This window comes from Paenibacillus xinjiangensis, assembly GCF_059686975.1.
Map to the genome: position 1 here is coordinate 114043 of NZ_JCAALS010000003.1, position 57671 is coordinate 171713.

The following is a 57671-nucleotide window of genomic DNA, read 5'->3' on the forward strand; positions in this document are numbered from 1 at the left end:
GCTCATCTTTGGTGAATTCAAGCTTGATGATCTTGGTGGGCCAGTAAGAACAGCAGAAGTAACGAGCCAGATTGCTCAGCAGGGTATTGCTCAGCTAACTTCATGGACAGCTCTGCTTAGTTTGTATTTGGGCATATTTAATCTGCTTCCGATACCAGCATTGGATGGCAGCCGTTTAATCTTCCTTGGTCTGGAAGGACTACGCGGTCGTCCCATTGATCCGAATCGGGAGAGCATGGTTCATTTTATCGGCTTTGCGATGATTATGCTGCTTATGGTAGTAGTAACGTATAATGATATTTTGCGGTTGGTAAGAGGGGAGCCATAAATCGGTTATGTCGAAGGATAAACAGTTCGTAACAGAAATTACGCCGCAGGGCGAGGATTTTTCAAGATGGTATATCGATGTTATTAAGAAAGCTGAGCTTATGGATTATTCACCAGTACGGGGCTGTATTGTGTTCCGTCCGGAGGGCTATGAGCTATGGGAAAATATTCAACGCGACCTGGATCGCCGCTTCAAGGAAACCGGCCATCGCAATGCTTATTTCCCACTGTTCATTCCAGAGAGCTTCTTCCAGAAAGAGAAGGAGCACGTCGAGGGCTTTAATCCAGAGCTTCCTTGGGTAACTGAGGCTGCTGGAGAGAAGCTGGAGGAGAGACTTGCTATCCGTCCTACCTCTGAGACGATGTTCGGACATATGTATGCCAAATGGATTCAATCCTATCGTGATCTTCCCCTTCTGATCAACCAGTGGGCGAACGTTGTCCGTTGGGAGAAGCGTACGCTGCCATTCCTGCGCACAAGCGAGTTCTTGTGGCAGGAGGGCCATACGGCTCATGAAACGGAAGCAGAAGCACGGGAAGAAACAATGAAGATGCTCGGTGTGTATCGTGATTTTGTAGAAGAGTTTTTGGCAATTCCTGTTATCATGGGTGAGAAAACGCCATCTGAACGATTCGCGGGAGCGGTTAATACGTATTCGATCGAAGCGATGATGAAAGATGGAAAAGCTGTACAAGCGGGCACCTCGCATTTCCTTGGTACTAAATTCGCAGTAGCTTTTGATATTAAGTATTTGGATCGTGACAACGCTCTTCAATTTGCACATACGACTTCATGGGGTGTAAGTACTCGTCTTATCGGAGCTATGATTATGGCGCATGGTGACGACCGCGGTCTGGTGCTGCCACCTAAGGTTGCACCTACACAGATCATCATGATACCAATCGGACCAGCTAAGATGCGTGAGCAGGTTGTAGGACGAGTGGACGAGCTGTACGCTGAGCTTAAGCAAGCAGGCTTCCGTGTACGTGTGGATGATCGTGCTGATGTAACCCCAGGCTGGAAGTTCAATGAATACGAGATGCGCGGTGTGCCTCTGCGTCTTGAACTTGGACCTCGTGATATGGAGAACGGAGTTGTCGTTCTTGTGTCTCGTGTATCCGGTGAGAAGAAAATCGTTCAGCAGGACAATCTGGCTGCTGAAGTTGAAGTGATGCTCGCAGATATTCAACGCGAGATGTTCGAGAAAGCGAAGCAATTCCAAGCGGACAACTTCTATGATGTCGATTCATTGGATCAGATGAAAGCGTCTATGGAAGAAAAACGCGGATTCGTACTGGCTGGCTGGTGTGGTTCTGAAGCTTGCGAGAAGCAGGTTAAGGAAGAAACGGGCGCAACAAGCCGTAACATTCCATTTGAGCCTGCTGTGAAGAAGAGCAAGTGTCTCGTATGTGGAGACGATGCTGAGCATACTGTTGTATTCGCGAGAGCGTACTAAGACATAACCGCATCTAGTTGGACAAGGATCGGATTGGATCGTTAGGAGTGATAGCCATGAGCCAAACCGGGGATAATCGGCAACGCTTCGAATTGCTGCTGCAGCAGTCGGAGCTGCCGCAAGAACTTATTAATTCCTATTATCAAGATGGATATATCGAGCAAGTTATAGTAGGTAAAAGCAACAGAACATGGACGTTTTGCATTCGCAAAACGTCCTTAGTACCTTTTAAAGCATACATGGGACTATGCCAAGCGGCTCACATGAAGTTTAAGCATATCGCAGATGTTTCATTTAAGTTCATCTATGAGGATGAAGTGACATCAGCAGACATTGCTGAGCAATATTGGCCATTGTTCATCGAGTGGGCCCAGAAAGAGATTGCTTCGGTCAACGGCTGGCTGCTGAAGGCTAAGATGACTGCCGATGCAGATACAATTACGATATCTTTATTGGATGGCATGGGTCTGGAACTTGCCCGCAAGAAAAAAATCGATGAAGCCATTATTCGTTATTACGAGAATGAATTTGCCCGAACCTTCAGAGTTAAGCTGGAGGTGGGCGGTGAATCCAGGCAAGAGGTTTATGATGAGTTCCAGCAAAAAATCTCACAAGAGGAACGTGACGCTGTTCAGCAGATTATGGAAAGTGCTGCGACGGAGTCTGGAAGTGAAGATGGGGACGAGCCACCAGCCCGTTTGGCTGTTGGCTATGATATTCGTGATGAGCCAACACCTCTTATGAATATAAGAGAAGAAGAGAAAAAAGTAACGGTACAAGGAGCGGTATTCGGTCTCGAGGTCAAGGAGCTTCGCAACGGAATGACGCTGTATACCTTCAATGTTACCGATTTCTCCGATTCCATGGCTATGAAAGTATTTGCTAAGAACAAGGAAGATGTAAAGGTAATGAACCTGCTCGCTAACGGCAAGTGGGTGAAAGCTCGCGGTAAGGTCGATTACGACCGTTTCATGCAGGAGCCTGAGCTCGTCATGATTCCTAATGATCTGCATGAGGTTACTGCTCCTCCAGAGCGCAAAGATAACGCGGAGGAGAAGCGTGTAGAGTTTCATCTTCACTCTACAATGAGTGCAATGGATGCCGTCACACCAATTGATGTGTATGTGAAGACTGCTGCGAAGTGGGGGCATAAAGCGATTGCCATAACCGATCACAGCAATATTCATTGTTATCCAGATGCCTTCAAGTCTGCGAAGAAGAATGGAATCGACGTGTTGTTCGGGTTAGAGGCTAACGTAGTCAATGATGCAGTGCCTATGGTATTGAATCAGAGAGAAGAGCAGCTGGCAACGACTGAATATGTCGTGTTCGATATCGAGACTACGGGCTTGTCCGTTGTGAATAACAAAATAATCGAGCTAGCTGGGGTTAAGATGAAGGATGGAAAGGAGACAGACCGTTTCTCCACCTTCATCAACCCGCATGAGAAAATACCCTATCATATTACTCAGCTGACAACGATTAATGATGACATGGTTAAAGATGCGCCAGAGCTTGAGCCGATGCTGAAGGAATTTATAGCCTTTATCGGTGATGCCGTATTGGTAGCTCATAATGCCAGATTCGATATTGGCTTCATACAGGCGAATTGCAAGCAGCTTGGCATGCCAGAGGTTATGAATCCGGTACTCGATACGCTGGAGCTCGCCCGGTTTATTCATCCAACGCTGAAGAATCATCGTCTGAATACCTTGTCTGCGAAGTATAAAGTCAGTCTAGAGAATCATCATCGCGCTGTTGATGACTCCTTGGCACTTGGCGGCGTGTTATATGGGCTTATTGGGGATGCAGCGGAACGTAATATTACTGGACTTCATCAATTGAATGACTATGTAGGCATGGACTTGTCCAACTCCAGACCTTTTCATTGCTGTATTTATGCTCTTAACGCTGTCGGCAAAAAAAATCTGTTCAAGCTGATCACGATTTCCCATACACAGCACTTCAAGAGAGTGGCGTGTATTCCTAAAAGTAAGCTGGTAGAGCTTCGTGAAGGCATACTTGTCATTTCAGGCTGTGAGAAGGGCGAATTTTTTGAGACCGTGCTGAACAAGTCCTATGAAGAAGCGGTGGATGTCGCAGGCTTCTATGATGTTCTGGAGATTCAGCCTATTGATTTCTATATGCATCTGGTTGACAAAGGTCTAGTTGGCAGCCGTGCCGAGATTGAGCAAGCTATAAGGCGCGTGTGTCAGATCGGAGATGAGCTTAAGAAGCCGGTTATAGCGACAGGCAATGTGCATTACTTGAATCCACGGGATAAAATCTATCGAGATATCGCCATTCACGGAATAACCGGGTTCAGTCCACTGAAGGATATGCGTAAGCCGGATGCGCATTTGCGTACGACGGACGAGATGCTTAGAGAATTTGCTTTTCTGGGTGAAGCTCGCGCTTATGAGGTTGTAGTTACGAACACAATTCAGCTCTCCGAGAGATTTGAGCCGTTCGCCATGTTCCCAGATCAGCTGTTCACTCCGATTATTGAGGGAGCCGATGAAGAAATCCGGGATACTTGCTACAAGACAGCCAAAACCTTCTATGGAGACGAGCTGCCGCAGCTGGTCATCGATCGTCTAGAGAAAGAGCTAGTCCCGATTATTAAATACGGATTCTCAGCCAACTATCTCATATCAGAGCGACTGGTGAAGAAATCGAATGAAGATGGCTATCTCGTAGGTTCCAGGGGTTCGGTTGGCTCATCCGTAGTTGCGAACTTCCTTGGCATATCTGAAGTTAATCCGCTGCCTCCACATTATATGTGTGTGAATGATGAGTGCCGTCATAATGAGTGGTTTCTTGATGGCAGCATACCGTCTGGCTTTGACTTGCCGGAGAAGAGCTGTCCCAAATGCGGCAAGCCAATGAAAGGCGATGGACAGGATATTCCGTTCGAAACCTTCCTAGGATTCAAAGGCGATAAAGTTCCCGATATAGACCTTAACTTCTCTGGTGAGTATCAGCCGATTGCCCATAACTATACGAAGGAGCTATTCGGTCCTAAAAACGTATTTCGTGCAGGTACAATTGGTACGGTGGCAGAGAAGACAGGGTATGGCTTCGCTAAGAAATATGAAGAGGATCAGAATAAAAAATGGCGTGGAGCCGAGCTGTCGAGGCTTGCTAGTGGGGTTACCGGCGTGAAGCGAAGCACCGGACAGCATCCCGGCGGTATCGTCGTCGTGCCCGACTATATGGAAGTTGAGGATGTAACCCCAGTACAATTCCCGGCAGATGATGTGAATGCTGAGTGGCAAACGACTCATTTCGATTACCATGCCTTCGAGGCGAATCTGCTTAAGCTCGATATTCTTGGTCATGATGACCCGACCATGATGCGGATGCTGCAAGATTTGACTGGCGTTAATCCTACGACGATTCCGATGAATGATCCGAAGGTGATGAGCCTCTTCAATTCAACCAAGTCACTTGGCGTTACTCCTGAGCAAATACGAACTCCGGTTGCTACTTACGGTGTTCCCGAGATGGGAACGAAGTTCGTTCGTCAAATGCTCCAGGAAACGCAGCCTTCCTCGTTCGCCGATCTACTACAAATTTCAGGACTGTCCCACGGAACAGGGGTATGGCTTGGCAATGCGCAAGAGCTGATCAAAAAAGGTACCTGCAACATTAAGACCGTTATTGGCTGCCGGGATGATATTATGCTCTATCTGATCTACAAAGCGGGAATGGATGCGGGCTTGGCATTCAAAATTACCGAGAGCGTACGTAAGGGGAAAGGGCTAACGCAGGAATGGATCGATGAGATGAAGCGATGCAAGGTACCGCAATGGTATATTGATTCCTGCTTGCGCATCGAGTATATGTTCCCGAAGGCGCATGCTGCCGCTTATGTTACTGCCGCAGTTCGTTCAGCATATTTTAAGGTATATTACCCAATTGAGTATTACGCAACCTACTTCACGGTACGTGCAGAGGATTTCGATCTCGAAATTCTGTGCCAAGGATATGAAGCGATACTCAAGAAGCTGATAGAGATTGAAGACAAAGGGTTTAGCGCGACAACGAAAGAGAAGAACAGCATTTCGCTGCTGGAGATGGCGCTGGAGATGACAGCTCGGGGCTTCTCATTCAAGCCAATTGATCTGTACAAATCCGAGGCAACCAAATTCATTATCGAAGGGGATTCTCTTATTCCTCCCTTCGGAGCGGTGGCGGGTGTTGGTGAGAATGCTGCTCGGAATATCGCAGCTTCTCGTGATTATGGCGAGTTCTTGTCGATCGAAGATTTCCAGCAGAAATCGAAGGCAAGTAAGACAATTGTTGAGGTGCTGAGTGGCATGGGATGCTTCCGCGGACTGCCAGAATCGAACCAATTATCCTTGTTTTAAGAGGCTGGAGCTTGAAAACATTTCTTGTCACTCCCTAAGTGGTTATGTTATAATTTTTCTGGCAATGATGTTGATAGAGACTTTGAAGCAAAGAGTGGGGAAACCCACTCTTTACGTTTTGTTTTTGGGTTTTTAGGTATACGACCCCAATTTCCAACGTATGTCCAAACGGGAGGTTACACCAATTTGAGCACATCCACAATCAAAACCGTCGTTGAAGAAATGATTACGCCGTTTCTCAACAGCAATGGATTTGAACTTGTTGATATTGAGTACGTCAAGGAGGGCAGCAATTTCTTCCTCCGTGTGTTCGTAGACAAGGAAGGCGGCATCGATATAGATGAGTGCGGCCGGATTAGTGAATTTTTAAGCGAACAGCTAGATGGCAACGATCCGGTATCGGATGCTTATTTCCTCGAGGTATCTTCTCCAGGGGCAGAACGGCCGCTGAAAAAAGCTGAGGATGTTCACAAAGCTGTTGGCAAGCATGTCTACATAACGACTTATGAGCCTGTTGACGGCTCCAAGGAATTTGAAGGACAACTTACAGCATTCGATGGTGAACAGGTAAGCGTGAAGGTCGGCAAGAAAGAACATGTTATTCCTTATGCCAAAGTTGCCGGCGCACGTCTGGCAATCGTTTTCTAGTTGTTTTATTATTGAAAGGGGGAGCTCCATTCCAATGAGCATGGATTTTATTGAAGCATTGTCGGAAATTGAGAGGGATAAAGGGATAACAAAGGATGTGCTGCTTGAAGCGATTGAAGCAGCACTAATTTCTAGTTATAAGCGTAATTTCAATTCCGCACAAAACGTACGTGTCGATATTAACAGGCATACAGGAGTTATTAAAGTATTCGCTCGTAAAACCGTTGTAGATGAAGTGCTCGATCCACGTCTTGAAATTTCCGTAGATGCTTCACGCGAAGTCAATCCGCATTACCAATTGGATGACATTGCAGATATCGAAGTAACGCCGCGTGATTTTGGACGAATTGCAGCGCAGACCGCGAAGCAAGTCGTCACACAGCGGATCCGCGAAGCAGAGCGCGGACTTATATACAATGCTTTTATCGACAAAGAAGAAGATATTGTTAATGGTATTGTTCAACGTCAGGATGTCCGCAATCTATTCATCGACCTAGGCAAGGTGGAAGCTGTGCTTCCTCTGACTGAGCTTATGCCGACGGATAAATTCAAGCACGGCGACCGGGTTAAGTCTTATATTACGAAGGTTGAGAATACGACCAAGGGGCCGCAAATTATTTTGTCCCGTACACATCCAGGATTGCTTAAGCGTCTGTTTGAGCTTGAAGTGCCAGAAATTTACGATGGCGTAGTCGAGATTCGTTCTGTTGCCCGCGAAGCGGGATTCCGTTCCAAAATTGCAGTTCACTCACGCAACGAGGAAGTTGATCCAGTTGGATCTTGCGTAGGACCTAAGGGTATGCGTGTACAGACTATCGTTAATGAGCTGACGGGCGAGAAGATTGATATTGTCCGCTGGTCTGATAATGTAGAGGAGTACGTTGCGAACGCGTTAAGTCCTTCGAAAGTGCTTGAGGTTATTGTATATGAGCAGGAGAAGATGGCTCGCGTTATCGTTCCTGATTACCAGCTCTCATTGGCAATCGGAATTAAAGGTCAGAATGCCCGCTTAGCAGCGAAGCTTACTGGCTGGAAAATCGATATTAAGAGTGAGACGCAGGCCGAGCAAGAATATGGCCGTCCGAGAACGTTGACCGGAACGATGCATCAGGATTCGGTTTCGATTGATTTAGTATAACCGACTTCGGCTTGCGCCCAATAACGGGGCAGAGGAGGGGTATGCATTGAGATCTAGAAAAGTACCGCTGCGCAAATGCGTAGCATGCCAAGAAATGAAAGCTAAGAAAGAATTAATCCGAGTTGTTCGGACACCAGACGAAGAAGTGTTGATAGACCTTACAGGTAAAAAAGCCGGTCGCGGCGCTTATTTATGTGGTGAAGTCAGCTGTTTCAAGCTGGCGAAGAAATCGCGGGCGCTTGATCGTGCACTCAAGCAAGCAGTAGGAGCGGAAATTTACGACCAGCTTGAACAGGATTTCATTGCAGTAGAGGACCAATTTCTGGCAACGAAGGAGGAGATAGGCGATGAAGAATAACAAATTCTTATCTTCCCTTGGTATGGCTATGAGAGCCGGGAAATTAATTACTGGTGATGAAATTGTGCTCAAGGCGGTACGTAAAGGGGAAGCGCATCTTGTAGTAATAGCAGGTGACGCTTCCTCGAATACTAAAAAGAAATTTCGCGACAAATGCAGCACCTATGGGATTCAACTCGCCGAAGCATTTGACCGCGATCAGCTTGGAAAGGCCATTGGTAAGCCGGAACGAGTCGTACTGGCGGTAACTGACGCAAAGTTCGGAAAAATGATTGCAGGTCATCTGAATCAAACTTCGGAGGTGGAGTATATTGAGCAACCAACAGGACAGCAAGGACAATAAAGACAAAACACGCGTATACGAATACGCCAAATCGCTAAACATGAGCAGTAAAGAAATTATAACGATCCTTAAACGGCTTAACCTGCCCGTTAACAATCATATGAGTGTTATGGAAAATGAAATGGTAAATAAGGTTGAAGGTTTTTTTCGCGATATAAAAGCAAATGCAGCAGCCAAGCGTGCGCAGGATTCAACTGGCGCAACCGTATCGGCAGCTGCACAGGCAGCTGCCAAGTCGCAGCAGCCACAGCAAGCTAATAAAAATTTATCTCAAGACAGACAGGGGCCTATGAATTCTATTAAAACGACTACTGAAACAAACCAAACGCAACAAGAACAACGTCCATCCCAATCCCAGCCAACCGGCAACAGCAATACGAACAGACCTGCGCAATCCAGCAGCAGCCGTCCATCATCCAATCAAGGACAAGGCAATCGTCCTAGCGGCCAGAATGGCCAAAACCGCGGTCCTCAAGGCGGAGGTCAACAAGGAAGCCGTCCATCAGGCGGAGCTCAAGGCAATCGCCCAACAGGCAGCGGACAAGGGGGCAACCGTCCAACTGGCGGAGCTCAAGGCGGCAATCGTCCTGCAAGCGGAGCACCAAGCGGCAACCGTGCACCTCAGCAAGGGCAGAATCGTTCATTCGATTCTCGTCCAGCACCAGCATCACGTGGTACAGCAGGAGCTGATGCAAACCGCAACAAACCAGGTGCTAACAATAGATCCAAGCCAGGCAGCAACGCTGGCGGCGGCCAGAACCGTTTCAACGATGGCAGACCAAGCGGCAATGGCTACAGAGGCAATAGCAATAACCGCGGTGGCAAAGGCGGACGCAATCAGCGTTTCCAACCACAGCAAGAGCGTCGTGAGAAAATTGACAATACACCTAAGAAAATTATCGTTCGTGGAACGATGACTGTAGGCGACTTGGCGAAGCTTCTGCATAAGGATGCTTCTGAAGTAATCAAGAAGCTTATTATGCTAGGCGTAATGGCTACCATTAACCAAGAGATTGACATGGATGCTATCATGCTGCTTGCAGGTGAGTATGGCGTTGAGGTTGAAGTGAAAATCCCGGTTGAAGAGGATTCATTCGAGACCGTTGAAGAAACGGATGAGGAAGCAGATTTGATGACTCGTCCACCAGTTGTTACGATTATGGGTCACGTTGACCATGGTAAAACAACGCTTCTAGATGCTATTCGTCATACGAACGTTACAGGCGGCGAAGCAGGCGGTATTACGCAGCATATCGGTGCTTACCAAGTTGAAATCAACAACAAGAAAATTACCTTCCTAGATACACCTGGTCACGAAGCGTTCACGCTCATGCGTGCTCGTGGTGCGCAAGTAACGGATATCACAATTATCGTAGTAGCGGCTGATGACGGCGTTATGCCACAGACCGTTGAGGCAGTCAACCATGCCAAAGCTGCCGGCGTACCAATTATCGTTGCTGTTAACAAAATCGATAAACCGGATGCAGATCCGGACAAAATAAAGCAAGCACTAACCGAGTATGAGCTCGTACCGGAAGAGTGGGGCGGCGACACGATCTTCGTCAACGTATCCGCTAAGCAGCGTATGGGTCTAGAAGAGCTTCTCGAAATGATTCTTCTCGTATCTGAGGTTAATGACTACAAAGCGAACCCGGACAAACGTGCTCGTGGTACAGTCATTGAAGCTGAGCTGGATAAAGGTAAAGGTCCAGTTGCGCGCGTTCTCGTACAGCATGGTACACTCAAAATTGGAGATGCATTCGTTGCAGGTAACTGCTTCGGTCGTATCCGTGCAATGGTCAACGATAAAGGCCGTCGTTTAAAAGAAGCGGGTCCATCGACACCAGTCGAGATTACCGGCTTAACGGAAGTTCCGTTAGCAGGCGATCCGTTCATGGTATTCGAAGACGAGCGCAAAGCAAGAGCAATCGCAGATCGTCGTTCGATCAAGCACCGTCAATCCGAGCTTGGAGCGAATTCCCGTGTTACACTGGAAGATCTATACAAACACATTAAAGATGGCGAGATCAAAGATTTGAACGTTATTATCAAATCCGACGTTCAAGGCTCGTCTGAAGCACTTAAGGGCTCACTCGCTAAGATTGATATTGAAGGTGTTCGCGTCAAAATCATTCACAGCGGCGTAGGTGCTATTAATGAATCCGATATTAGCCTTGCATCTGCATCTAACGCTATCGTGGTAGGCTTCAACGTTCGTCCTGAGCCGCAAGCTGAACTGGCTGCGCAGCAAGAAAAAGTTGATGTTCGTATGCACCGCGTTATCTATAATGTAATCGAAGAAATTGAGCAAGCTATGAAGGGCATGCTGGATCCGATCTTCAAAGAGGTTGTAATCGGCCATGCTGAAGTTCGTAACGTGTTCAAAGTAAGCAAGGTCGGTGCTATCGCCGGTTGTATGATTACCTCTGGCAAAATCACACGTTCTTCCGAAGCGCGCATTGTACGTGGAGGTATCGTTGTTTTCGAAGGAAAAATCGATACACTCAAACGCTTCAAAGACGATGTGAAAGAGGTTGCCCAAGGCTACGAGTGTGGTATTACGCTTGAGCGCTTCAGCGACTTCAAAGAAGGGGATATCATCGAAGCCTTCGTCATGGAATCGGTAGAGAGGTGATTGAAGAATGGCTAAAATTCGTGTTGGTCGCGTAGGCGAGCAAATTAAGAAAGAACTGAGCCAAATTATTCAAATGGAGCTGAAAGATCCTCGGATCGGTTTCATCACCGTAACAAGCGTTGAATCGACAGGAGATTTGTCACAAGCTCGTGTTTATCTCAGCGTACTTGGAAGTGAAGAACAGAAGGAGGAGACGCTCAAAGCGTTGGGACGTGCAACAGGCTTTATCCGTACGGAGCTTGGCAAACGGATGAGACTTCGTCACACGCCTGAGCTGTTCTTCAAATTCGATAGCAGTATTGAATACGGCAGCCGGATTGAAGGGCTTCTTGAGGAAATCAATCGCGGGAATAAAACTTCATGACCAAGTCGGCGGAGTATGTACAGCAGCTTGAGGCTGCTCTCGCATTCATGCGGGAGGGAGACGACTTTCTAGTCGTTTCCCATGTGCAGCCCGATGGGGATGCGATCAGCTCTACTTCAGTTGTAGGTTGGCTCTTGAATCAATTGGGTAAAACAGCTGTTCTAATTAATGAGAGTGAATTGCCCTCGAGACTTCATTATTTACAGGGCTTTGATGACATTATTGTCTACAAACAGACTAAGCCTGCAAGAAGCTTCAAATATGTCATTGCAGTCGATTGTGCTGATTTCTATAGAATCGGCGAGGTTTCCAGCCTATTCGCTGAAGATGTAAAGCTGCTTAATATTGACCATCACCCGACCAATAATGGATTTGGAGCGGTTAATGTTATTCGTGCTGATGCGGCTGCGACGGTTGAAATTTTGCATGAAATGATCGACCAGGCTGGCCTTGCTTTCGATAAGGAATGCGCAACGGCAATTTATACGGGGCTATTGACTGATACGGGCGGCTTTCGATATTCGAACACGAGCGCTCGTGTAATGGAGATTGCTTCACATATGCTTGCAGAAGGCGTATCTGGCCACCAGCTTGCTGATCATCTGTTAGAAAAGATGACGATGCCGAAGCTTAAGCTGCTTCAGCGTAGTCTTAACAGTCTAACCTTTACTTCTGATCAGAAGATTGGCTGGTTGTATATTGCTAAGAATGATATGACAGAAACCGGCGCTGTTCCTGAGGATATTGAAGGTATTGTGAATTACGCCTTGAATATTGATGGGGTGGAAGTTGGCATTCTGTTCAAAGAAGCAGATGATGGTTCGATCAAAGCAAGTCTTCGATCTGCCGGAAAAGCTGATGTGGCGGCAATTGCCCAATCATTTGGGGGAGGCGGCCATGTTCGTGCAGCTGGATGCCGATTGCAAAGTCCACTGCCTGCCTCTGTAGAATTGCTTGTTGAAGCAGTTAGAAAGGCGTTGAATTAACCGATGGATGGTATCATTGCAATATGGAAGCCTGCAGGCTGGACGTCTCATGACGTCGTGGCGAAGGTGCGCAGGATCGTCCGTATGAAGCGTATTGGACATGCCGGCACGCTTGATCCTATGGTGACAGGCGTGCTTCCTTTATGTCTGGGGCGCTCGACCAGAGTCGTTGAATATTTGCAGGATCGCCCCAAAGCCTATGAAGCCGTTATACAACTCGGAGTCTCAACGGATACTGAGGATTTAACGGGTACTGTCATAGAGGAAAGGGACGGCATTACCGTTACGAAGGATGACATTTTGCGTGTTCTTCGCAGATTCGTCGGCGAGATTGAACAAGTTCCACCGATGTTCTCAGCTGTCAAAGTAGACGGTAAACGACTGTACGAACTAGCAAGGGAAGGCAAGACGGTAGAACGGAAATCCAGGAAAGTAACCATTCATGAGATCGAGCTACTACTTACGGATCTTGAATTGGACAAGCCAAGATTTTCATTCTCAGTCGTCTGTTCAAAAGGAACCTACATCCGCACGCTATGTGTGGATATCGGACAAGCGCTAGGAGTGCCTGCTGCTATGGCACAGCTTACACGCACCATGTCCGGGGGTATTACTGGCGAGCAGTGTATAACCTTGGAGCAGCTGGAAGAGCTGCAGGAATCAGGCCAACTAGAGGAACATATTATACCAGCAGAAGCAGCAATATCGCATCTGCAGCGGGCTGTTGTCACAGTCACAACAAGTGAAATGGCGCTACGGGGACAGAAGCTGCCACTGCATCTTGTAACCGGCCTCCAATATGATGGAACATTGGTTCGTCTCTATGATGAAGCTGATCGTTTTATCGGTATCTTTGAAGCCGATCAAGAAGCATCTTTGTTGAAACCGATCAAAGTGTTCTCTTAAGCGTAGACGGCACATCGCTTACGAGCGAAAGACTTAGAGGAATTGCAGGTGTATCAGCGTTGGAAATTATTTCACTCAATTATCCCTTGAACGATATACCGGAATCGCTGAAAGGCCAATCCCTTTCTATCGCGATCGGACATTTTGACGGCGTTCATCGGGGACATCAGAATGTCATTAAACAAGCTGTACAGGCAGCCAAGCAGTCAGGCTCCTTATCAGCTGTTATGACTTTTAATCCGCATCCGAAGGAAGTTCTAGGACAAGGAGATCATTACTTCAGCTGCTTAACTCCATTTGATGTTAAGAAAACCTTATTCGAACAATTGGATGTCGATATCGTCTTCGTCATGCAGTTCGATCTAACATTCGCATCTATTATGCCGCAGCAATTCGTTAATGATGTATTACATATCTTGAACGCCAAGCATGTTATTATCGGTTTTGATTTTACCTTTGGTTTCAAGGGACAGGGTAATGCAGAGTTGATGAAGAGTATTGGTCAACCAGATATTGATGTGCAGATCGTGGAACCGCTCTATGAGAATGGAGTGAAGGTCAGCAGCACTTATGTCCGTTCTGGTCTGGAGCAAGGCGATATTGCTCTCGTAACCTCTCTGCTGGGCAGACCTTATGAGGTTGAAGGCATTGTAGTCAGCGGTGATGGAAGAGGCCGTACAATCGGCTTTGCAACAGCTAATATTGATGTGACAGCGCCTTATGTGATGCCTCGTCTAGGTGTATTCGGGATAACAGCTACAGTAAGGGGAGAATCCTATTACGGCGTGTTAAACCACGGTATGAAGCCAACCTTCAATAAAGACGGCATACGTCCCGTAATGGAAGCGCATCTGTTCGATTTCAATCAGGACATTTATGGAGAGACGATTCGTATACAGCTTCATTCTTTTGTTCGCACAGAGAAGAAGTTTGGTTCTGTTGATGAGCTTATAGCACAGATTGCTGCGGATGCGTCTTATGTGAAATCCTTGTTCCACATAGAGTAGTAGAGACTGGCATTTACTTGCCTACACCAATGTGGTATACTTGGATACGTTGTGATTCGGTGCAGAATATTCTGCCCAATGACTACTGGAACCTTAGCTTGGTTGTCCGCTCTCACCGGCGATATCGAGGCTAATGGCGATTATATGTATAGGAGGTGAATTAGGATGGCAATCACTCAAGAGCGTAAACAAGAACTGATTGAAACGCACAAGACTCACGCGAGCGATACGGGATCACCGGAAGTTCAAGTGGCTATCCTGACGGAAAACATCGTTAACTTGACACAGCATTTGCGGGAGCACAAGAAAGATCATCATTCCCGTCGTGGTTTGCTCAAGATGGTAGGTCAACGTCGTAAGCTGTTGGCATACTTGAAAAACAATGATGTTAGACGTTATAGCGCATTGATCGAAAAACTCGGTCTTCGCCGATAGGATCTTTTTAGAAAAGCAACCTGGTTGTCTTGCCGTCCGGGCTACCGGAGCCGGCAGGAACGGGTTGCTTTTTGCAATATCCATAGGTACAGCAGGATATACCGTTGTTTCTGGCGAAAGGTATGTAAGCCAGTGGTATGATAGACAATATAGGATATAGGTGCTGCTGTTCACACCAAGCAGCTATATTTTTTACCGCGAAACGTCGGTTTTCTGTCTCCTAGAAGGATACATACGTTTACGCCTATTAAGGAGGGATTACGTTTGCAAAGAGTCGAAATGATGTTAGGTGGCAGACCGCTTGTTCTTGAAACAGGTCGTTTAGCGAAACAAGCGAATGCTGCTGTAACGGTTACTTATGGAGACACTGTCGTATTATGTACAGTTACAGCCTCTACAGGACCGAAGGATTTGGATTTCTTCCCGCTCACAGTGAACTATGAAGAGCGTATGTATGCAGTTGGCAAAATCCCTGGTGGATTTATTAAACGCGAAGGACGTCCAAGTGAGAAAGCAATCTTGTCCAGCCGTTTGACTGACCGTCCAATTCGTCCATTGTTCCCGGAAGGTTTCCGTAACGATGTTCAGGTTGCCAACATTGTCATGAGCGTAGACCAAGATTGTCCGCCAGAAATTGCTGCAATGATTGGTACTTCAGCTGCACTTAGCATTTCGGATGTTCCATTCAATGGTCCAATCGGCGGTGTTAATGTTGGTCGAGTAAATGGCCAATTCGTTATTAACCCGACACAAGACCAGGAATCTGATATCTTCGTAGTTGTATCCGGAACGAAGGATGCTATTATGATGGTTGAAGCGGAAGCGGATGAAGTGTCAGAAGAAGTTATACTCGAGGCGATCATGTTCGGTCATGACGAGATCAAGAATATCGTCGCAACAATTGAACAGCTTCAAGAGCTTGCTGGCAAGCCGAAGATGGAAGTTAAGCTACATAGCGTTAATGAAGAAGTAAATGCTGCAGTACGCGCATTTGCATCAGAGCGCTTGGTGGAAGCCATTCGCATTCCTGAGAAGCATGCTCGTCAAGATGCAATTGATGAAGCGAATAGCGCAACAGTTGCACATTTCGAAGAAGTATATGCAGAAACGCCAGAGCTTCTTGCCGATGTGAAGGAAGTATTGTATGACATCGTCAAAGAAGAAGTTCGTCGCTTGATTACACATGACAAAATCCGTCCTGATGGCCGCGCATTGGAAGAAATTCGTCCAATTGAATGTGACGTTGCGATTCTTCCACGTACACATGGCTCTGGATTGTTCACACGTGGACAAACTCAAGCACTCAGCATCTGTACATTAGGTGCACTTGGCGATGTTCAGATTCTCGATGGCATTAGCCCCGAAGAATCCAAACGCTTCATGCATCACTACAACTTCCCTCCATTCAGCGTAGGTGAAGCTCGTCCTTTGCGTCCACCAGGCCGCCGCGAGATTGGACATGGTGCTCTTGGCGAACGCGCATTATCCAAAGTCATTCCTTCAGAAGCTGAATTCCCGTATGCGATTCGCCTTGTATCTGAGGTGCTCGAGTCCAATGGATCGACTTCACAAGCAAGTATCTGCGCAAGTACGCTTGCAATGATGGATGCAGGTGTACCGATCAAAGCTCCTGTAGCGGGGATTGCAATGGGTCTGATTAAAGATGGCGACCATTTCTCTATCTTGTCTGATATTCAAGGGATGGAAGATCATCTCGGAGATATGGACTTCAAGGTTGCTGGCACCGCACAAGGGGTAACTGCTATTCAAATGGATATCAAAATCAACGGAATCGACCGCAGCATTTTGTCTCAAGCACTTGAGCAAGCGCGTGAAGGCCGTATGCATATTCTTGGTAAAATGACAGCTGTCATGTCGCAATCGCGTACTAACCTGTCTAAATATGCTCCGAAGATTATGACTCTTCGCATTAACCCGGATAAAATCCGTGACGTTATCGGTTCAGGCGGTAAAATCATCAATAAAATTATTGAAGAAACCGGCGTAAAAATCGATATCGAGCAAGACGGTATGGTATACATTGCTTCATCTAATGAAGAAATGAACCAGAAGGCAAGAGCGATTATCGAAGGTATCGTTAAAGAAGTTGTCATTGGTGAGATTTATCTCGGCACAGTAAAACGAATCGAGAAATTCGGCGCGTTTGTTGAAATTCTGCCGAACAAAGATGGTCTTGTTCACATTTCCCAACTAGCTAATGAACGAGTAGCTAAGGTTGAGGATGTCATTGCAATTGGCGACCAAATTACAGTTAAAGTAACAGAGATTGATCAGCAGGGCCGTATCAACTTGTCCCGTAAAGCTGTTCTTACACCAGAAGTTCCAGCGCAGTAAGGAATAGCTGCTGCGATTCTCTTCATAGAATACCAAGCAAAGAGCCAGATTAGATCTGTCTCTTTTTGTTTTGCATAATCTCGTCCTACTCTTCATACATATGAGCAAAGCGTAACCTGTGTTTGCTGCTTCTTCGCAGCGCTAACCGATGAGTAGGGGCTGGGAGTATGGGGATCCGAAACAAAGTGGTTTGGATTGTAAGCAGTATGATGATGCTATTAGTAATCGTCAGCGTCAATGGCGGAGGAGTGGCCGACTATATTCAAGCTGTCAAAGATGCGAATGAAGTTGCGGCTGAAGCGGCTGGGAGAGCTCCTGCTGCATCTTCGGAACGTCAACAGCTTCGGGTACAGATTGAAGCGGAGGCGAAGCAGCGTTATGTAGCTCCCGTTGATGCGAGGATTGATCGAGTATGGAAAGCAATACCAGGCTACAATGGGCTTGAGGTAGACGTGGACAGGACACTAGAGGCGACTTTAGCTGCGGGTACGGGTGCTCCTATTCAATATGTCTTCAAAGAGGTTCCTCCTAAGATCGGGCTTCAGGATTTAGGACCGCTTCCAACCTATAAAGGAAACCCAGAGAAGAAGATGATTGCGATTATGGTGAATGTAGCATGGGGTAATGAATTTATCCCTTCTATTCTAGACACGTTCGACAAGGAGCAGGTCAAGGCCACCTTTTTTCTCGATGGCTCATGGCTGAAGAAAAACCCAGACGTAGCTAAACAAATTCAAGCGTATGGACATGAAATGTCCAACCATGCTTACTCCCATCCAAATATGAGTGAGCTGGACCGGGTTTCTGCTTCATCGCAAATTTCGAAAACAGAAACGCTGCTTAAGACTACATTGAATGTGGACAACAAGTGGTTTGCTCCACCATCCGGTGATTTCAATGCGATGACCGTTCAAGTGGCTGCAGAGCAAGGCTTAAGAACGGTGCTGTGGACAATAGACACTGTAGACTGGATGAAGCCATCCGCTGATTCGATAGTAAGAAAAATATCATCGAAGCTAGAACCAGGTGCACTCATTCTTATGCATCCTACTGCTCCCTCTAAGGACGCATTGCTTGGAATGATTCGTGAAACGAAGCGCCAAGGCTATGCTCTTGGAACCGTAAGTGAGACTTTGTCTTCTTCACGGATTCCACCTGCTGTTGAGACCGTGCCTTAATTTTGTTATAGTGATATCATTCATGTTACAGGAGGACTACAGGTGAACAAATATACGTTAAGCAACGGATTGCGTGTCGTCGTTGAATATATTCCGACCTTCAGGTCTGTGGCGTTCGGCATTTGGGTGAAGACAGGGTCACGTAATGAAACGCCAGACAATAATGGAATCTCACACTTTGTAGAGCACATGCTGTTCAAAGGCACACAGGACCGCTCGGCGAAGGATATTGCGGATTTATTTGATGGTATCGGAGGCAACGTGAACGCTTTTACATCCAAAGAATATACCTGTTACTTCGCCAAGGTACTCGATCAGCATTTGCCGCTGGCAGTTGATGCTCTATCAGATATGTTCTTCAATTCGCAGCTTGATGCTGCTGAGCTTGCCAAAGAAAAAAATGTCATTTTAGAAGAAATTTCAATGTATGAGGATACGCCGGACGATAAAGTCCATGATGAAGCCTCACGTGCTGCTTATGGGGACCATCCTCTTGCCTATTCCATTCTTGGCTTGGAAGAGCGCTTAACAGCGATGGATTCGGGTGCTCTGCGTGGTTATATGAATGATACATATACAATCGAGAACACGGTAATTAGTGTAGCTGGTCATGTAGAAGAAGGAGCTTTGCTTGAGCTGTTAGAGAAGCATTTTGGCCGCTTCAGCATCAAGGGAGCACCTAGCATCATTGAAGCGCCTAAGTTCAACGGTGATTACATTTTCTATAAGAAAAAAACGGAGCAGAACCATATCTGTCTATCCTTCCCTGGTTGTTCGATTTCAGATCCTCAGCTATATGCGATGATTCTGCTTAATAACGCACTTGGCGGAGGGATGAGCTCCCGACTGTTCCAAGAAATTAGAGAGAAGCGCGGACTTGCTTATTCGGTCTATTCCTATCATACATCCTATGCAGACAGCGGGCTGTTCACGGTGTATGCGGGTACAGCGCCGAAGCAGACGAAGGATGTGCTGGATCTGACGCTTGAGCAGTTGGAGGAGCTATCCGTCAAAGGGTTAGAGGATGTGGAGCTGCACAGAGGCAAAGAGCAGTTGAAAGGAAGCCTTATTCTTAGCCTCGAGAGCACAAGCAGTCGGATGAACCGACTAGGTAAGAATGAGCTAATGCTTGGCCGTCATTACACGCTTGATGAGCTGCTGGAGCGGATCGACAACGTGACGATGGCTGATGTGCAAGAAGTAACGAAGCGTATGCTGTCCGTGCCGTTTGCTGTAGCAATGGTTGGTACGAGCGATAAGCCTGCAGCGCAATTAGGGAGGGATCGTTTTGTATCAAGTATTGTTTAGACGTCTAGAGGGCAATGAGGATATTGTACTGCCTAGCAAAATGTCGGAGTGGGCTGCGGGCTTTGACCTGCAGGCTGCGGTAGCAGAGCCTCTTGTATTAGCACCTGGAGAGCGTAAGCTCGTTCCGACAGGCTTCGCAATGGCTATGCCAGCAGAGCTGGAAGCACAGATCAGACCAAGAAGCGGCCTTGCCTATAAGCATGGTATTACATGCTTGAATTCACCAGGCACGATTGATGCGGATTATCGTGGTGAAGTGAAGGTGCTGCTGATTAACCATGGTCAAGAGCCATTCACCATCACAAGAGGCGAGCGTATCGCTCAAATGCTATTTCAGGTGGTTCCAGCTGTTCAAATCGTTGAGGCTGATGAGCTGCCGGATACGGTTCGTGGTGCGGGCGGCTTTGGGCATACCGGAGTTTAATTGTATTCAGTGTTGGATGTTTTAGGGCATGTGGGAGGGAGGGACAGGGTATCTTCTTACGGCCGCTGTTGTCTGCATTTTTAATGGAACAATTTCCATCGGTAAAAAAATGCAGACAAAGGCGGACGCGCTGCTCCTCCAGAAGATACCCTTTACCCTCTATTCACGGCGCCTAGACTCCAAGAACTTAATAGCGACCAAACTTTGACCGGTATGTTGGAGGTTGAGGGAACGGACTGAGACTTGTTTCAGTCCGTTTTTTTATTTGAGGGAGGGACAGGGTATCTTCTTACGGCCGCTGTTGTCTGAACTTTATCGGAACAATTACCAAAGGTAATATAGTTCAGACAAAGGCGGACGCGCTGCTCCTCCAGAAGATACCCTTTACCCTCTATTCACGGCGCCTAGACTCCAAGAACTTAATAGCAACCAAACTTTGACCGGTATGTTGGAGGTTGAGGGAACGGACTGAGACTTGTTTCAGTCCGTTCTTTTAATTGGGGGAGGGACAGGGTATCTTCTTACGGCCGCTGTTGTCTGCATTTTTAATGGAACAATTTCCATCGGTAAAAAAATGCAGACAAAGGCGGGCGCGCTGCTCCTTCAGAAGATACCCTTTACCCTCTATTCTCACGGCGCCTACACTTCAAGAACTTAATAGCGACCAAACTTTGACCGGTATGTTGGAGGTTGAGGGAACGGACTGAGACTTCGTCTTGGTCCTTTTTTTTGTGTGAATTGTGGACTGAGGCGGATGCCTCGTTCTTTTTTTTCACCCATTATAGGCGCAAGCATAAGATGGTTTATAACTAGTGCGCAGAAAGGAGTGAAGCCTACATGCTAACAGGCGTTCAAGTGCTGCTGCTAGGAGGCGATGCCAGACAGCTCGAAGTGATCCGTAAGCTAACGGAATTGGATGCATCCGTTACGATTTGCGGATTTGAAGGTCTGCATTCATCATTGGATGGGGCACTGCATGCGGAGTTCGATGATCAACTATTTGATAACATCGATGTTTTGCTGCTTCCCGCAGTAGGTACTGACGACCAAGGATTGATAAACGCCGTATTTAGCGATCGCGAAATGAAGCTGCTGGGTGAACACATCGCAAGAATGCCTAAGCATAGCAAAGTATATGCCGGCATGGCTAAGCCATATTTACGCCAATTATGCTCACAGCATGAGATTGGATTAGTGGAGCTATTCGATCGGGATGATGTAGCCATTTACAATTCTATCCCTACAGCTGAGGGTGCCTTAATGATGGCTATTCAGAATACGGATATTACGATTCATGGCTCAACATGTATGGTTCTGGGCTTCGGTAGAACCGGCTTTACGATGGCAAGAACGCTGCAGGGATTAGGTGCTAAAGTGCTTGTTGGAGTGAGGCGCGAAGAGCATTACGCAAGAGCGTCAGAGATGGGTTTTGAGCCGTTTTATACCGATGGAATGCTGCATTATACAGGCAATATTGACTTGCTTTTTAATACAATTCCGACTATGATAGTCACAGCGCAAATTATAGCTAATTTACCTTCGCGAGCCGTCATTATTGACCTTGCTTCCAAGCCAGGCGGGACTGATTTCCGCTTTGCTGAGAAACGAGGGATTAAGGCGATGCTGGCGCCCGGACTCCCCGGTATTGTCGCACCCAAAACAGCTGGACGAATCATAGCCGATTGCTTGACACAGTTGATTATGGACGATTCGATTAAGCGGGGGAATGGGTTATGAATTGGTCTGGACTAACAGTAGGTTATGCTTTGTCAGGTTCGCACTGCACGTTTGCCGAAGTCATGCCTCAAATCCAAAGATTTGTAGATGCAGGTGCGAATGTAGTGCCTATCGTATCTCAGACAATCATGACGACGGATACTCGGTTCGGTACGTCCGAGCAGTGGCAGACGCAGTTGAAAGCGATCACGGGCAATGAAATTATATCGACGATTGTGCAAGCGGAGCCTCTTGGCCCATCGAAGCTGATTGATGTGCTGCTAATTGCTCCGTGTACAGGTAATACAACGAGCAGACTTGCCAATGCAATTACCGATAGTGCAGTGCTTATGGCAGCCAAGGCGCAGATGCGTAATGGAAGGCCCATTGTGCTTGCCATTTCTACTAATGATGGATTAGGGTTGAATGCTGCTAATATTGCAAAATTGTTAGTAGCTAAACATATTTATTTTGTGCCGTTCGGCCAAGATAACCCCGTTCAGAAGCCTAACTCGCTAGTAGCAAGAATGGATCTAGCTATGGAAGCTTGTGAAGCAGCTCTGCAAGGACAGCAGCTGCAGCCAGTCTTAATTGAGCGCTTTAATTATTAACAATTATGATGATTAATAAACGATTGATTACATCTTGGGCTTTATTAACGGAGGAAAGACAGCATGCGCATCCTGGTTCAAAAATTCGGGGGCACTTCACTTTCGACCGATCATGCTAAAAATCATGTAGTAGAACATATTGCGAGAGAGCTTGCAGGCGGATATCGAATCGTCGTCGTCGTATCAGCGATGGGGCGCAAAGGGGATCCTTATGCTACGGATACTCTTCTCCAGCTCATTCGTAATAATGGAGATCGATTACCGCCGCGTGAGCGGGATATGCTGCTTGGCTGCGGTGAAATTATATCAGCTGCGGCTTTATGCAGCTTGCTCTGTTCGAAAGGAATTCCTGCTGTCGTCCTTAATGGAGGGCAAGCAGGAATTTTGACTGATGATCAATATGGCCATGCTCGGATTAAAGAGCTGCGCCCCGATAAACTTCTTGCCCAATTGAGGGAAGAGAAAGTCGTTATTGTAACGGGATTTCAAGGAAGTACAGACAATGGGGATATGACCACTCTTGGAAGAGGGGGCAGCGATACGTCGGCAACGGCAATTGGTGCTGCTCTGCGAGCTGAGATGGTTGATATTTATACAGATGTCAATGGCATTCTGACAGCCGATCCTCGGATCGTTGAAGATGCTAAGCCGCTCTCGGTTGTCAGCTATGCTGAGATATGCAACATGGCTCGTCAAGGCGCCAAGGTTATTCATCCTAGAGCTGTTGAAATCGCACAGCAGGCTAGAATACCAGTTCGAGTACGCTCCACCTTTTCGATCGATGAAGGAACCCTTGTTACAGATAGACCTGAGCTTGTACCTGGTTATGTGAGTGACCGACATGTTACTGGTATTGCACATGTATCAGGTGTGACTCAAATATCTGTACAGGCGATTGAAGGTAAGAATGACGTTCAGCTGCAAGTGTTTCAGACGATGGCTCGCCATCATATAAGTGTGGATTTCATTAATGTAACACCGAGCGGAGCGGTATACACTGTATTTGACCATGATGCAGATCGGGCGGTTGCTGTACTTAGAGAAAGTGGCTATGAGCCAGTAGCTGTTAGAGGCTGTGCCAAGGTGTCAGTTATAGGTGGAGGCATGAATGGTGTTCCCGGTGTAATGGCTCGCATTGTTGAGGCGCTCACGGAGCAAGGAATCATGATTATGCAATCAGCCGATTCCAACACGACGATCTGGGTTCTAGTGAAAGACACGGATATGGCGCTGGCACTTCGTGCGCTTCATGCGAAGTTCGGCTTGCACTTATAATCATGGTATAATAAGTTGAATGTTAACAAAATAGAAGAAGAATGCTTACGAAGTTGGTTTTGCTTCGCAAAACGGAAGAAGAATGCTTACGAAGTTGGTTTTGCTTCGCAAAACCTGTAGGAGGTAGCAAAAATGGATTTTGGAAGATTGATTACTGCAATGGTCACACCATTCGATGCAGACGGTCAGATCGACTGGGATACAACCGGACGATTAATTGATTATTTAATTGACGTACAGTTAAGCGACACTTTAGTCGTATCAGGCACTACGGGTGAATCCCCAACGCTAACGGATGAGGAGAAAACGGAGCTATTCCGTTATTCCGTAGAGCGCGCCGCAGGCCGTTGCAAAATTATTGCTGGCACGGGGAGCAACAACACCGCTCATTCCATCCATTTAACGAAAATCGCTGAAGAGTGCGGTGTTGATGGGGTATTGCTAGTAGCTCCTTACTACAATAAGCCGAATCAAGAAGGGCTGTATCAGCATTTCAAAGCTATTGCTGAGTCAACGAAGCTGCCTGTAATGCTGTATAACGTGCCAGGACGTACGGTTATTAATCTTTCGGTTGAGACGACACTTCGTCTAGCTGCCATTGAGAATGTAGTAGCTACGAAGGACTGTGCATCAGCAGACCAACTAACACAGATTATTGCTGCTGCTCCTGCTGACTTCAAAGTATACAGCGGTGATGATAGTGCTACATTGCCTACGCTTGCAATCGGTGGTCATGGCATAGTAAGTGTAGCCAGTCATATTATCGGTTCTACGATGAAACAAATGATTGGAGCCTATCTAGATGGTGATGTGAAGCAAGCGGCTCAGCTGCATGCAGAGTGTCATCCCGTATTCAAAGGACTATTCGAATGCCCGCATCCGGTTCCTAATCCAGTTGCAGTGAAATATGCGCTTGGACTTCGTGGTCTTTCTGTTGGAGGAGTTCGTCTTCCACTGGTTAATGTTACGGAAGCAGAAGCGGAATTTATCCGTAATTTGGTCTGATATTGATATAACCTTCGAGATACAAGAAGCAGATCTGAGTGACGACTCAGGTCTGTTTTTTTATAGGCTACTGAAGCTTAGCTAAGTCAGATAAATCTGACAATTATTACATTGTTCGTACGAAATCAGCGTATTTCGAATATTTTTTGGACAGGCTACATGTTACATAGCGATAGCGGATTTACTTGTATTCCATCTTTTTCATCATGTATAATGAGTTCAAGTGATTGGGTGCGGAATGTATTGGTAAGAAACAACATAAGCAAGCTGGAATAATTGCTATATTTAACCATTAGATGTGAAGCCATACAAGAGGAGGAAAGCATTTGTCTAAGAAAAACATTATGGATCGACTGCTTGTTTTTGCATTAGGTGGAGTAGGCGAAATTGGAAAAAATATGTATGTCATACAGCATGGCAATGATATTGTAGTTGTCGATGCTGGCTTGAAGTTTCCCGAAGAGGATATGCTTGGTATAGACATTGTCATTCCGGACATTTCTTATTTAAAAGAAAATCGCGATAAGGTACGCGGTATTCTTATTACTCATGGACATGAGGATCATATCGGCGGCTTATCCTATGTATTGAAGCAGCTTAATGTACCTGTATATGCAACTAAGCTAACGCTTGGACTAATTGAAGGCAAACTAAAGGAAGCGGGCTTGTTAGGAGAAACGAAGCGAATTCTCATTGATGCGGATTCTGAAGTTCAACTCGGCTCTATCCGAGCTTCATTCTTCCGTACGAACCACAGCATTCCCGACTCTGTCGGTGTAGCACTGGATACACCAGAAGGTACAGTCGTTCATACAGGGGACTTCAAGTTCGATCATACACCTGTGAATGACCAATATGCTGATCTTCAGCGAATGGCTGAGATAGGCAAACGAGGCGTATTGGCCTTACTGTCAGACAGCACGAATGCTGAACGTCCGGGCTATACACCGTCAGAGCGTAATGTGGGTGAAGAGCTTGAAGATATTTTCCGAAAGTCCACCCAGCGTGTTGTTGTCGCAACGTTCGCATCGAATGTGCATCGTGTTCAGCAGGTTATTAATGCCTCCATTGCAACGAATCGTAAGATCGCTGTCGTAGGCAGAAGCATGGTCAATGTTGTGAATGTAGCTTCCGAGCTAGGTTATTTGAACATTCCTGATGGAATGTTGATTGAGCCAGAGGAAGTTAATAAATTAGCAGCGGATCGTGTTGTTATCTTATGTACCGGAAGCCAAGGAGAGCCCATGTCAGCATTAACCCGGATGGCACGCTCTACCCATCGCAAGGTAGATATTCTTCCGGGCGATACCGTTATTATTGCGGCAACACCAATTCCGGGTAATGAACGTTATGTAGGACGTACGGTCGATGAGTTGTTCAGACTTGGTGCTCATGTTATCTATGGTCCAGGCTCTGTATCAGGTGTTCACGTATCAGGACACGGTAGTCAAGAGGAATTGAAGCTGATGCTTAATCTGATTAAGCCAAAATATTTTATTCCTATTCATGGTGAGTACCGGATGCTTCGTCAGCATGCTCAGCTAGCAGAGTCAGTTGGTATTGAGCGTAGCAACATTTTCGTTATCGATAATGGCGATACCGTTGAATTCCAATCCGGCAAAGCTCGCAAAGGCTCGAAGGTACAAGCTGGAAATGTGCTGATTGATGGTCTGGGAGTCGGTGATGTTGGCAATATCGTGCTTCGTGACCGCAAGCTGCTATCGCAGGACGGCATATTGGTCGTCGTCGTTACACTAAGCAAGCAGGACGGAACAATCGTCTCGGGTCCGGATATTATTTCCCGCGGGTTCGTCTATGTTAGAGAATCCGAAGGTCTATTGGATGAAGCGAATCGCATTGTGACAGCAACGCTCAATAAGCTTATGACGGATAAAGTAAATGAATGGGCTTCATTGAAGACTAGTGTCAAGGATTCGCTAGGTCGCTTCTTATATGAGCAGACACGCCGGCGTCCGATGATCCTTCCTATTATTATGGAAGTGTAGCTTCAAGATTGGCATAAGATCATGCGAACAAGCTAGTTGAGCTTGCCCGCATGATCTTTTTTGTTGCTCTGACACCGTATAAATTCTACCGTCCACCTCATACTATGAGAGCCGTGCGATTCACGGGAGCAAGATAATAAAGCTTGAAATAGAGGAGGATCTCATCCATGTGGACATATTCGATGGAACAGCCTGCACCAGCAGGTGATGATAAGAAAAAAGAAGCAAGCTCAATCGTGGAGACTATTCAACAGCTAGGCCAAACTTCGACGCCTGCTCCTGCGGAATCAAATGTATATTGCATGACGATCATTGGACAGGTTGAAGGTCATATCGTGCTGCCGCCACAGAACAAAACAACCAAATACGAGCATATTATTCCTCAGCTTGTAGCAGCAGAGCAGAATCAAAAAATAGAAGGTGTCCTTATCGTGCTCAATACTGTCGGCGGTGATGTGGAAGCGGGTCTAGCCATCGCTGAGATGATCTCATCCTTGTCTAAGCCAACCGTGACTCTAGTGCTGGGAGGCGGGCATTCCATCGGTGTACCAATCGCAGTTGCAGGTGATATGTCTTTCATAGCAGCGACAGCAACGATGACGATTCATCCCATCAGGCTTAATGGGTTAGTCATTGGGGTTCCTCAGACGTTCGAGTACTTGGATAAAATGCAGGAAAGAGTCGTGCGATTCGTAACGCAGCATTCCAATGTGACAGAAGAAACGTTCAAGGAGCTCATGTTCAAGACAGGTGAGCTCACTAGAGATATTGGTACAACCGTTATCGGTGTAGATGCTGTTAAGCATGGACTTATTGACGCTGTTGGAGGACTAGGAGAAGCGATTAAGGAGCTTAATCGGCGAATTGCCGAAAGAAAACCGAATCCATCGGGGGTGTATAATTGATGACGATCTATACTTCACTACCTATAGAGCTTGTGCTTGATGGGATGAATCGTGAAATGGAGCCTCATCAGGAGGTTTGGGTGAACGGTGTATTCATGCAGGTAGAGCCGGTAGCACCCGGCATGGGCAAGATCGTCAGACTGCTTCAATGTGCGCTGGATGATTATTTGAATCCTAGTCTGGCGCCAGGTTCCATTGTAATGTACGGACAGACGATGTAGATAAAAGTGAAGAGAAGTCCATATGTCCAATAGGAACATTTGTCCACCTATGGTATAATGTTTAACCAGAGGTGACCATAAATTGGCTAAAAAAAGACGAAAAAAGAAATCGATTACCGCAAATTTAAAATATGAAGTGTACGGCATTTTATTAATTACGGTATCCATAATAGCATTGTCGGGAGAGGCAACAGTTGGACGCTCTTTGTCCAAGCTGTTCGGACTATTTCTAGGTAAATTTTATTTTGTATTAGCTTTAATAGGTATTTATGTTGGACTAGTCGTCATGGTGAAGAGGATGTGGCCAAAAGGCTGGTCGAATAAGAAGACCGGAATATTGGTATTCGTGCTTGCTTTGACCTTGTGGAGTTCCATTGCCGAGATTGATCAGAAGCTCAAGGTTATACCGACCGCTGAATTAAGAGGCGGTATGATACTCGATCAATTGAGTACAGATTTACGTAGTGAGCTGTTAACCTTTAATTCTACAGACGACCGGCCATTGAACGAAAGAGCAATTAGTGGCGGGTATCTCGGAGCTATTCAATACTCGATGCTGTTTTCTTTATTCGGCTATGTTGGCGCCAAGCTCATGATGTGGGTGATGATCGCCATATCGATTATGCTCATGACAGGCAAGTCCTATGTTGAGCTTGGACGAACGATTAAGAAGCACACAGTTCACTTCTTTAAGCTTGTCGTAGCGAAGATCTCGAAGCAGAGAGCGCTTCGTGCAGCTTCTTCTGCTGCTCAAGCTAGCAACTGGAGTACAACGAGCAACAATCCGCCTGTATTTGCAGATGACGATACCATTGATGATGATGACGACTATGTTAATGTACCGCCAAGAAAGAAAAAATCATTATTGTTCTCATGGAGACAACAGGATAAGAATGAGCAGCAAGGGAAGCAATCGCCAGCACATGATGAGTGGTCACTGGAAGATGATGATGATTTCTTGCACAATAATCAGACTGCCGGCCCTCATTGGGCGAATGATTGGGATCAAGAATGGGACAAGAATGGCGAGGAGATACCGGTGGAACCCGTCGTAGCGCCTGTTATGGATAGCTCAGATCTTCCACCATGGGAATCAGAGCCAGAGCTGCAGTCATCCTCAGTGCCTAGCAATCCGATTGATTTGCCCGAAGCTTCCGAGCTTGATGAGGAGCCGTGGTCTGAGCCTTGGAGAAACGATGCAGATACACCTGCATTAGAACAGCTGGTTGATACATATGAGCAAGACAGCACATTATACAAGGATGAGGAATTGTTGAAACCAATTGGGCAAGCAGATGATGGTATGGAAGATGACGATACCACAATCAACGAGACTGCAGAAGGGGTTCTAGTTGCTAGTGCTGCCCCTGCAGCTGTAAGTACTCCTGTATCTGGAGAGCCAATTAAGAAACCATATGCATTGCCGCCATTCTCATTGCTGACTAAGCCAAGCTTGCTCGCTAGAGGTGGAGAATCAATGGATTCCATTGATTCTAAGCGTAAGCTGGAAGCGACCCTAGAGAGCTTCGGCGTGAAGGCTACGGTTCTTGATGTTGTACGCGGTCCAGCCGTTACAAGGTATGAGGTGCAGCCTGCGACGGGAGTTAAAGTTAGCCGTATTGTCAGCTTGACGGATGATATTGCTCTTGCTCTTGCTGCGAAGGATATACGTATGGAAGCCCCTATTCCAGGCAAGTCAGCCATTGGCATCGAGGTTCCGAATATGGAGGTGTCCGTCGTTACGATGCGTGAAGTAATGGAGACGCCTGCTTTCCATAACGCGCCTTCGAAGCTGTCTATTGCATTTGGTAGAGACATATCCGGTCAGCCCATCATTGGCAACTTAGCTCGGATGCCCCATTTACTTGTAGCTGGTGCTACCGGCTCAGGTAAATCGGTATGTATCAATGGCATTATTACGAGTATTTTGTACAAGGCCAATCCTGATGAAGTAAAGTTCCTCATGGTTGACCCGAAAATGGTAGAGCTTAACGTCTACAACGGCATTCCTCACCTGCTCGCACCAGTCGTTACGGATCCGCGCCGTGCTTCACTTGCGCTTAAGAAGATTGTTGTCGAGATGGAGAAGCGCTATGAGCTGTTCTCCAAGTCGAGTACACGTAATATAGAAGGCTACAATACGTTAATGAAAGATAATCCAGCTGCTGTGCTGCCTTATATCGTCGTTATTGTTGATGAGCTTGCAGATTTAATGATGGTTGCTGCTAATGATGTGGAGGATTCCATTGCCCGTCTTGCTCAGATGGCCCGTGCTGCAGGCATTCATTTAATCATTGCTACGCAAAGACCATCCGTTGATGTTATAACAGGCGTGATCAAAGCCAATATTCCATCTCGTATCGCGTTCGGTGTATCCTCACAGGTCGATTCACGTACGATACTCGATATGGTTGGTGCGGAGAAGCTGCTAGGTCGAGGCGATATGCTGTTCCTGCCAGTCGGGATGTCTAAGCCGATTCGTGTGCAGGGTGCCTTTTTATCCGATCAGGAAGTGGAGCATCTCGTTGAATATGCCCGCGGCCAAGCGGAAGCGGAATACAAAGAGGATCTTGTGCCCGAAGTGGAAGAGGAGACAGCAGGTAGCGGGGAAATATTGGACGAGCTGTATGATCAAGCGATTCAGATTGTTCTTGAGGCGAAGCAAGCCTCTGTATCGCTACTGCAGCGCAGAATGCGCATAGGCTATACGAGAGCTGCACGATTAATCGACCAGATGGAAGCCCGCAATATTGTTGGTCCTTATGAGGGCAGTAAGCCGAGGGAAGTGCTGATGTCGATGGAGCAGTATCAGGCAAGCCGTATTCCTTCATGATTTATCCGCTCCTGTAAATGCATGCATAGAAGAGGGACTGCTTTCTCATACTAGAGTTAGGTAACGCTGCAAATAGCGAACTAACTTGCAAGAGAAAGGCAGATCCCTAGATGAGAAATCGTATAATTGTAGTGACCTCGGTCATAACGCTGTTGATGTTTGGTTTGTTCTCACTTCAGCAATTCAACAAAGACGCAGTATCCGAAACCTTCAGCAATGCAACGCTTAAGGTCGGTTCTTCAGGTCAGGATGTATACGAGCTGCAAGGAAGGCTCAAATATTTGGGTTACTTTAATGGAAAGATCGATGGACAGTTCGGAGTTAGCACAAAAAACGCAGTCACTTGGTTTCAATGGAAATTCGGAATGAAGTCAGATGGCGTCGTTGGAGCCAAAACCAAGCTTAAGCTCTGGGAAGCTACGAAGAATTGGAAGCCAACGGCTGCAGATTCGGGTCAGGCTAGCACGGGAAGCAATTCCGGCGGTTCAGGCCAGAGTACATCTACTGATGACAGTGATGGGCTCTCCAAATCCAACAAGCTCGGGTTATCAGAGAATGATCTCAAAATTATGGCCAACGCCGTATATGGTGAAGCTCGCGGCGAGCCCTATGAAGGCCAAGTCGCAGTGGCTGCCGTTATCATTACTCGGATGAAGTCGCCTAGCTTCCCTAACACGATCTCAGGCGTTATTTTTCAGCCAGGAGCGTTCACTGCTGTGGCAGACGGACAGATTTGGCTGACGCCAAATGATAACGCTCGCCGTGCAGTTCAAGACGCTATTAATGGATGGGACCCATCAGGCGGCTGTGAATATTACTTCAATCCAGAGACAGCAACCTCCAAATGGATATGGACACGTCCACAAGTGAAAACAATCGGTAAACATATTTTCTGTATGTAATAGAAATGGAAGAAGCAGCCATTCTGCCCTTGTGCAGAGCAGGTTGCTTCTTCCATTTCCTATCGGTTAGAATGGTATAGGACATAGAAAATTGGAATACATTTACTCAGGACTCAGGGTTATGAGCATGCAGCCAATTTACTTGGGAGGAGCAAACGTCAGTGACATTATTTGAGAGAGGGCAGCTTGGGCGAATCAGGCTTCACGTACTGCCAACGAAACGTTTCAAAACGTTCGCCATATCTTTATTCTCAGGAATAAGGCTTCATGAATCCACTGTGACTGAAACGGCATTAATCCCGTTTGTACTGCGCCGTGGTACAGCCTCTACACCAGAAACAAAAGCTTTTCGCGAGCGGCTCGATGATTTGTATGGTGCCGGCTTCGGCTTTGATGTATATAAACGCGGTGATTCCCAGATCGTACAGTTCCGTATGGATGTGATCAACGATCAATTCGTTTCTTCTGATACGCCTTTGTTAGGAGCTTCACTTCAGCTATTGGGAGAAGTAGTAACGGATCCACATACCGAGGACGGTGTCTTCAAACAGAAATATGTTGATGCGGAGAAATCAACGCTGACCAAACGCTTGGAGTCCATCGTTAATGATAAGATCCGTTATGCAGCCGAACGCTGCCTGGAAGAGATGTGTGCGGATGACCCTTACAGGCTTCATCCACTTGGCAAGCTGGAGGATATAGAAGGAATTACTTCAGAATCGTTGTACCGTCAATATCAGCAATGGCTAAGTGAAGCTGCGTTCGATCTATATGTTGTAGGAGATACCTCACTTGAGGAAGTGACAGAATTAGTTAAGAAGTCCTTCCAACAGTCAGAGGGTACGCCATCCGCTTACTCTGTCCCTTCTATTAAACATTCAGTCGCAGAAGTCAAGACGATTGTTGATCGCATGGATGTAAGCCAAGGCAAGCTGAATCTGGGTCTATGGACAGGTGTCGGCTATGGTGAAGACGATTACGCCGCATCCTTAATGTATAACGGAATTCTGGGCGGCTATCCGCATTCCAAGCTTTTCCTTAATGTACGTGAAAAAGAAAGTCTCGCGTATTATGCGGCATCTCGCCTAGACGGACATAAAGGCATTTGTACCATTCAATCAGGCATTGAAATTGCTAATTACGAGCGTGCGGTTACGATTATTAAAGAGCAGCTTGAAAGTATGAAGCAAGGGCAGCTGTCTGAGCTTGAGATGAGTCAGACCAAAGCGATGATTGCTAATCACCTGCGTGAGCTGCAGGATTCAGCTTACGAAATGATTGCATATGACTTCAATACCGTATTGTCTGGAAAAGAAAGAAGTGCACAACAGCTGCTCGATCAGATATTAGCTGTGACGACTGAGGATATTGTTCGGGTGGCGAAGCAGGTACAGCTCGATACGATTTATTATTTACGTGACCGGAAGGAGGCTTAACCGTCATGCAAAAGCTCGAATACAAGGGTGTGCAGGAGACGCTGTATCGCGAAGTGATGGATAACGGTCTGGAGGTCATTGTCTTACCGAAGGAAGGCTTCCAGAAGACGTACGCTACCTTCGCTACCAAATATGGATCTGTAGATAATCGGTTTGCAGTTGGCAATGAACCAATCGTCAAAGTACCGGATGGTATTGCTCATTTTCTAGAGCACAAAATGTTCGAGGAGCCGACAGGCGATATATTTGCTACGTTTGCATCCCAAGGAGCATCCGCTAATGCCTTCACGAGCTTCGATCGTACTGTGTACCTATTCTCGGCTACGGAGCAAATACCGGCTAATCTAGAGACGCTGATTGACTTTGTGCAGAATCCTTATTTCACAGATGCTAATGTGGAGAAGGAAAAAGGCATTATCGAGCAGGAGATCAATATGTACAAGGATAACGCGGACTGGCGTGTATACTTTGGCTTAATAGATGCGATGTATCATAACCATCCCATTCACATCGACATTGCGGGGACTGTCGAATCCATCTATCAGATCGACAAAGAAACGCTATACCGCTGTTACGAAACCTTCTATCATCCGTCCAATATGCTGCTCTTTGTCGTCGGGGGAGTGAAGGCTGAAGAGGTGTTCGAGCTGGTAAGAGCTAACCAAGCGCGTAAAAACTTCGAACCGCAAGGGGAAATAAGCAGATACTTCGAGCAGGAGCCAACTGCTGTGAAAATTCCGCGCAAGGTAACACAGCTGCCCGTATCACTTCCTAAAGTGATGTTCGGGTTCAAGGAGAAGAAGGTTGGACTCACGCCGGAGCAGCTGCTCAAGCAGGAAGTAACTACCAAGCTTATGCTTGATTCTTTGTTCGGGGCAAGCTCCGCGCTGTATCAAGATTTATATGAAGAAAATTTAATTTCCGATTCGTTCGGACAAGAATTTAATTCAAGCACAGATTATGCGTTCTCTGTTATGGGCGGTGACACTCCTAATCCAGATGAACTATTGGCAAGGGTGAAGACGGCTATTGAAGAAGCGCTGCGTACAGGGATTGAGCCAGCAGCCTTCGAGCGCTCCAAACGCAAAAAAATCGGTGGTTACTTGCGTATGCTTAACTCCCCAGAAGCAATTGCTGGTGATTTCACCCGCTATCGGTTCCGCGACAGTGATATGTTCGACGTTCTTCCGCTATATGAAAGCTGTACACTCGAACAGGTCAATGAACGGCTGAGGGAGCATTTTGATTATACGCAGCTTGCTGTCTCCATCGTTGAGAAGCCAACAGCAACAGCATGAAAACTCTGAAGCAAATGACGGTATTAATTACAGGGGGAAGCCGTGGTATCGGCGCTGCGATTGCGCAGCGCTTTGCTGCAGAAGGAGTTAATATCGTCATTCATTATTTGGAGTCTCATGAGGCTGCTAATACAACGGCCCGCGCCTGTATGCGTCTGGGAGCTAATGTTCTAACGATTACAGCGGATTTGCGTTCACGTGAGCAGTTAATTCGTATGCGTGAGAAGCTGGAGGCCCATAACATGCTTCCAGATATTCTAGTTAACAACGGCGGGATCTCCCATTATGGCATGCTTATGGATGTAACTGAGCAAGAGTGGGATGATGTCATGGCTGTTAATTTAAAAGGCATGTTCCTGTGCAGTCAGCTGTTCATGCCGCATATGATTGCGAACCGATTCGGGCGCATTATTAATGTGTCCTCGATATGGGGGATGTCAGGTGCATCCTGCGAGGTATTGTATTCAACGACGAAGGGCGGCATGAACGCTTTTACCAAAGCGCTGGCCAAGGAGCTTGCTCCATCTGGTGTTACAGTTAATGCTGTTGCTCCAGGCGCTGTAGATACGATGATGATGAACGGCTTCGACGAAGAGGAGAAAGCGGCGTTAGCACAAGAAATTCCGCTAGGACGCTTCGGTCAGCCGGATGAGGTTGCGTCGCTCGTATATTTCTTAGCATTACCGGAATCATCTTACATAACCGGTCAAGTCATCAGCCCCAACGGAGGGTGGCATACTTAGTCCAGTAACAGGAAAAGCATACCGGAATAAAAGGATCGGGTTTGACACAGAATAACGACTGTTGATTATTCTTCACACAATCAGGAGGCGAAGAGACATGTCAACCGTCCTATCTAATTTTGAAACATGGAAGCATTTCTTGGCGGATCGAGTAGAGCACGCGAAGAAAATGGGAATGCCTGAAGATACCATCTCGAAGCTTGCTTATGAGATTGGCTCTTTCCTCGATGAAAAAGTTGATCCCAAAAATGAGCAGGAGCGAGTGCTCAAGGAATTGTGGGATGTCGGAGATGAATCCGAAAGACAGGCGATGGCCGGATTAATGGTCAAGCTTGTACAGCATTCCTAATCAGCAACAGGTATGAAAAGCATTGCAGAAAAGCCTCCCGACAGGAGGCTTTTCTGCAATGTTCCCAAAGAGGTTGCAGGATTGTGACGAAAATTGTAGAATAAGCTTTTATAGATGGGCTGACAGGATTCATTGCGTATTGTAGACATCAAAAGGCTTGGGACGGTGGCAGGAATGGAATCAAAGCAGTGGTACATGGAGTACAAAATACATAAGAACAGACCTGGATTACTTGGTGATATCGCTTCCTTGCTAGGTATGCTTGAAGTGAATATCATGACGATTAACGGTGTAGAAGACCGGACACGCGGTATGCTGCTGCAGACCGATGACGAAGAGAAAATTGTTCTGCTTGGAAAAATGCTGCAAAAGGTGGATAACATCACTGTTAACAAGCTTCGCACACCTACAATTGTAGATATACTAGCGGTTAGACATGGCAGATATATCGAACGTGATTCCGATGATCGCAAAACCTTCCGATTCACTAGGGATGAGCTAGGTATATTGGTTGATTTTCTTGGTGAGGTGTTTAAACGTGAGGGCAATCAGGTTATAGGTTTACGTGGAATGCCGCGAGTAGGGAAGACAGAATCGATTATCGCTGGCAGTGTGTGCTCGAACAAGCGGTGGACCTTTGTGTCTTCAACGCTGCTTCGTCAGACAGTAAGAAGCCAGCTGTCAGAGGAAGAAATGAACGAGAACAACATTTTTATCATTGATGGTATCGTTAGCACGATTCGTTCCAATGAGAAGCATTATTCACTGCTGCAGGAAATTATGGCAATGAAATCGACCAAAGTCATTGAGCACCCGGATATTTTTATTAAGGAATCTCAGTATGATTACAGCCATTTTGACATCATCATTGAACTGCGTAACACACCTGATGAGGAAATATCATACGAATCATTCACGGCAAACTATACGGACGATTTCTAATGGAGAGGAGACAAGCACATGTCTGATTTGGGAGCATTGCTTCGTAAAGCAAGGGAAGAGCATGGCTTATCGCTTGAAGATGTACAAGAAATAACCAAAATCCGCAAACGCTATCTGGAAGCCATTGAGAGCGGAGACCACAGCGTTCTGCCAGGCACGTTTTATTTGAGAGCTTTCGTTAAAAATTATTGTGAAGCCGTTGGACTTGATCCGGACGAAGTCCTTCGCTTATATCAGCATGAAGTCCCTGCGTCAGTCACAGATCAGATTGTAGAGCCAGTAACCGCGAGGCCTCCACGACGTGTGCAGTCGCAATCATCCGAGAGAATGAGCAAGCTAGGCTTCAATGTGATGATGTGGTCGTTTCTCATTCTGATCGTTGTAGTCGTATGGGTGTTTTTCGTTAGCAAACCGAATAGTGATCCGAAAGAAACTGATAACACTAAAATTACGGATCAAGCGTCACCTCCGCCAGTTGCTACGAATGATCCAGCAGCAACAGGATCGACTGGAGGAACAACGCCAAGCGCAACCCCAACACCTGAGCCTGTTCAAGAGACAGCGACAGTCACTTTTGCAACGAAAAAAGGCAAGGTCGATCATTATGATATTGGACCTGCAGGCAGCCTTCATAAGCTGGAGATCAAGGTAACTGGGGGCACAAGCTGGACGGAAGTCCGGACAGGAAGCTTCGAGGGGAAAGCTTTGTTATCTGAGAATGTGGTGGACGGAACGGTTCTTTCCTATGATCTGGATCAACCGTTGTATATTAACGTTGGACGTGCGGATTTAATTACTATTTCGGTGGATGGCGTTGCCGTGCCGGATGGTGATAGAGCTGGCTCCAAAAAAATCCAGCTGAATCCTATTGCAGGAGACTCAGCTACTGAAACACCAATCTCGACTCCTACTCTTACGCCTACACCGGCTAATCAATAGGGGAGCGAATTCGAGGTAATTATTAATGTTAGGAGTGTATCGTAATTATGTCTGAAAGTGCATTTGATATTGTATCCAAGGTAGATATGCAAGAGCTTAACAATGCGATTCAGCAGGCGGAGCGGGAGATAGAGACGAGATTTGACTTCAAAGGAAGCAAGAGCAGTATTGCTCTTGAGAAGGAAGAGCTCGTTATCATCTCCGATGATGAATTCAAATTAAACAGTGTAATTGATATTCTGCAATCCAAAATGATGAAGCGTGGCGTCCCCATCAAAAACCTTGATTATGGCAAAATAGAGTCTGCGTCGGCACATACCGTTCGTCAGCGTATTAAGCTTAGACAGGGGATTGATCAGGAGCACTCCAAGAAGATCAACATTCTGATTCGCGACTCTAAGCTGAAGGTGAAGAGTCAGATACAGGGCGATCAGATTCGGGTAACAGGCAAAAGCCGTGATGATCTGCAAGCTGTTATGGCGCTTCTTCGGGGAGCCGACCTTAAGGTTGAGCTTCAATTCACGAATTACCGTTAGGCATACACTTAAAGTATTCCTTATTGTCTATCTTCCATTACCTCATTTTGACACAAGTATGGGCTTGTATTATACTGTTACAGATGGATTTATGGATACGATCTGGGGGACATACAGATGACAGAACGAGTACAAGAGAAGCAATGGACCAGGGAGGGAATCAAATGAACCTGGCCAACAAAATCACGATTGTCAGAATTATATTAGTCCCGATAATTATGGTATTTCTGTTAGTCAACATTAATGTAGAGCCTATTGAGTTTGGCGATTACTACATTACATACAACCAGATTATCGCGGCACTCATATTTATTGTGGCAGCAAGTACGGACGGTCTTGATGGCTATATTGCTCGTAAGAACAAGATCGTCACGAACCTTGGCAAATTGCTTGATCCGCTTGCTGACAAGCTGTTAGTAGCGGCTGTGCTAATCTCGCTAGTCCAAATGGATAAGCTGGCTGCATGGATGGCGATTGTCATTATTAGCCGAGAGTTCGCAGTGACAGGCCTGAGGCAGATTGCTCTGCTAGAGGGCAGTGTAATGGCAGCTAGCAATTGGGGGAAATGGAAGACAGCGATTCAGATCACAATGATTATTTCATTGCTGCTGAACAATTTCCCATTCAATTTCCTCGATTTTCCGTTCGATGTTATTTCGAGCTGGGCAGCAGTACTCATTACAATCTACTCTGGGGTAGACTACTTTGTTAAAAATAAACATCTCATTCCCGTTCAATAATAAGCGGGTTAAGCAAAGGCATCTTTCCGACCATGGAAAGGTGCTTTTGCTTACCATACATACTTTACATTTGCATTGGAGGGTTCTACATGAAAGCGGAAATTATCGCAGTTGGAACAGAGCTGCTGCTTGGCCAAATCGTGAATACGAATGCCCAATTTCTCTCGCAGGAGCTGGCACTAATCGGTGTAGACGTATACTTCCAGACTGTAGTCGGAGATAATCCTGATCGCATCCGCAGAGCGATTGAAATCGCAAGAAGCCGTGCGGATCTACTCGTCTTTACAGGAGGTCTTGGTCCTACGCAGGATGATTTGACCAAAGATGTGCTGGCCGCTTATTTGAATCGTCAGCTTATTATGCATCAGCCCTCTATGGATCAAATAGAGAATCTATTCAGCTCACGAGGCATCCACATGGTAGAGAGCAATAGGCGGCAAGCGCTAATGCTGGAAGACAGCACACCACTGGATAACACTGCGGGCCTTGCTGTGGGCAACGCTCTTACAGTCGATGGGACCCACTATGTACTGCTTCCCGGACCTCCCCGTGAGATGAAGCCAATGCTTACAGGTCCAGGGCTTGCATGGATTCGTGCTGCGCTTGGTGATGAGCAGCCGCTATATTCCAGATTGCTTAAATTCGCTGGTATCGGTGAATCCAACCTGGAAGCGAAGCTGCTGGACTTAATTGAAGTACAGAGCGACCCTACTATTGCTCCTTATGCCAAAGAAGGAGAGGTTGCGATCCGCGTCTCAACTAAAGGTGCATCTGAAGAAGAGGCTTTCCTTAAAATAGATAAAACGGTTGAGGAAATTAAGCAGCGTGTTGGGGAGTATTTGTATGCACAGCAGGACATTACCCTCGAGGAAGCGGTTGTAACGCTCCTGCGGCTTACTAGACGCAAGCTGGCTAGTGCAGAAAGTTGTAGTGGCGGCTTGTTCGCTGAATTGATTACAAACGTTCCTGGAAGCAGTGGAGAATATACAGGCGGAGTCGTTACGTATACCAATGAGATGAAGCACAAGCTGCTTGGCATACCGATGTCACAGCTAGAAGGTGAAGATGCTCCGGGGGCGATTAGTGAATCTACTGCCGCGATGATGGCGGAGCGGATTATGGAGCTGTCTGACAGCGACTTCGGTGTTTCATTGACAGGCGTAGCCGGTCCGGCAAGCTCGGAAGGGAAGCCGCCTGGTCTTGTGTATTATGCCATTGCCGAGAGAGGCAAGCCTACTGCTGTATATAAAGCGGAATTACGTGGGAGCCGCATTATGATTCGCACGTATGCCGTCAAAGCTGCCTTGTATCGGCTATGGCTGGCTCTGAACAATGAAGCATAGCGTGATGTGAAAAATAAGGTTGTCTTTTCGAGCAAATCTGTCTATAATAGACATTAATTGACGGAAGAACCGTGGCGAAGATTACTTTGCTGCGGTTTTTTTTGTTCAATGAAGAGAAGAAAGAAAAAAAGACGAATGTATGTTCGAAAAAAGGCTTGGCAACCAGTCAGAAAAAAGGTATCATTACATTATAAATGAAAAGGATGTGAGTTGATTGTCAGACCGTCGCGCAGCATTAGAGATGGCTTTACGTCAAATCGAGAAACAATTTGGTAAGGGCTCCATCATGAAACTAGGAGAATCGACACACATGCAAGTAGAGACCGTGCCTAGCGGTTCGCTTGCTTTAGATATTGCATTAGGAATAGGCGGATTGCCAAGAGGACGCGTTATTGAAGTGTACGGACCGGAGTCCTCTGGTAAAACAACGGTTGCTCTCCATGCTATTGCAGAAGTACAACGTGCAGGTGGACAAGCAGCTTTCATTGATGCCGAGCATGCGCTGGATCCACTGTATGCCAGCAAGCTGGGCGTCAACATTGATGAATTGCTGCTGTCTCAGCCTGATACAGGCGAGCAAGCACTAGAGATTGCTGAAGCACTTGTCCGCAGTGGTGCTGTTGATATCGTCGTTATTGACTCTGTAGCAGCACTAGTGCCTAGAGCAGAGATTGAAGGGGATATGGGTGATTCCCATGTAGGCTTGCAAGCACGTCTTATGTCTCAAGCCCTACGGAAGCTCTCAGGTGCGATTAGCAAGTCGAAGACAATTGCGATCTTCATTAACCAATTGCGTGAGAAGGTTGGCGTCATGTTCGGTAACCCGGAGACAACGCCAGGCGGCCGTGCTCTGAAATTCTACTCCAGCGTACGTCTTGAAGTGCGTCGGATTGAGACGATCAAGCAAGGTAATGATATGGTAGGTAACCGGACCCGTATTAAAGTCGTTAAGAACAAAGTAGCTCCTCCATTCAAACAAGCAGAGATTGATATTATGTATGGCGAAGGCATTTCCAGAGAAGGCAGCCTTGTCGACATTGGTACAGATATGGATATCGTTCAGAAGAGTGGCGCTTGGTTCTCCTACAACGGAGAGCGCCTAGGCCAAGGCCGTGAGAACGCCAAGCAGTTCTTGAAGGATCATAAGGATATTGCCGCTGTAATTGAGAAGCAAATTCGTGATGCAAGCAATTTGTCTGCCTCGGCTACACCAGTGGAGTCTTTCTCACAGGATGAAGAAGACGATGAGTTCGAAGAAGCGGAATAAGAGTACAGGTTAACGAACATACGCCGTCCCTCTTAGGGGCGGCGTATGTTTATATAAGCGATTGTTGATGAACGGAGCGGGTAGAAGCGATGATGCTGGAAATAAAAGCGGTTGAGCAAGATAATAAGGATCGACACCGCTATCATATTTATACCGATGACGGTGACCCTATCTTAACAGTACATGAGGATCTGCTTATCCGTCATCGTCTGTTGAAAGGCCAAATGATAAGTGAGGCTGCAATCGCCGAAATTAGTGGTGAGGATGAGAGATATCGGGCGTATACACTCGCCATCGTCTATTTAAGCTATAAAGCGCAGACTAGTCAACAGATTAAACAATATTTGAGGCGCAAGGAATTCGCAGAGGAGCATATTTCTTATGCACTGGAACGTTTAGAATCCGAGCATCTTGTGGATGATGATGAATATGCTAGGCAATTCACGAAGCAGCGAGTCAGAAGTGGACAGAAAGGCAGCCGCTGGATTAAGCAGGAGCTTCAGCAGCGAGGCGTGTCTAAGATAGCGGCGGCGGAGGCTACCGCTGCTATTGACCCTGATGATGAATTACTTGCGGCACAGCACGCAGCAGCGAAGAAGTGGCGATCACTCAAAGGTGAGACCGCAGATCGAAGACGCAAGCTTATCGCGTTTCTTATGCGCAGAGGATTTCCAGGAGATGTCATAAAAGCAGCCGTGAAATCGGTTATGGAAGATGAAGAAATGGATGAAGCAGAAGATGAAGATAGGCTTTTGCTTGACAATTGATTTTACCAAAAGATAAAATGAATTTGTATTCTTTCTATTTCAGATCAATTTTCCTTCCAAAAGTTGATTTGAAACGATTATTTTCGTCAAATTGTAAGAATGAAACGGTATGAAAACCGGTTGAAAACCAAATATCATCCCAAGTAAGTAGCTTGGTGTATGCAACAAGGAGGTGAACAAGATGTCCGAATGGATTTGGATCTTGATCTGTCTCTTTGTTGGCATTAGTTTCTTTGTGATTGGTTATTTAATTCGAAAGTCGATTGCCGAGGCCAAAATTTCAAGTGCTGAGCAAGCTGCTGTACAAATCGTAGAAAATGCGAAGAAGGAAGCGGAAGCGCAGAAGAAGGAAACGGTACTCGAAGCAAAAGACGAAGTCCACAAACTCCGTACGGAAGCTGAGAGAGACATTCGTGAGCGGCGTAATGAATCACAGCGTCAAGAAAGACGTTTGCTCCAAAAAGAGGAGTCGCTGGATAAAAAGTTAGAAGCGCTAGAACGCAAAGAAGAATTAGTGGCTAGCAAAGAGAAACGGATCGATGATACACAAGAACAAATCGATTCCATCTATAAGCAGCAGCTTAGCGAGCTTGAACGAATTTCAAGCTTAACGATGGAAGACGCGAAATCTATTATTTTGTCGAATGTGGAGCAAGAAGTTCGCCACGAAACGGCACAAATGATTAAAGAGATTGAGCAGCAAGCAAAAGAAGAAGCCGACAAGAAAGCGCGTAATATTATATCACTTGCTATCCAACGTTGTGCGGCTGATCACGTGGCGGAAACGACTGTTTCAGTCGTAACCTTGCCTAACGAAGAAATGAAAGGCCGCATTATCGGACGCGAAGGTCGTAATATCCGTGCTTTGGAAACATTGACCGGTATCGATCTCATTATCGACGATACACCGGAAGCGGTCATCCTGTCCGGCTTCGACCCAATTAGACGTGAAATTGCTCGTACTTCCCTTGAGAAGCTTGTCGCTGATGGACGGATTCATCCTGCTCGCATTGAAGAGATGGTTGAGAAGTCCCGTAAGGAAGTCGATGAGCGTATCCGTGAATACGGTGAGCAAGCTACTTTCGAAGTTGGCGTTCACGGCTTGCATCCTGACTTGATCAAAATATTAGGAAGACTCAAGTACCGGACAAGTTATGGACAGAACGTTCTGAAGCACTCCATGGAGGTCGCTTACTTGACTGGCTTGATGGCAGCAGAGCTTGGTGAGGATATTACACTGGCTAAGCGAGCGGGATTGCTGCATGATATCGGCAAAGCCCTTGACCATGAGGTTGAAGGTTCACATGTTGAGATCGGCGTTGAACTGGCTAAGAAGTATAAGGAGCATCCTGTTGTTATCAACAGTATCGCTTCTCACCACGGTGATGTTGAAGCAACATCCGTTATCGCGATGCTTGTCGGAGCTGCAGATGCACTATCAGCTGCCCGTCCAGGCGCTCGTCGTGAAACGCTCGAAACCTATATCAAACGACTTGAGAAACTGGAAGATATTTCAGAATCGTTTGAAGGTGTTGAGAAATCCTATGCAATCCAAGCCGGTCGTGAAGTACGCGTAATGGTACAGCCGGAGAAGATTGATGATACAGAAGCATTCAGACTTGCAAGAGATATTACGAAGAAAATCGAGAGTGAACTCGATTATCCGGGGCATATTAAAGTTACGGTTATTCGTGAGACTCGAGCAGTTGAATATGCGAAGTAACAGCTTAATTAAATAGGCAACGATAGAAAAGTGGCTGCTTGTCAGCCACTTTTCCCGTCTGCAAGGGTAAAAGGAAGTGTGGAATTATTCATGAATGTATTATTTATAGGTGATATCGTAGGCAGTGTCGGCCGCAATGCAGTCAAGCGTGTACTGCCTGCACTTAAGAGTAAATATAATCCGCATATCATAATTGCGAATGGCGAGAATGCTGCAGCGGGACGTGGAATAACTTCAACCATAGCGAAAGAATTTTTCGAATGGGGCATTCATGGGATTACGATGGGTAATCATACTTGGGACAATAAGGATATATTTGAATGGATAGATGATGAACCAAGAATCGTTAGACCAGCCAATTACACGGAGGGCACACCTGGTCAAGGAATGGCTTTTATTAAAGCGAATGGGAAGCAGCTAGCGATCATTAATCTGCAGGGCAGAACCTTCCTACCGCCAATTGACTGCCCATTCCGCAAAGCGGAAGAGTTGATCGAAGCGGCCAAAGAGAAGACGAATAATATTCTCGTTGATTTTCATGCCGAAGCAACTTCAGAGAAAATCGCAATGGGCTGGCATCTGGCGGGCTATGCCTCCATCGTAGTAGGTACACATACGCATGTACAGACGAATGATGACACGATTCTGCCTGGCGGTACCGCTTATCTAACAGATGTAGGCATGTGTGGGCCGAAGGATGGCGTACTAGGGATGGAGCGTACTGCGGTTCTTCACAAGTTCATGACACAGCTGCCAACTAGATTCGTAGTAGATGAGGGTGCATGGCATCTGCATGCGGTATCCGTACAGATTGATGATGCAACTGGTCAAGCGGTCAAGTTCCAAAAAATCCGTCTTACCGAAGACGAATGGTTATTGATGTAACTCTTTGAATCTTCGAAAGATTTAGTCAATTCAGAACAGTTTGCAAACTCAGACAATAAAAGCAGGAATTATTTAACCTCTCTCGAATACTATTTAATAGTGGAATCCATCCATCTATTCCCGAGGAGGTACTTTTTTATGGAAGTATTAAAAGTTTCAGCAAAGTCCAATCCAAATTCCGTTGCAGGTGCGCTGGCCGGAGTTTTGCGTGAGCGCGGCGCCGCTGAATTGCAAGCCATCGGGGCGGGTGCACTAAATCAAGCGGTAAAAGCGGTAGCGATCGCACGCGGATTCGTTGCTCCTAGCGGAGTGGATCTGATATGCATACCGGCTTTTACAGATATCGTAATTGATGGAGAAGATCGTACGGCAATAAAACTTATTGTTGAACCCAGGTAGACCATAGCGAGTAGGGCTTATTCGCGGGAAGTCTGCCTGAGTTGTTGAACCTGTTTACGAAGTAGACAGGTTTTTTGCTTTGTTCCACTGTCTGCCATACATAGAACAACTATCCCTTTAGAGGTGAACGAGTGATGCGTGTTGGAATAACTGATTTTCATTGTGATGCCTTATGCAAGCTTCTGTTGAATCGAAGCTTAACATTCCGTGAGCCTGCAACGGCTGACAAGCTGGATGTAACCTATGAGCGTATGAAGCAGGCAGGAACCATACTCCAGACTTTTGCTATCTATATACCGGAGAGTATGAATGGTCGGATCGAGCCGATTCTAGAAAGTATTGATCGCTTTCATGAACATGTGCTCACCTGTCCGGATATGATGATTGTGAAATCCAAAGCAGATCTAAGCGAGTGTCTGACCTCTGACAAAATCGGTGCGATGCTCTCAATTGAAGGGGTCGATGGCTTGCAGGGCAATCTGTCGCTAATGCGGGTGCTCTACCAGCTTGGGGTTCGCGCCGCGGGTATAACATGGAATAACGCCAATTGGGCCGCAGACGGTGTTATGGAGGCTCGTGGAGGGGGTCTGACGGCGAAGGGGAAGGAGCTTGTGCAGGAATGTGACCGGATGGGAATTCTCGTAGACGTGTCTCATTTATCGGAGCGGGCATTCTGGGATACGGCTGACCTAGCCACTAGAACCATTATTGCATCCCATTCCAATGCCAGATCCGTGTTAGACCATCCCCGGAACCTGACAGATGATCAGATCAAAGCGATTATTGCCCTGCAAGGGTTAATAGGCATCACCTTTGTTCCTTATTTTGTCGCTCAAGGCGGCAAGGTTGTTATTGATGATGTGCTGCGCCATGTTGAGCATGTATGTGAGCTTGGAGGAGAGAAGCATTTGATGTTCGGCTCGGATTTTGACGGAATTGATACGTATGTAGAGAAGCTGACGCATCCAGGAGAAGTCTATTTGCTGCGTGAGGCTCTTCAGAAGCACTATTCCGAGGCGCAGACCGAGCAATTCTTAGCTGGGAATACACTGTCCTTTCTTGCGCTTCATCTGCCAGATTAAGAAGGAAGCGCATTTAATCTATATAAGTTATGAGTTTCAGCGAAAAACACTATGCGTTTTTTAAGCGTTTACATCTTGTATTTTGTTGAGCTCCCCTTTACACTTGGTGTGACTGATAAGCAATAACAGTAATGATAGTTGTTAGAAGTTATCTTGCCTATAGATATGACTTATCCATCAAAATAGAGGAGATGGGCATTTTGATTAGTCAATTGTCTTGGAAGATCGGGGGACAACAAGGTGAAGGTGTCGAAAGTACGGACCGTATTTTCTCAACGGCGCTTAATCGGCTTGGGTATTATTTATATGGGTATCGTCATTTCTCATCACGTATAAAAGGCGGCCACACGAATAATAAAATTCGCATCAGTACGCATCCCATTCGGGCAATCTCCGATGATTTGGATATCCTTGTAGCCTTTGATCAAGAGAGCATTGATTTGAATGCCACTGAGCTTCGCCCTGGCGGTGTTGTAGTAGCCGATGCTAAATTTAAGCCCGTCATACCAGACGGCGTAGATGCCCGTCTCTTCGCTGTGCCGATTACCGCTATGGCGGAAGAGCTGGGAACCTCATTGATGAAAAATATGGTGGCATCAGGCGCTTCTTGGGCATTGCTCGGACTGCCGCTCGAAGTGTTCAATAAGGCGGTTGAAGAGGAATTCGGACGTAAGGGTGCCGCTATCGTCGGTAAGAATATCGAAGCGGTTAAGCGTGGTGCAGAGTTCGTGCTCGAGCAAGCAGGCGGACCGCTGGATGAATTTAAGCTTGATGAGGCAGATGGTGAGCAGAAGCTGTTCATGATCGGGAATGAAGCTATTGGTCTAGGTTCATTAGCAGCAGGCTGTCGTCTGATGTCTGCCTATCCCATTACACCAGCTTCCGAGATAATGGAGTATTTGATTAAGAAGCTTCCAGAGTTCGGCGGTACAGTCATACAAACAGAAGACGAGATCGCAGCAGTGACGATGGCTATCGGAGCGAATTATGCTGGTGTACGCACTATGACGGCTTCGGCAGGACCTGGCCTTTCGTTAATGATGGAGGCTATAGGGCTCGCTGGAATAACAGAACAGCCGCTTGTCATCGTGAACACTCAGCGTGGAGGTCCCTCGACCGGTCTCCCAACGAAGCAAGAGCAATCGGACTTGAATGCGATGATCTATGGCACGCATGGAGAAATTCCGAAGATTGTTATAGCTCCGGCATCCATTGAAGATTGCTTTTATGATATGATTGAGGCTTTCAATCTGGCTGAGCAGTATCAAGTGCCAGTCATCGTCATGACGGATCTTCAATTGTCACTTGGCAAGCAATCCTGCGCACCGTTCGATTATAATAAAATTCAACTGAATCGCGGTAAGCTCGTGAGAGAAGGGGCAGAGCTAGAAGCCAATCAATTGTTCAAGCGTTATGAGCTTACGAACGATGGCATATCTCCACGTATTCTTCCTGGCTCCAAGAATGGAATACACCACGTAACTGGTGTAGAGCATGATGAAACGGGACGTCCATCGGAGAACGCGGTTAACCGTCAGCGAATGATGGATAAGCGATTGAACAAGCTAAGCAGCCTTCAAGTTCGTGATGCCCTTCGGGTAGATGCGCCTCACGATACGCCGGATCTGCTTGTGATCGGCATGGGGTCTACAGGCGGTACAATAGAGCAAGCCAGAGCAAGACTTGCAGAAGATGGGTTGAAGGTTAACCATGTTACGATTCGACAAATTCATCCATTTCCTTCAGAGCAGCTGCTTCCTTACTTGAAGGCTGCTGCCCAAGTGATCGTGATGGAGAACAATGCGACGGGGCAGCTAGCTGGACAAATTAAAATGAATGTCGGCTGTGCGGACAAAATCCGCAGCCTTCTTAAATATGATGGCAACCCGTTCCTTCCATCAGAAGTGTATCAAGCTTGCAAGGGACTTGCTGCAACGTCGGATTTAGCTGGCGTAAAGCCTTAAGGAGCTGAATAGAGATGGCTACTTTTAAAGAGTTCAGAAATAATGTCAAGCCTAACTGGTGCCCAGGCTGTGGTGACTTCTCCATTCAGGCAGCTATACAGAGAGCTTCTGCGAATGTAGGATTGGAGCCGGAGGAGCTTGCCGTTATATCAGGAATCGGCTGCTCAGGACGAATCTCCGGCTATATTAATGCGTATGGCTTGCACGGTATTCACGGACGCGCGCTTCCGATCGCGCAAGGAGTCAAGCTTGCTAACCGTGAGCTTACTGTTATTGCTTCCGGTGGTGACGGTGATGGCTTCGCGATCGGAATGGGGCATACCGTTCATGCGATTCGCCGGAATCTGAATATCACGTATATCGTCATGGATAACCAGATCTACGGATTGACGAAGGGTCAGACCTCGCCGCGAAGCAGTGAAGGGTTCAAAACCAAATCAACGCCGGAAGGTTCAATTGAAACGACCCTCTCACCGCTGGAGATCGCAATGTCAGCAGGAGCAACCTTCGTTGCGCAGTCCTTCTCCAGTGATCTGAAGCAGCTGACTCATCTGATTGAAGAGGGCATCAAGCATGAAGGCTTTTCTCTAATTAATGTATTCAGTCCATGCGTCACCTTTAACAAGATCAATACGTACGAGTGGTTCAAGGAGAATATCGTTAATCTGGAGCAGTTCCCGGACTATGATCCATCGAGCCGTGTCATCGCTATGAATAAAATTATGGAGACAAGCGGGATGCTAACCGGCCTCATCTATCAGAATAAAGTTCGCAAAAGCTACGAGGATCTTATTACAGGCTTCGGAACGGAAGCTTTGGCTAAACAGGACTTGAATATGACGGTAGAACAGTTCGATAAACTTGTAGCTGAATTCAAATAAATGCTATGATAAGCATGCGGCGTTAGCTGCATGCTTATTATAGCGTCATCGTAGATGAGATTAGAGGATACCCGAGAGGATGTAGAAACAAATGGAACAAAAACAAGTACCAGTTGGTGTGTCAGCCAGACACATTCATTTATCTGAGGAGCATGTCGTTATTTTATTTGGAGAAGGCTACGAGCTGACAGAGGCTAAGCCTTTATCTCAGCCAGGACAATATGCAGCGAATGAAACGGTAGCAGTAGTTGGACCGAAAGGCACATTCCCGAAGGTTAGAATTCTAGGACCAGTACGTAAGCAGACACAGCTTGAAGTATCTCGTACAGATGCATTCGCGCTAGGCGTTAATCCACCAGTCCGTGAATCTGGCAACATTGCCGGTTCTGCAGGCATTACGCTGAAAGGTCCAGCAGGCGAGGTTGTTATTGAAGAGGGCGTTATCGTTGCTGCACGTCATATTCACTTCCATACAAGTGATGCAGAGCGCTGGGGCATTGCGGACAAGCAGGAGCTTAAAGTTCGCTACGGCGGCGACCGTGGTGTTGTCTTCGAGCATGTTATTGCGCGTGTATCACCTGATTTTGCACTCGATATGCATATTGATACGGATGAAGCGAATGCTGCAGGCGTCAAAAATGGTGATCTCGCAGAGATTATCGAATAGCTTGATTGCATAACAATAACAAACAAAGGCTGGCAAGAGGCTCGAATGACGAGTCCCTTGTCAGCCTTTTTGCTGCTCGCTAGAGCTTGGTGATGAGCTGGCGGATCTGATCCGCATAATCGGTACCTAGGTTAGGATCATGCCAATAAAGAACTAGCAGATTCTCTTGTTCGTAGACAGTAGGAAGGAATACAAAGCTGGCCATCTGTTTGAAATCATTAAAGGCCTCCATGCCGCTCTGTCTTTCCACCGTGGACTGATATTCGTAAATATAAAGCTGGTCAGACATAAGCCTACTATCTGCCGGATTACCCAGCGAATAGGTGGAGGGCTGAAGCTTGTTCAACTCGAGTGGGTCAGCTAATTCTAGCGTTTGAATAGCTATCGAGTTAGCTTGGATAGCTTCTACTACTTGTTCACTTGTCAGATGTACCTCTTCAGTTGTATGGACAGAACAGCCTGTCAGCAGTATAACTGCGGCAATGAGCATCAGCTTGAATCGAGAGAGCATGTCGAACCTCCTAAATTTTGTTATCGTTCTCTTTCTAACGTGTGAGGTTTCCAATTAGTTGCATAGAGTTATCCACCAGTCTCGCCTTGGTTCCTATGATGGATATATCAATAAAGGATATGTTATAATTTCCTAATGGACTAATAACCTATGTATTGCACTAATTTGATATAGAAAGAAGTGATCTGGCAATGACGAAGGAGAGCCCAAACTCAGTGGACTTACAATCCGTCAAGGGCGATAAGGACTACTCCAAATATTTCGATTTTAGCGATGCAAAGGTTCTGAGTGAAGAGGATGGCAAAATTACCTATCGCTTAAAGGGACGCAATATTCAAATTAATGCTGCTCCGAGCCATAGGGATGAGAAAAAGCGCGGCAAGGAAGATATTGAGGTACATTATGATTTCTCCATACCCGAAGAGCTTCAGACGCTCGGAGTAGGGAAATTTTATTTAATACAGACCTACGGCTGTCAGATGAATGAGCATGATACCGAGGTTATGAAGGGCATGTTCGAGCAGATGGGCTACACGGCGACAGAGGATCGGAAGCAAGCAGATGTCGTCCTGCTCAATACTTGTGCGATTCGGGAGAATGCAGAGGATAAAGTATTCGGAGAATTAGGTCATCTTAAGATGCTCAAGCAAGAGAAGCCAGGATTACTGCTCGGCGTGTGCGGCTGTATGTCGCAGGAGGAATCGGTCGTCGGACGGATACTCCAGAAGCATGCGTTTGTAGATATGATCTTCGGCACGCATAACATTCATCGTCTGCCTATGCTCCTTCAGGATGCTTACTTCAGCAAAGAAATGGTTGTTGAGGTGTGGTCCAAAGAGGGCGATATCATTGAGAATATGCCGAAGAAGCGGGAAGGCATGCGCGCGTGGGTTAACATTATGTACGGCTGTGATAAATTTTGTACCTATTGCATTGTACCCTATACACGAGGGAAGGAACGCAGCAGGCGCCCAGAGGATGTCATTGCTGAGGTTCGCGAGCTTGCTCGGCAGGGCTTCAAAGAAATTACGCTGCTGGGCCAGAACGTTAATGCTTATGGGAAGGACTTCGAGGATATCGATTATCGCTTCGGTGATCTGATGCTGGATATGGCCAAAATCGATATTCCGCGCGTACGCTTCACGACCAGTCACCCGCGTGATTTCGATGATTATCTCATCGAGGTGCTTGCACGAGGCGGCAATCTCGTAGAGCATATCCATCTGCCCGTCCAATCAGGCAGCACAGAAGTATTGAAGCGGATGAGCCGTAAATATTCCCGTGAAATGTACTTAGAGCTCGTTCGCAAAATTAAATCAGCGATCCCGAATGTTATGCTATCCTCGGATATTATTGTTGGCTTCCCAGGTGAGACGGAGGAGCAGTTCGAGGATACCCTTTCACTCGTGCGAGAAGTAGGGTATGATTCAGCTTATACGTTCATTTATTCACCGCGTGAAGGAACACCGGCAGCAAGCATGGATGACAATGTGCCGATGCAGGTCAAGAAACAGCGTCTGCAGCGCTTGAACGCCCTTATGGCAGAGATGAGCCGAGAGAGTCATGAGCGGCTGATAGGCAATGTAGTGGAAGTGCTGGTAGAGGGAGAGAGCAAAAATAATTCGGATGTGCTGGCAGGACGCACGCGTACGAATAAGCTTGTTCACCTGGATGGACCGAAGGAATGGATTGGACAATTTATACTTGCTCGGGTAATAGAAGCCAAAACGTGGTATATTAAAGCGGAGCCACTGGAGATTCATTCCGGTCAAGAAGCTGTATCCTAACGTAAACAATAGGAGAGATGATAGATGTCAGAGCAAACCGCAGTTAACCAATCGCATGCCCATGATCATGACCACGATCATGCAGGAGGATGCGGTATTCCTACGTTCAATACACGTGATCTACTCGTCCGCGAGGATATTACGAAGAAAGCACAGGAGCTGGCAGGGTTAATCTTCACTTCCGAGGAAGTGCAGCATTACCGCCGGGCAGAGCAGCAGATTAACGGAAACACAAGAATTCAAGCGCTGATTGCACAAATTAAGAAAAAGCAAAAAGAGCTTGTAGCGTTCGAAACGACGTTCAAAAATGAGCAAATGGTTAAAAAAATAGAAGCTGAAATGGAAGTTTTGCAGGATGAGCTGGATGGTATCCCTATCGTCAGCGAGTTCCAGCAGAGTCAATCGGATATCAATTATTTATTGCAGCTTGTTATTTCAATTGTTCGGGACACCGTATCGGACAAAATCAATGTGGAATCGGCTTCGGTCGAAGCACCAGAAGAATGTGATTAATCGATTAGGCGCTTGTCAGCAAATGACAAGCGCTTCTATTAACTTAAGCGGAAAAGAGGAGAACTTCAATGATCCCATTTACATTTTATAACCCTACTCGACTGTATTTCGGTGAAGGACAGCTGAATCAGCTGACAGCAGAAGCAAGACAATTGGGCCAAAAAGTTCTTCTGGTATATGGCGGCGGAAGTATTAAACGCAACGGTCTATATGAGCAAGTCATTGGCAAGCTTACAGAAGCGGGCTGTACGATAACGGAATTGAGTGGCGTGGAGCCGAATCCTCGAATATCCACAGTGCGACGCGGAGCTGAGCTATGCCATACTGAATCCATCGACTGGGTTCTTGCTGTTGGTGGAGGCAGTACGATCGATTGCGCCAAAGCGATTGCTGTTGCAGCGAAGTATGACGGTGATTTCTGGGATATTGTTGCGAAGAAAGCTGGGGCAACAGGCGCTTTGCCGCTGGGTACTGTACTTACACTTGCCGCAACGGGTTCAGAGATGAACGCTGGGTCGGTTATTACAAACGAAGAGACGCTTGAGAAGCATGGGTGGGGCAGTGTATATGCTTATCCTACATTCTCAGTATTGGATGCTGCTTTTACAGCAAGTGCGCCTAAGGATCATACGGTATATGGCATGGTTGATATGATGTCTCATGTATTCGAGCAATATTTCCATCACGATGCAGCTACTCCTGTGCAAGATGGGTTCTCCGAATCCATTATGCGTACAGTTGTAGCAACAGCTCCTAAGCTGGTGAATGATCTGACTAATCTGGAGCATCGTGAGACGATATTGTATTGCGGGACAATGGCGCTCAATGGCATCCTATCCATGGGTGTGCAAGGGGATTGGGCTAACCATGATATGGAGCATGCCGTATCAGCCGTGTATGATATCCCGCATGGCGGCGGTCTAGCGATTCTGTTCCCGAACTGGATGACCTATGTGCTTGAGGATAATGTGGAAAGGTTCCGTCAGTTCGCTGTGAACGTATTCGATGTAAGTGAAACAGGCAAGTCCGATATCGAGATTGCCCGTGAAGGTATTGCTAAGCTTCGCGAATTCTGGAATTCAATCGGTGCGCCATCGCGTCTGGCTGATTACGACATTGATGACAGCAGACTCGAAGAGATGGCTGAGAAAGTAACTGGAGAAGGAACGCGGGGGTATTTCCGCAAGCTGACGAAGGAAGATGTCATTGCGATCTACCGTATGTCTCTGTAATCTATATAACAAACAGCAGGCTGGAGCGATGCTCCAGCCTGCTGTTTGTCGTTATACGATTGTAGTTGGGGCAGAAGGAGCTTTGTCTGCTGTCTTCATTGACGATTGGATGCGGAGAATGTAAGGTTTGAGAGAGAGCGTTAATAATACGGCAATAGCAGATTTGATCGCATCGCCTGCAAGGAAGGGATAGCAGCCGTTAACCATTGCTTTGGTGAATGACCAGCCCGTTACATGCATGAGCCATGGAATACCAGGAACATAGGCGAAGAAGGAACCGAATAGCTCAAAAATAACGAACAAGACGATGATCGATAGGGTCCGGTTCTTGTGCAGCAGAGGGCTTAGCAAGGCGGTGCGTGTGGCAAAGCCAATGAGCAGAGCGCAGAATGGGAAGGCCCATATAAAGCCGCCTGTCGCTCCGGTTAGCGTAGCAAAGCCTCCCTGACCATTCAGAAGTGGCAGTCCAGTAGCCGTTAGTAAAATGACGATGAAGATCGCGAGGAAGCCATTGCGCGGACCTAGAAAGGCGCCTGCCAATGTAACAGCCAGAGTCTGCAGCGTGATGGGTACAGGAAGACCAATCTTGATCTGGATCGAGCTCATCACAATAAACAAAGCTGCGAATAAGGCGATAAATACGATACTGCGGATATTATTGCTGCGGGTCATGTTATTCATCTTCTCCTTTAAGTTTCATCTTGCAATTGCAATATGTATGTTAACCATTTATATTTAATATTGGTTAACAAATCGAATTTTAGCATAGCTTTTAGCTTTGGGGAAGAGGTTGGGTGAAATATTTTTGGGGAAATTAATGATTGAATTGATAGATTTGTCTGTGAAGCCGCAGGTATATGAGGATAGAACCGATTTACCTTATATGGTGAAGGATATACATATCCGTATCGAGGAAGGCGAATGGATTACGCTAATTGGCCGCAACGGAAGCGGGAAGAGTACACTCGCAAAGGTACTAGCGGGCTTCCATGTCGGAGAGGTCAGCGGAATTGTGGATAGAAGAACGGATGCCAAAAAGCGTGCGAATGAGGTTCCGATCGTCATGCAGCAGCCGGATGCATCCATGGTAGGAGCTACTCCGTGGGAAGACATTATTCTAATGCTGGAGCAGCATGAGGTAGAAAGCAGTCTTATTCCATCGCTTGCAGCGCATGCCCTAAACCGTACGGGGATGCTGGCAAGAGCGCATCAAGCAGTAGGTACGCTGTCTGGCGGCCAGAAGCAGTTGACAGCAATAGCAGGCTGCCTAGCAGTAGAAGCACCGATGCTTGTACTAGATGAGCCTACGGCGATGCTGGACCCGGAAGCCGCTATGGCCGTTCTGGAAATCGTGCGTAAGCTGCACCAATCGGGCGTCACCGTCATCTGGATTACTCAGAAGCTGGAGGAGCTATTGCCCAGTGATCGAGTTGTCGCTATGGAGCGGGGAGCTATCGTATATGATGGCGCTGCTGAGCTATTCTATGCTCGAAGGGAACATGGTGAGCAGATAGAAGAAACGTATATAAATGGACAGATTGAGCAAAGAGATGAGCTGCGTGTGAATGGACATGGTAAGCAAAGAAATGGACAGGTTGAACAGGGATATAGGGATATGAGGGGCAGCGCAAGTATATGTGAAAGACTTGGTCTGGAAGCCCCTTATGTGGTTCAGACTGCATGGGAGCTTGAACGCTTGGGCATGCGGTTCGAACAGCTTCCAATGACGCCGGAAATGCTCATTAAGGCGGTGCAGCCGGTATGAACGGGAATTGGCAGCTGGAAGGCGTTGAGGTTGCTGCATCCGGAGAGAAGAGTCGAAGGATACTGGAATCGACGGATTTGACGTTCAATGAGGGGAAGATCACACTGCTTCTGGGAAGCAATGGCTCTGGGAAGTCGACGCTGCTGGAGACGATGGCAGGTCTTCGTCCGTTAGCAAGCGGTCGAATTAGGCTAGGAGATCAAGCATTGTGGGTAAGCAGGAAAGGCCGGAGGAAGACGTTAGACCGTTCCGTTCTCATGCAGACTGGTATATCGCTTCAGCAGTCCGAGTCGCAGTGGTTCTCAGCGACAGTGAAGGATGAATTCTATTATTCGCTGAAGGCCTATAAGCTGGACAAAGCGGAGCAGGATCGCCGAATCATTGAGGCGATGGATGCTGTTGGGCTGCCAGAGGAGCTGCTGGCACGCGATCCTTGGACGCTCAGCGGCGGGCAGCAGCGCCGGCTGTCGCTGGGCTGCTTGCTAGCATGCCAGCCGCAATGGCTGCTGCTGGATGAACCATCGGCAGGGCTCGATGCCGATGGCATTCGCCGACTGTGCGCGGTGCTATCTGCGCTCAGGAAGGCGGGGCGCGGAGCGATCGTGGCAACGCACGATCTCGATGCGCTGCTGCCGCTCGCGGACGAGGTCGTCGTGCTCTCCGGCGGCTCGGTCCGCGAAGCGGCTCCCGCGGCAGCGTGGGCGCTGGCGCACGCACAGGGTGCCGCCGCGCCGCAGGCGCAGCGGGCGCTCGCGGAGCTGCGCGCCGCGGGCTATGCGCTGCCAGCGCCCGCGCATAGCGGCGGCGCTGGGGCGCCTTGGCCGCCGCCGCAGGCGCTCGCGGCGGCGCTCGCTGCTGCTGCGCAGCAGCAGCGGCCGGCCGTGCGCGAGCCGGCCGGCCCGGCGGCGCCGGCAGCTGCGCTGGCGCCGCAAGGCCCACCCGCGCGGCGCGAAGACATCGCCGCGCCGCCGCAGAACCGCCTCGCTACGCGGTTTGACCCGCGAGCGCTCATTATCGCGTACCTGCTGCTTGCATCCGCGGTACTGCTCCAAGGCAGCTGGGCGGGGCTTGCCGCCGCCGCTGCTATTACTGCAGCGGTATTATTCCCGCTGCGAGCACAAATAAGGCCCTGGATCAGAGCGATCCGGGCCTACATCATTATGCTTGCCGTCATCGCCTTCATCGCCGGCATTCAGCTCATGCCGCTCTTGTTCGAATGGGACAAGGCGATGACGACGATATTCCGCTTCAGCGGTCTCTTGCTGGCCATGCTCCTAGGCATGCCGCTGATCGCCCTGATGACGCCGCTGCGCGTGCAGCGGTCACTCGAGCAGACCTTCGGCTGGATGAGCCGCTTCGGCGTTCCTGTCACATCCTTCGCGCTGACAATAACCTTAATATTCCGCTTCATTCCACTGCTGGCGGGAGAGTGGGAGCGCTTCGCCAAGATCGCCCATGCGAGAGGCAAAGCCTCTACAGCAACAGGCTCCGTACCGTTATCGATGATTATGTCCGCCGTTATTCCTTACGTCCGGTCGATGTTAAGACTAGCGGAGCATATGGCCGATGCGCTCGAGGCGAGGGGAATTGGGCAAGCAGGCGTTAAGCCAACAAGAGGGTTCACGCTGAGGTTCAGTCTAACCGACGGTCTGATTGTCCTTGTTGCGGGGCTAGCCGCAGCTTTCCTCTATTATTTGGCCAACGTTTGATTCGTAGAAATGAGATGCTGCCTGCTGTCGCTTCTATGCCAGACAGAGCAGAGCGCTAGAGCGATAGCGCCTAAGGCACCGCCGAAGGCGAAGCCGCTATTCAGCCCCCAGCTATCATTCAGCCAGCCAGCAAGGAAGGGACCGGAGAACATGCCAACCGCATATACGGCTTGGTATAAGCCCATGGCAGTTGCCCTGCCTTGAATCTCCACGTCTCTAATGGCAAGACCCAGCAGGAGGGGAATATGAAGGCCTTGTGCGAACCCGTTAACGGCTTGTGTGGCTAGCAGGACTCCGAATGAGGACACGTAGCACAGGGCAACAGTACACAATGTGCTGAGCAGGAAGCCGATGCCGATCGTACCCCAATTGCCGTAGCGGGGTGCGAATAGGCGTGCGGTGAAATGAGAGGCAACGGCATGCGGCAGCATGAACGCGAGCACCAGCAAAGTCAGCTCAAAGCCGCTGGCTCCCAGC

Annotated in this window: 53 protein-coding genes (2 of these 53 only partly in view); 50 read left to right on the plus strand and 3 right to left on the minus strand. The window is 47.2% G+C overall.

What is annotated here, in order from left to right:
• From rseP to pduL, 45 genes are all read left to right on the plus strand, one after another.
• Window positions 1-328, plus strand: partial view of an RIP metalloprotease RseP gene (gene rseP / locus AC6ESP_RS04535; RefSeq protein WP_497095495.1) — the final stretch only. The gene continues 950 nt to the left of window position 1, outside the view; the window shows 328 of its 1278 coding nt (coding positions 951-1278); the start codon falls outside the window, past its left edge; the stop codon is at window positions 326-328.
• A gap of 7 nt (window positions 329-335) precedes the next feature.
• Window positions 336-1784 (plus strand): proline--tRNA ligase, encoded by a 1449-nt coding sequence (gene proS / locus AC6ESP_RS04540; protein ID WP_497095496.1) that lies wholly within the window; start codon window positions 336-338, stop codon window positions 1782-1784.
• Window positions 1785-1840: 56 nt separating this feature from the next.
• Window positions 1841-6157, plus strand: a complete 4317-nt coding sequence (locus AC6ESP_RS04545; RefSeq protein WP_497095497.1) for a PolC-type DNA polymerase III — start codon at window positions 1841-1843, stop codon at window positions 6155-6157.
• A gap of 186 nt (window positions 6158-6343) precedes the next feature.
• Entirely contained in the window at window positions 6344-6805 is a 462-nt protein-coding gene (rimP, locus tag AC6ESP_RS04550; RefSeq protein ID WP_497095498.1) for a ribosome maturation factor RimP, read from the plus strand.
• Between the two features lie 34 nt (window positions 6806-6839).
• Complete coding sequence (nusA, locus tag AC6ESP_RS04555) at window positions 6840-7943, plus strand: transcription termination factor NusA (RefSeq protein WP_497095499.1); 1104 nt, start codon at window positions 6840-6842, stop codon at window positions 7941-7943.
• Between the two features lie 46 nt (window positions 7944-7989).
• A complete protein-coding gene (gene rnpM / locus AC6ESP_RS04560) occupies window positions 7990-8301 on the plus strand; it encodes an RNase P modulator RnpM (protein WP_497095500.1) in 312 nt (103 codons plus the stop codon).
• A complete protein-coding gene (locus tag AC6ESP_RS04565) occupies window positions 8291-8644 on the plus strand; it encodes a L7Ae/L30e/S12e/Gadd45 family ribosomal protein (protein ID WP_497095501.1) in 354 nt (117 codons plus the stop codon). Before rnpM ends, AC6ESP_RS04565 begins: the two co-directional genes overlap by 11 nt.
• A gap of 40 nt (window positions 8645-8684) precedes the next feature.
• Window positions 8685-11279 carry a translation initiation factor IF-2 gene (infB, locus tag AC6ESP_RS04570; protein WP_497095623.1) on the plus strand — a complete coding sequence of 865 codons (2595 nt, stop codon included), beginning with the start codon at window positions 8685-8687 and terminating at the stop codon, window positions 11277-11279.
• A 7-nt stretch (window positions 11280-11286) separates the two neighbouring features.
• The gene (gene rbfA / locus AC6ESP_RS04575) at window positions 11287-11643 is read left to right on the plus strand and encodes a 30S ribosome-binding factor RbfA (protein WP_497095502.1); all 357 of its coding nucleotides are present in this window, start codon (window positions 11287-11289) and stop codon (window positions 11641-11643) included.
• The gene (locus AC6ESP_RS04580) at window positions 11640-12629 is read left to right on the plus strand and encodes a DHH family phosphoesterase (RefSeq protein WP_497095503.1); all 990 of its coding nucleotides are present in this window, start codon (window positions 11640-11642) and stop codon (window positions 12627-12629) included. Before rbfA ends, AC6ESP_RS04580 begins: the two co-directional genes overlap by 4 nt.
• Window positions 12630-12632: 3 nt before the next feature.
• Complete coding sequence (gene truB / locus AC6ESP_RS04585) at window positions 12633-13535, plus strand: tRNA pseudouridine(55) synthase TruB (protein ID WP_497095504.1); 903 nt, start codon at window positions 12633-12635, stop codon at window positions 13533-13535.
• A 59-nt stretch (window positions 13536-13594) separates the two neighbouring features.
• Window positions 13595-14542 (plus strand): bifunctional riboflavin kinase/FAD synthetase, encoded by a 948-nt coding sequence (locus tag AC6ESP_RS04590; RefSeq protein WP_497095505.1) that lies wholly within the window; start codon window positions 13595-13597, stop codon window positions 14540-14542.
• Window positions 14543-14707: 165 nt separating this feature from the next.
• Window positions 14708-14977 carry a 30S ribosomal protein S15 gene (gene rpsO, locus AC6ESP_RS04595; RefSeq protein ID WP_497095506.1) on the plus strand — a complete coding sequence of 90 codons (270 nt, stop codon included), beginning with the start codon at window positions 14708-14710 and terminating at the stop codon, window positions 14975-14977.
• Between the two features lie 279 nt (window positions 14978-15256).
• Window positions 15257-17332: a polyribonucleotide nucleotidyltransferase gene (gene pnp, locus AC6ESP_RS04600; protein WP_497095624.1), complete on the plus strand. Its 2076-nt coding sequence runs from the start codon at window positions 15257-15259 to the stop codon at window positions 17330-17332.
• A gap of 167 nt (window positions 17333-17499) precedes the next feature.
• Entirely contained in the window at window positions 17500-18510 is a 1011-nt protein-coding gene (locus tag AC6ESP_RS04605; protein ID WP_497095507.1) for a polysaccharide deacetylase family protein, read from the plus strand.
• Between the two features lie 42 nt (window positions 18511-18552).
• Window positions 18553-19818 (plus strand): M16 family metallopeptidase, encoded by a 1266-nt coding sequence (locus tag AC6ESP_RS04610; RefSeq protein WP_497095508.1) that lies wholly within the window; start codon window positions 18553-18555, stop codon window positions 19816-19818.
• Window positions 19799-20242, plus strand: a complete 444-nt coding sequence (gene dut / locus AC6ESP_RS04615; RefSeq protein ID WP_497095509.1) for a dUTP diphosphatase — start codon at window positions 19799-19801, stop codon at window positions 20240-20242. The genes AC6ESP_RS04610 and dut overlap by 20 nt, the downstream gene beginning before the upstream one ends.
• Before the next feature lie 837 nt (window positions 20243-21079).
• A complete protein-coding gene (dpsA, locus tag AC6ESP_RS04620; protein WP_497095510.1) occupies window positions 21080-21979 on the plus strand; it encodes a dipicolinate synthase subunit DpsA in 900 nt (299 codons plus the stop codon).
• Window positions 21976-22569 carry a dipicolinate synthase subunit B gene (locus AC6ESP_RS04625; protein ID WP_497095511.1) on the plus strand — a complete coding sequence of 198 codons (594 nt, stop codon included), beginning with the start codon at window positions 21976-21978 and terminating at the stop codon, window positions 22567-22569. The genes dpsA and AC6ESP_RS04625 overlap by 4 nt, the downstream gene beginning before the upstream one ends.
• A 63-nt stretch (window positions 22570-22632) precedes the next feature.
• Window positions 22633-23844 carry an aspartate kinase gene (dapG, locus tag AC6ESP_RS04630; protein WP_497095512.1) on the plus strand — a complete coding sequence of 404 codons (1212 nt, stop codon included), beginning with the start codon at window positions 22633-22635 and terminating at the stop codon, window positions 23842-23844.
• 132 nt (window positions 23845-23976) lie between these two features.
• Window positions 23977-24849: a 4-hydroxy-tetrahydrodipicolinate synthase gene (gene dapA, locus AC6ESP_RS04635; RefSeq protein WP_497095513.1), complete on the plus strand. Its 873-nt coding sequence runs from the start codon at window positions 23977-23979 to the stop codon at window positions 24847-24849.
• Between the two features lie 344 nt (window positions 24850-25193).
• Window positions 25194-26855: a ribonuclease J gene (locus AC6ESP_RS04640; protein ID WP_497095625.1), complete on the plus strand. Its 1662-nt coding sequence runs from the start codon at window positions 25194-25196 to the stop codon at window positions 26853-26855.
• 182 nt (window positions 26856-27037) lie between these two features.
• Window positions 27038-27760: a ClpP family protease gene (locus tag AC6ESP_RS04645; protein WP_497095626.1), complete on the plus strand. Its 723-nt coding sequence runs from the start codon at window positions 27038-27040 to the stop codon at window positions 27758-27760.
• A complete protein-coding gene (locus tag AC6ESP_RS04650; RefSeq protein ID WP_497095514.1) occupies window positions 27760-27981 on the plus strand; it encodes a YlzJ-like family protein in 222 nt (73 codons plus the stop codon). The genes AC6ESP_RS04645 and AC6ESP_RS04650 overlap by 1 nt, the downstream gene beginning before the upstream one ends.
• Window positions 27982-28063: 82 nt before the next feature.
• The gene (locus tag AC6ESP_RS04655) at window positions 28064-30814 is read left to right on the plus strand and encodes an FtsK/SpoIIIE family DNA translocase (RefSeq protein WP_497095515.1); all 2751 of its coding nucleotides are present in this window, start codon (window positions 28064-28066) and stop codon (window positions 30812-30814) included.
• A gap of 110 nt (window positions 30815-30924) precedes the next feature.
• On the plus strand, window positions 30925-31716 hold the full coding sequence (gene sleB / locus AC6ESP_RS04660) for a spore cortex-lytic enzyme (RefSeq protein WP_497095516.1): 792 nt from the start codon (window positions 30925-30927) through the stop codon (window positions 31714-31716).
• Window positions 31717-31877: 161 nt separating this feature from the next.
• Window positions 31878-33152 (plus strand): EF-P 5-aminopentanol modification-associated protein YfmF, encoded by a 1275-nt coding sequence (gene yfmF, locus AC6ESP_RS04665; RefSeq protein ID WP_497095517.1) that lies wholly within the window; start codon window positions 31878-31880, stop codon window positions 33150-33152.
• A 5-nt stretch (window positions 33153-33157) separates the two neighbouring features.
• Window positions 33158-34450 (plus strand): EF-P 5-aminopentanol modification-associated protein YfmH, encoded by a 1293-nt coding sequence (gene yfmH / locus AC6ESP_RS04670; RefSeq protein ID WP_497095518.1) that lies wholly within the window; start codon window positions 33158-33160, stop codon window positions 34448-34450.
• The gene (ymfI, locus tag AC6ESP_RS04675) at window positions 34447-35193 is read left to right on the plus strand and encodes an elongation factor P 5-aminopentanone reductase (protein WP_497095519.1); all 747 of its coding nucleotides are present in this window, start codon (window positions 34447-34449) and stop codon (window positions 35191-35193) included. Before yfmH ends, ymfI begins: the two co-directional genes overlap by 4 nt.
• Window positions 35194-35290: 97 nt before the next feature.
• A complete protein-coding gene (locus AC6ESP_RS04680; RefSeq protein WP_497095520.1) occupies window positions 35291-35542 on the plus strand; it encodes a DUF3243 domain-containing protein in 252 nt (83 codons plus the stop codon).
• 174 nt (window positions 35543-35716) lie between these two features.
• On the plus strand, window positions 35717-36484 hold the full coding sequence (locus tag AC6ESP_RS04685; RefSeq protein WP_497095521.1) for a DUF3388 domain-containing protein: 768 nt from the start codon (window positions 35717-35719) through the stop codon (window positions 36482-36484).
• An 18-nt stretch (window positions 36485-36502) separates the two neighbouring features.
• Window positions 36503-37423, plus strand: coding sequence for a RodZ domain-containing protein (locus AC6ESP_RS04690; RefSeq protein WP_497095522.1), 921 nt, complete (start codon window positions 36503-36505; stop codon window positions 37421-37423).
• A gap of 44 nt (window positions 37424-37467) precedes the next feature.
• Complete coding sequence (locus AC6ESP_RS04695) at window positions 37468-37959, plus strand: YajQ family cyclic di-GMP-binding protein (RefSeq protein ID WP_497095627.1); 492 nt, start codon at window positions 37468-37470, stop codon at window positions 37957-37959.
• 164 nt (window positions 37960-38123) lie between these two features.
• A complete protein-coding gene (gene pgsA, locus AC6ESP_RS04700; RefSeq protein ID WP_497095523.1) occupies window positions 38124-38699 on the plus strand; it encodes a CDP-diacylglycerol--glycerol-3-phosphate 3-phosphatidyltransferase in 576 nt (191 codons plus the stop codon).
• Between the two features lie 89 nt (window positions 38700-38788).
• On the plus strand, window positions 38789-40042 hold the full coding sequence (locus AC6ESP_RS04705; protein WP_497095524.1) for a competence/damage-inducible protein A: 1254 nt from the start codon (window positions 38789-38791) through the stop codon (window positions 40040-40042).
• Window positions 40043-40113: 71 nt separating this feature from the next.
• Window positions 40114-40236, plus strand: a complete 123-nt coding sequence (locus tag AC6ESP_RS04710) for a hypothetical protein (RefSeq protein WP_497095525.1) — start codon at window positions 40114-40116, stop codon at window positions 40234-40236.
• Window positions 40237-40256: 20 nt separating this feature from the next.
• The gene (recA, locus tag AC6ESP_RS04715) at window positions 40257-41309 is read left to right on the plus strand and encodes a recombinase RecA (protein WP_497095526.1); all 1053 of its coding nucleotides are present in this window, start codon (window positions 40257-40259) and stop codon (window positions 41307-41309) included.
• A gap of 89 nt (window positions 41310-41398) precedes the next feature.
• Complete coding sequence (locus AC6ESP_RS04720) at window positions 41399-42076, plus strand: RecX family transcriptional regulator (RefSeq protein ID WP_497095527.1); 678 nt, start codon at window positions 41399-41401, stop codon at window positions 42074-42076.
• A 181-nt stretch (window positions 42077-42257) separates the two neighbouring features.
• Window positions 42258-43799 carry a ribonuclease Y gene (gene rny, locus AC6ESP_RS04725; protein ID WP_497095528.1) on the plus strand — a complete coding sequence of 514 codons (1542 nt, stop codon included), beginning with the start codon at window positions 42258-42260 and terminating at the stop codon, window positions 43797-43799.
• A gap of 90 nt (window positions 43800-43889) precedes the next feature.
• A complete protein-coding gene (locus AC6ESP_RS04730; RefSeq protein WP_497095529.1) occupies window positions 43890-44684 on the plus strand; it encodes a TIGR00282 family metallophosphoesterase in 795 nt (264 codons plus the stop codon).
• A 138-nt stretch (window positions 44685-44822) separates the two neighbouring features.
• On the plus strand, window positions 44823-45083 hold the full coding sequence (gene spoVS, locus AC6ESP_RS04735; RefSeq protein ID WP_027084382.1) for a stage V sporulation protein SpoVS: 261 nt from the start codon (window positions 44823-44825) through the stop codon (window positions 45081-45083).
• A 134-nt stretch (window positions 45084-45217) separates the two neighbouring features.
• Window positions 45218-46165 carry a dipeptidase gene (locus AC6ESP_RS04740; protein WP_497095530.1) on the plus strand — a complete coding sequence of 316 codons (948 nt, stop codon included), beginning with the start codon at window positions 45218-45220 and terminating at the stop codon, window positions 46163-46165.
• 200 nt (window positions 46166-46365) lie between these two features.
• Window positions 46366-48129, plus strand: coding sequence for a 2-oxoacid:acceptor oxidoreductase subunit alpha (locus AC6ESP_RS04745; protein ID WP_497095531.1), 1764 nt, complete (start codon window positions 46366-46368; stop codon window positions 48127-48129).
• Between the two features lie 14 nt (window positions 48130-48143).
• Entirely contained in the window at window positions 48144-49010 is an 867-nt protein-coding gene (locus tag AC6ESP_RS04750; RefSeq protein WP_497095532.1) for a 2-oxoacid:ferredoxin oxidoreductase subunit beta, read from the plus strand.
• Window positions 49011-49101: 91 nt separating this feature from the next.
• A complete protein-coding gene (gene pduL, locus AC6ESP_RS04755) occupies window positions 49102-49677 on the plus strand; it encodes a phosphate propanoyltransferase (protein ID WP_497095533.1) in 576 nt (191 codons plus the stop codon).
• A 79-nt stretch (window positions 49678-49756) separates the two neighbouring features.
• Here the strand turns inward: pduL and AC6ESP_RS04760 are convergent, their stop codons facing one another.
• Window positions 49757-50188, minus strand: coding sequence for a hypothetical protein (locus AC6ESP_RS04760; protein WP_497095534.1), 432 nt, complete (start codon window positions 50186-50188; stop codon window positions 49757-49759).
• 191 nt (window positions 50189-50379) lie between these two features.
• Here AC6ESP_RS04760 and miaB point away from each other — a divergent pair, with 191 nt between their 5' ends.
• The 3 genes from miaB to AC6ESP_RS04775 all read left to right on the plus strand — a co-directional run bounded on the left by miaB (window position 50380) and on the right by AC6ESP_RS04775 (window position 53720).
• A complete protein-coding gene (miaB, locus tag AC6ESP_RS04765) occupies window positions 50380-51975 on the plus strand; it encodes a tRNA (N6-isopentenyl adenosine(37)-C2)-methylthiotransferase MiaB (RefSeq protein ID WP_497095535.1) in 1596 nt (531 codons plus the stop codon).
• 24 nt (window positions 51976-51999) lie between these two features.
• Window positions 52000-52488, plus strand: coding sequence for a YlbF/YmcA family competence regulator (locus AC6ESP_RS04770; RefSeq protein ID WP_497095536.1), 489 nt, complete (start codon window positions 52000-52002; stop codon window positions 52486-52488).
• 68 nt (window positions 52489-52556) lie between these two features.
• Window positions 52557-53720 carry an iron-containing alcohol dehydrogenase gene (locus AC6ESP_RS04775; protein ID WP_497095537.1) on the plus strand — a complete coding sequence of 388 codons (1164 nt, stop codon included), beginning with the start codon at window positions 52557-52559 and terminating at the stop codon, window positions 53718-53720.
• 51 nt (window positions 53721-53771) lie between these two features.
• On the opposite strand, the gene AC6ESP_RS04780 is transcribed toward AC6ESP_RS04775, so the two are convergent.
• On the minus strand, window positions 53772-54392 hold the full coding sequence (locus tag AC6ESP_RS04780; protein ID WP_497095538.1) for a biotin transporter BioY: 621 nt from the start codon (window positions 54390-54392) through the stop codon (window positions 53772-53774).
• Between the two features lie 145 nt (window positions 54393-54537).
• Between AC6ESP_RS04780 and AC6ESP_RS04785 the strand changes: the two genes are divergently transcribed.
• Together AC6ESP_RS04785 and AC6ESP_RS04790 are read left to right on the plus strand one after the other, a co-directional pair.
• Window positions 54538-55485, plus strand: coding sequence for an energy-coupling factor ABC transporter ATP-binding protein (locus AC6ESP_RS04785; protein ID WP_497095539.1), 948 nt, complete (start codon window positions 54538-54540; stop codon window positions 55483-55485).
• Entirely contained in the window at window positions 55482-57194 is a 1713-nt protein-coding gene (locus AC6ESP_RS04790) for an ATP-binding cassette domain-containing protein (RefSeq protein ID WP_497095540.1), read from the plus strand. Before AC6ESP_RS04785 ends, AC6ESP_RS04790 begins: the two co-directional genes overlap by 4 nt.
• Here AC6ESP_RS04790 and AC6ESP_RS04795 read toward each other — a convergent pair.
• On the minus strand, window positions 57176-57671 hold the final stretch of the coding sequence (locus AC6ESP_RS04795; RefSeq protein ID WP_497095541.1) for an MFS transporter. 707 nt of this gene lie beyond the right edge of the window; the window shows 496 of its 1203 coding nt (coding positions 708-1203); its start codon lies beyond the right edge, outside the window; it ends in the stop codon at window positions 57176-57178. The two genes, AC6ESP_RS04790 and AC6ESP_RS04795, sit on opposite strands and share 19 nt — an antisense overlap.

Excerpts from the sequence above, each read along its gene's own strand:
- proS (WP_497095496.1), top strand. The coding sequence starts at position 336 with ATGTCGAAGGATAAACAGTTCGTAACAGAAATTACGCCGCAGGGCGAG.
- AC6ESP_RS04545 (WP_497095497.1), top strand. The coding sequence starts at position 1,841 with ATGAGCCAAACCGGGGATAATCGGCAACGCTTCGAATTGCTGCTGCAG.
- nusA (WP_497095499.1), top strand. The coding sequence starts at position 6,840 with ATGAGCATGGATTTTATTGAAGCATTGTCGGAAATTGAGAGGGATAAA.
- AC6ESP_RS04565 (WP_497095501.1), top strand. The coding sequence starts at position 8,291 with ATGAAGAATAACAAATTCTTATCTTCCCTTGGTATGGCTATGAGAGCC.
- infB (WP_497095623.1), top strand. The coding sequence starts at position 8,685 with ATGAGCAGTAAAGAAATTATAACGATCCTTAAACGGCTTAACCTGCCC.
- rbfA (WP_497095502.1), top strand. The coding sequence starts at position 11,287 with ATGGCTAAAATTCGTGTTGGTCGCGTAGGCGAGCAAATTAAGAAAGAA.
- AC6ESP_RS04580 (WP_497095503.1), top strand. The coding sequence starts at position 11,640 with ATGACCAAGTCGGCGGAGTATGTACAGCAGCTTGAGGCTGCTCTCGCA.
- truB (WP_497095504.1), top strand. The coding sequence starts at position 12,633 with ATGGATGGTATCATTGCAATATGGAAGCCTGCAGGCTGGACGTCTCAT.
- rpsO (WP_497095506.1), top strand. The coding sequence starts at position 14,708 with ATGGCAATCACTCAAGAGCGTAAACAAGAACTGATTGAAACGCACAAG.
- pnp (WP_497095624.1), top strand. The coding sequence starts at position 15,257 with ATGATGTTAGGTGGCAGACCGCTTGTTCTTGAAACAGGTCGTTTAGCG.
- AC6ESP_RS04605 (WP_497095507.1), top strand. The coding sequence starts at position 17,500 with ATGGGGATCCGAAACAAAGTGGTTTGGATTGTAAGCAGTATGATGATG.
- dpsA (WP_497095510.1), top strand. The coding sequence starts at position 21,080 with ATGCTAACAGGCGTTCAAGTGCTGCTGCTAGGAGGCGATGCCAGACAG.
- AC6ESP_RS04625 (WP_497095511.1), top strand. The coding sequence starts at position 21,976 with ATGAATTGGTCTGGACTAACAGTAGGTTATGCTTTGTCAGGTTCGCAC.
- dapG (WP_497095512.1), top strand. The coding sequence starts at position 22,633 with ATGCGCATCCTGGTTCAAAAATTCGGGGGCACTTCACTTTCGACCGAT.
- dapA (WP_497095513.1), top strand. The coding sequence starts at position 23,977 with ATGGATTTTGGAAGATTGATTACTGCAATGGTCACACCATTCGATGCA.
- AC6ESP_RS04640 (WP_497095625.1), top strand. The coding sequence starts at position 25,194 with ATGGATCGACTGCTTGTTTTTGCATTAGGTGGAGTAGGCGAAATTGGA.
- AC6ESP_RS04645 (WP_497095626.1), top strand. The coding sequence starts at position 27,038 with ATGGAACAGCCTGCACCAGCAGGTGATGATAAGAAAAAAGAAGCAAGC.
- AC6ESP_RS04650 (WP_497095514.1), top strand. The coding sequence starts at position 27,760 with ATGACGATCTATACTTCACTACCTATAGAGCTTGTGCTTGATGGGATG.
- sleB (WP_497095516.1), top strand. The coding sequence starts at position 30,925 with ATGAGAAATCGTATAATTGTAGTGACCTCGGTCATAACGCTGTTGATG.
- yfmH (WP_497095518.1), top strand. The coding sequence starts at position 33,158 with ATGCAAAAGCTCGAATACAAGGGTGTGCAGGAGACGCTGTATCGCGAA.
- ymfI (WP_497095519.1), top strand. The coding sequence starts at position 34,447 with ATGAAAACTCTGAAGCAAATGACGGTATTAATTACAGGGGGAAGCCGT.
- AC6ESP_RS04680 (WP_497095520.1), top strand. The coding sequence starts at position 35,291 with ATGTCAACCGTCCTATCTAATTTTGAAACATGGAAGCATTTCTTGGCG.
- AC6ESP_RS04685 (WP_497095521.1), top strand. The coding sequence starts at position 35,717 with ATGGAATCAAAGCAGTGGTACATGGAGTACAAAATACATAAGAACAGA.
- AC6ESP_RS04690 (WP_497095522.1), top strand. The coding sequence starts at position 36,503 with ATGTCTGATTTGGGAGCATTGCTTCGTAAAGCAAGGGAAGAGCATGGC.
- pgsA (WP_497095523.1), top strand. The coding sequence starts at position 38,124 with ATGAACCTGGCCAACAAAATCACGATTGTCAGAATTATATTAGTCCCG.
- AC6ESP_RS04705 (WP_497095524.1), top strand. The coding sequence starts at position 38,789 with ATGAAAGCGGAAATTATCGCAGTTGGAACAGAGCTGCTGCTTGGCCAA.
- AC6ESP_RS04720 (WP_497095527.1), top strand. The coding sequence starts at position 41,399 with ATGATGCTGGAAATAAAAGCGGTTGAGCAAGATAATAAGGATCGACAC.
- rny (WP_497095528.1), top strand. The coding sequence starts at position 42,258 with ATGTCCGAATGGATTTGGATCTTGATCTGTCTCTTTGTTGGCATTAGT.
- AC6ESP_RS04730 (WP_497095529.1), top strand. The coding sequence starts at position 43,890 with ATGAATGTATTATTTATAGGTGATATCGTAGGCAGTGTCGGCCGCAAT.
- spoVS (WP_027084382.1), top strand. The coding sequence starts at position 44,823 with ATGGAAGTATTAAAAGTTTCAGCAAAGTCCAATCCAAATTCCGTTGCA.
- AC6ESP_RS04740 (WP_497095530.1), top strand. The coding sequence starts at position 45,218 with ATGCGTGTTGGAATAACTGATTTTCATTGTGATGCCTTATGCAAGCTT.
- AC6ESP_RS04750 (WP_497095532.1), top strand. The coding sequence starts at position 48,144 with ATGGCTACTTTTAAAGAGTTCAGAAATAATGTCAAGCCTAACTGGTGC.
- pduL (WP_497095533.1), top strand. The coding sequence starts at position 49,102 with ATGGAACAAAAACAAGTACCAGTTGGTGTGTCAGCCAGACACATTCAT.
- AC6ESP_RS04760 (WP_497095534.1), bottom strand. The coding sequence starts at position 50,188 with ATGCTCTCTCGATTCAAGCTGATGCTCATTGCCGCAGTTATACTGCTG.
- miaB (WP_497095535.1), top strand. The coding sequence starts at position 50,380 with ATGACGAAGGAGAGCCCAAACTCAGTGGACTTACAATCCGTCAAGGGC.
- AC6ESP_RS04770 (WP_497095536.1), top strand. The coding sequence starts at position 52,000 with ATGTCAGAGCAAACCGCAGTTAACCAATCGCATGCCCATGATCATGAC.
- AC6ESP_RS04775 (WP_497095537.1), top strand. The coding sequence starts at position 52,557 with ATGATCCCATTTACATTTTATAACCCTACTCGACTGTATTTCGGTGAA.
- AC6ESP_RS04780 (WP_497095538.1), bottom strand. The coding sequence starts at position 54,392 with ATGACCCGCAGCAATAATATCCGCAGTATCGTATTTATCGCCTTATTC.
- AC6ESP_RS04785 (WP_497095539.1), top strand. The coding sequence starts at position 54,538 with ATGATTGAATTGATAGATTTGTCTGTGAAGCCGCAGGTATATGAGGAT.
- AC6ESP_RS04790 (WP_497095540.1), top strand. The coding sequence starts at position 55,482 with ATGAACGGGAATTGGCAGCTGGAAGGCGTTGAGGTTGCTGCATCCGGA.